Raw genomic sequence first — 57048 nt, 5'->3', positions numbered from 1 at the left:
GTTGAGGCAGAGGTCGGTTCGGCCGTGGGCGCTGCTGTGGCGACACTGAAGCTGCCGCACAACAAGACGGCAGCTGCGGCGCAGGCCGCACCTCCGCGTTTAACGAAGGCGCGCGTGGATGCTTGCATGTAGGTGGTTCCCCCTGATGAGATGAAAAGTCCTGATGGATTGAAAGGTACGCGAATTTACCAGTATCTGCTGCGAGTGAACAGAATAATCCGAGCATAAAGCTATCAAGTGGAATAATTGCTTGCAATATAGATGACGGAAATGCTTCGCTTGTGGGCCTACATCGCTGTGATGGTGGGGAGAATCGGACTGCCCATTGACACTTTTACCTGACTGTGAATGGTGGTTCTGGGCACCTTCGCGGCATATCTTCTAGGCAAGAAATTCAGATTGTTACGTCAGTTGCTGGTTCCGCGACGATGTCTGAGCTTGCCTCCAAGCCCAGCAGCGCCACCCCGTGAGGCACTTAAAGCAGAGAGCCTCCGCCTGGGTTTCGAACCGGTGTCTAGATCACACCAAACCGTGCCAGGAAGAGGCTCTGCAACCGTTCACCCAGGGTTGGGCGCTTAACCCGGGGCGGGCACCCAACCCTGAATAATTCAGCGATCGCTAGCGATGCGAGGCCGCATGCTGGGATGCACGACGGCGACGAATACCAACTGCTGCGAAGGTGGCACCGAGTAGCAACAAGGCCAAGGCCACGCTGCTCACGAGGGCTGTGTTTGCGCCGGTGTTGGCCAGTTCGCCCTGGTTAGCTTGCGGGCCTGGCGTAGCGCTGCTGCCCCTTGTACTGGCGCTGTTGCTGGCGCTGCCGCTGGGGCTGGGAATAATATTCTCTGCAGCCACTACCTGCAGTGAGGCCCAGCCAAGAAGGGATCCGTCTGAGGCTTGGATAACAATGCGGTGTTGGCCGGGCGAGGCATCGACGGGCACCTTCGCGGTGAGTGTACCTGTCTCATCCGCCGTGAAATTTCCCAAGAGGGTTGGGGTTGAGTAGAGCCAAGCCCAAACCTTGGAGCCAGCAGCTTCACTCCCGAGTGAAACATCAATATTTTGCCCGGCGGTGGCAGATGCAGGCGCCACAACACCCCCGCGATTCGCTTCGGTAAGAGTCTGCGGATCAATGGCAGCCGGGGTCGCGCTGGGTTCAGAAGTCGCGCTGGGTTCGGCTGTCACCGCGGGTTCCGGGGTCGCCGTCGGCTCCGCCGGAGCAGTGACACCTGCCTCAGTCACCCACTTTTTCCCGGCATCAGACTTGTTGATGGTGAACTCGTCATAGAGGGCCCCTACCGGCAGATCGGTGGTTGCGTTGGCGGTCTTTTCGGCGAGGTAGGAACGGTATCGCAGCTTGTCGCTGGAAACGTCCACTACCTGGTACGTAGTCACGCCTGCACCTCGGAGCACCTGAGTGGCGCCATTGTTGGTCCACACGTTCTTGGCATCAGTTTCGAGGTTGTAGTGCTTAGCTCCGGAGTTGGAGACTGCGTAGACCGGGCCGGTCGTCAGCCCCGGAGTGTCAGTCTTGTCCGTGTTCAGGATCCCGCGGCCATAGGTATGGTCGTGTCCCATGAGCACCAAATCGATGTTGTGCTTCTGGAAGATCGGAACCCAGATCTCGCGCAGGACTGGCTCATCTCGGCCACTTGAGGTGGAGAAAACCGGCTGGTGGAACGTCACCACATTCCACTTGGACGGGCTGGTTTCAAGCACCTGATCAAGCCAGGCGCCCTGGAACTCGGTCCAGAGCCGGGCAACTTTGGTGGAGGGGCATGCCGCTTCAGTACATGCCGGCAAGTTCTCCGGGGTCAGGAACGCGGTGTCTCGAGTGGCGTTGATGGTGATGAACCTGGTGTCCTGATAATCGGTGAAGTAAACGGTTTCCGCGGCGAAATCAGCCCAGTGCGTGAAATATGCGGCGTACTGGCGGGAAACATCCGTATCCCCAACGGCGAGCTTGGACATCTCACCGATGGTTTCGGCGCGGGGGTTGTTGTGCGGGTATTCGAAGTTGGCCTTCCATGCCAGCGAACCAGTTGAGCCACTGGGTTTCGTTATTGCCGGAGTCAATCAAATCTCCTGCGTGAACGGATCCTATGGAGTTAGGGGCCTTGGCTTCTGCTTGGCGCACCACCTCGGGCCAGGTGGAATCGAGGCCGATCTGTGCGTCACCGTAGTAAATGAACTGGAAGTCCTTGGCATTGGGGTCAGCTGTGGTGAACGTGTTCCACTCACTCCAGCTCCCTTCCAAGCCCACCCGGTACGTGTACTTACTGGCGGGGACCAAACCAGAAATGGTTGCTGAATAGTGCGGCTTCGGGTTGCCGTTCACCTTGCCGGCCATATAGGCGTCAATGGTGCGCTCACTGCCGCCTGATGTGCGCTTAATCTGGACCTGGCCACTGGTATGAGTGGCATCGCCGGCCAGCCAAGAAAATGACTGGGAGGTTTCCGGGGTAGTAGTGGGGGTCAAAATTACTCGCGACGGCGGTGCGTTCAGAGTCTCGCCGGCCTTCGTCAAGCGGACGGAGGGGACATCCAGATAGATATCGGAGCTGGTTTCTCGGTCTTGGTAGAGGGCAATAGCAACCGTGTTGGTGCCCTCGGTCAGCACAGAGGAGCTCGCAGAGAAGGTGTTGGAGACGGGGTCGCCGTTGCCGGTGCCAGCGTATTGCTGATTCTCGCTTCCAGTAGCCCGCTCGTCCAAGAAACCGGCAACCTTGATGCCGTTGATCCACACGGCTGCGGCATCGTCGTGGACCAGATCGCCAACAATGGAATCAATTCCGGCCTTGGCGCCTTGGCCAAGTTCGAAGGTGCTGCGGAAGAAGTATGTGGGGACGGCCGGCGAACTTTTGCCGTCCAGGTAATGGTTCAGCAGCGTGGTGGGAGTGTGCGGCCCAACTGCGGTGAGTTGGCCCTTCTTGGCTCCGAATGATCCCTTGGCGCTCTTCCACGTTGAATCGTCAAAGCCGGAAGCGGTCCATGAGCGCACATCGGCTGAGCCACCTGCGGGGTCGGATCCGTCGTCTAGATACTGCCAGGTGGTCATTGCCGTGGTGATGACCGGAGCATCGCGAGCAGGAGCAGGAGCAGGAGCATCGGTAATCGGAGCAACGGCAAGGGCCGCTGCAGGGAAGGCAAGGGCGCCGCCGAGCACAGCGAGCAGCACGGCCGAAGCTAACCCTCGGTGATGCCTTCGGTCCGGGGACTTGGTCAATGTCATGTATTCCTTCACTAGGGATTCAAAAAGCATGTGCGGTCCGCAGGTACTTGGTGCCTTGCTAGCCTCTTCACAACCTGTGGAGGTTGGAGAATGCGGGTGGCGCGCATGAATCTTGAGCCTATTGAGCCATGGTTGCCTCCAGCATGCGCCCAGATAGTTTTCAGGTAAATCGGCGGTGAACACTGCGCGGTGACTTTGCATAGAACCTCGAGTGGAACGTCATTGCGTGGCGGCCCCGAGTGAAGCGTTGTGATGGGAGAACATTGAAGTCATCATCTGCCCCGAGGAGCGGATGATCTACCTAGCCAAGTACCCTAGAGGGGTGAAGGTTTTAGTCATTGGCCCCGGAGGCCGCGAACACGCCATTATCCGCTCGTTGCTCAGCGACCCTAACGTCAGTGAAGTGCACGCCGCACCCGGTAATGCCGGGATCGGCGCCATAGTACCCACACACGCCGTGAACGCCAGCGATCCAGCTGCCGTGGCAGCCCTGGCAGTGAAGCTTGACAGCGACCTGGTTGTGGTGGGCCCCGAAGCCCCGCTGGCAGCTGGCGTATCCGACGCCGTCCGTGCCGCAGGTATTGCGGTATTTGGACCCAGCAAGGAAGCCGCGCAGCTTGAGGCGTCCAAGGCGTTCGCCAAGACCGTCATGGCAGAAGCCCAGGTTCCCACGGCCATGGCCAAGGTTGCGGTCAATAGTGGCGAAGCTGCCGACGCCCTGGACACGTTCGGCGCCCCTTATGTGGTCAAGGATGACGGCCTTGCAGCGGGTAAGGGTGTAGTGGTTACAAATGACCGCGACGAAGCCCTGGCACACGCCCAGTCCTGCTTTGACGTGGGCGGCACGGTGGTCATTGAGGAGTTCCTTGACGGCCCCGAGGTCTCCCTCTTTGTTCTAGCCGACGGGCGGACTTGTGTACCACTGGCCCCCGCGCAAGATTTCAAGCGCATTTTTGACGGCGACGAAGGTCCCAACACTGGCGGCATGGGAGCCTACTCCCCGCTGGAATGGGCCCCGGCAGGGCTGGTGCAAGAAGTCATTGACCGCGTTGCCCAGCCAACCATTGACGCCATGGCCCGCCGCGGCACCCCCTTCACCGGTGTACTGTACTGCGGATTGGCCCTGACCAGCCGCGGCACCCGTGTCATTGAGTTCAACGCCCGCTTCGGGGACCCCGAAACACAGGCTGTCCTGGCCCGGTTGAAGACCCCCCTTGGCGGTGTGCTCCTTGCCGCAGCCAAGGGCCAGCTTGATGAGATTGACGAGTTGCGCTGGGCACCTGAGACGGCTGTCGCTGTGGTGCTGGCCAGCGGCAACTACCCTGATGCGCCGCGCACTGGGGACCGGATTCGCGGTTTGAAAAAGGCCAACCGGCTCGACGGCGTGCACGTGCTCCATGCGGGCACTGGCACGGACGCCTTCGGAAATACTGTCAGTGCCGGAGGCCGGGTGCTGGCTGTGGTTGGTTTGGGTGAGGACCTCGAAGACGCCCGCGAAAAGGCGTACGCCGGCATTGAGCTGATCTCCTTGGAAGGCGGCCAGTACCGCAAGGACATTGCGGCCAAGGCTGCCCGTGGGGAAATCACCGTGGCCACCATCCTTGAACAGGCCTAGGAGCCACCTCATGAGTTCTTCCATTCCCGCTGCCCCCGCCCTCCCCGGTTGGACCCACGTCTATTCAGGCAAGGTCCGTGACCTCTATATCCCCAACCCCTCCGCCTTGTCGGTGGACCCTGCCGGTTCCCCCGGCGCTGTCCGGACCCCGTTTGCCGGCCGCGATGATGTGGTTCTGGTGGTAGCCAGTGACAGGATCAGCGCCTTCGATCACATCCTGGTCAGCGAGATTCCGGACAAGGGTGCCATCCTGACGGGATTGAGCCTGTGGTGGTTTGAACAGCTCAACGTGCCCAATCATCTGGTTGCCACCACTGTTGAAGATGGTGTTCCCGCGGCCGTGGCCGGCCGGGCCATGGTGTGCAAAAAGCTTCAGATGTTCCCCATTGAATGCATTGCGCGCGGCTATCTGACCGGTTCCGGACTGATTGAATACCATGCCTCACAGACGGTGTGCAGCCTGCCGCTGCCGGCCGGCTTGGAGGACGGTTCACGCTTGGCGGAGCCCATTTTCACACCCTCAGCCAAGGCGGAAGTTGGCGAACATGATGAAAACATCAGCTTCGCACAAATGGTTCAGACGGTGGGCGAACACTCCTCCGAGGCGTTGCGTACCCTGACCTTGGAAATTTACTCCCGCGCCGAGGAAATCGCCCGTGAACGCGGCATCATCTTGGCAGACACCAAAGTGGAGTTCGGCACGGATCCGGCTACCGGCGTCATCACCCTAGGCGATGAGGTGCTGACTCCGGATTCCTCCCGTTTCTGGGATGCTGAGCTGTGGGCTCCGGGTCAGGCCCAGCCCAGCTTCGACAAGCAGTATGTGCGGGATTGGCTGATCAGCCCCGAATCTGGCTGGGACCGCGCCTCAGATACTCCGCCACCGGTACTACCAGCCGATGTCATTGAGCGCACCCGGGCCCGCTACGTGGAGGCCTTTGAACGCCTGACGGGCGCCACCTTCATCTAGACCTAACACAGCAACTGGCCGGGCAAAAAGAGTGATTTCACTACTTTCGCCAGGCCAGCTGCTTTTAAAGTGTTAGCTGTGAGACGGCTCCAGCTCCGTCATGAAATCCTGGGCCACGGCAGCCCTGTCCAGTGCGCCAGCCAGCGTGTAACGCTCCCTGGCGTCGGTATAGGCGGCCACAGCTTCCGGGCAGCGGTTGGCTGCCTGCAGAGCGTTACCCAAAAGCAACGCTGAGTCTCCTGCAATGTGAGGTGCCAGCTCATCCTTCTGCTTCTCAATGCGTTCCAACAGCTCCAACGCCGCGGGCAGTTCATTGTTGAGGTAGTGCCAGCGGGCTCGAAGCATGGAAACTTCAAGAGTTTCCGCAAGGGTGGCGCCTACAACAGAGTGGGCCAGTTCGCTGCGTTCAATGGCTTGCAAAGTGGCAGGCTCCACCACGCCTGCCATGAGACGAACCCACGCAGTGGCCTTGTTGAACTGGGCCCAGCGTGAGAGATCTGAGGCCGGCGAGAGCAATCTGCTGGCCTTTGCATGGTGTTCGAGTCCCGTGCGGATGTCCGCCCGGATGAACGCTACATTGCCAATCACCCAGTGAATTTCGCCGGCCATCTGGGCAGGTGTGGAGTCGGTGACGGCATCGGCCAGGGTCTGGGTATGCATCCAGGCCTCATCCAGCCTGCCAGATTCCGTCAGGCCGCCAATGAGGGTTTGCAACGCCATCAAATAAGCGCCGAACTCTTCCTCACTGTCGCCGGAGCCAATACTGACGGCCAAGGTGCCATGCTCGATCGATTCCTGCAGGCGGCCTTGGGCCAGCGACGCCGCAGATATGACCTGGTGGGCGCGCAGTGACAAGGCATCACTATCGGCGGTGATGGGGTGTTCGAGCAAGGTTTGCAAGAGCTGCACAGCCTGGCATTCCTCGCCGTGGCGCAAGAGTGAATTGGCGGCCAGAAAGGTCATGTTCCACCAGGTGACCAGGTCCTTGTTGGACTGGGCCAGCTCGGCGGCGGCCTGCGCATTGGTGGCGGCACCTAGATAATCACGCGTATCCCAGCATTGCTGGGCGTAGAGGGAAAGCCGCAGCGAGCCGCTCTCCTTCGATGTGGCTGCTCCCTCGGCCCAGACGGTGATCGACGACGGGGCAAGATCGAGCTGCCGGGCAAGCTGCAAGATGATGTCAACCGTAGGTTCGCGGTGTGCGTTTTCCAAAAGAGAAATGTAGCTGGCAGAGTATAAATCCCCACCCAATTCGCCCTGGGTCAGGTGCCTCGCCAACCGTTCTTGTTTCAGCCGATCACCAAAACTACTGCCCATGGGGGATTCCTTTAACTCACCTGTTGCCGACTATTGGCTCAACTCTATTGCCTCGCCCAGTACTAATTGTGGAAAACATGACAAAAGCTGTCAAATGCGGCGTAAATGAGCGGATTGGCCAACTAATGCTCTCATCAGAGCTGTACTCCAGCACAGGTAGTGAGCTTATAAAGCTTGGCGTGGCCTTCGCTAGCCACGAGCGTAAAGGCATCTGAATCCGCCGCCAGGGTGATGCCAGGATAGAGCGAGCGCGGATCATTGAAGGCAGGGATATAGTCCGTGCCGAAATCCAGTAGGAAAGTGACCCCCTGGCGTTTGGCGGCTGCACACACCTCTTGATCACTACCCACCCGGTTGAGCCAGAACCGCAGTGTGTAAAGATCCGGACTCAGATCGCCCTGTGAGCTGTACGGGAACAGCATGTGCCTATCAGCCAGTGCCATGGCCAGCGCCGATCCGTTGTACGGGTTATTGGCGATGACATCCTCGGCGGTGGTGTAATTGGGCAGCCTGTGGATGAGCGCCAATTCCTGCGCATCAATTTGGGCCAGCCCATTAGGCTCCGCCGGCACCTCAAACATGATTCCCACCTGGCCCTGCATCTGCCACAATCCTGGGTTGCTGAAGGCAAGCACGACGGCGAGCCCGGCCGCCGTCGAAAGTTTCCCCTTGCGCCGCCACACGGCAGGAGAAAGATTCCGGGTGCGCAGCTTGGTGCTCAGGAAATCGACCAGCTGGACCAGCCCCAGCGCAGCCAGGGGCACTGCCAGCAGCGGCATGAGCGCGGCAATGCGCTCGGGGTTGTCCCACCAGGGAGCCATCACAATGTTGGCCAAGGGGAGGTTGGTGCCAGCAGTCAAAGGATAAGTGAAGGCAAGCAGCACCAGAGCGGCCGGCAGCCAGCGCAGACCTGGCCGGCGGAATCCGGCCCGGACACCCACGAGCATTAGGACGGTCAACGCCAACGCCGGGAACCAGATGGGGGCGGGTGCGTGGGTGAAGTTGCGCAGCAGTGCCAGCGGGAAGAACAGGAATGCCGGACTCGTGTAGGTAAAGAGGCTGCGGATTTGTGGCAGCACTGACAGCCCCGCGGCGGCAACCGCTATGACAAGCAGCAGTAGCGCCACACGCATCCAGCCGTGGCGGTGGCCACGGCGGTACCCGGTGCGTAGCCAGGAAAAGATCAGATAGGCCAACAGCGGGGTCAGCACCAGGAGAATACTAAAAACTCCGTTGGGTTGGGCCGTGATGGCACCGGGCAGGAACAAGGCCACCAGGGTCAGGGCCTGAGCCGGTTCTAGCCCGCGGTGAACGGAGGGGCGGAGAATGAGCAGTACTAGTGCAATGCCTACGGGAACCAGTGCGTTGGAGAGGAAATTGGGGTAGGCGGAGCCGTATTGCAGCAACAGCCAGGGAAAGGCGGGGAACGCTGCGGCTAGCACCCCTGCGCTGATTAGCAGAAGCGGGCGGGGGCCAAAGAGTGTGCGGGTCAAAAACATTGCGCTGAGCGGCCACACCAACCCTGCCACGGCCAGCCAGATCAAATTGGTGGCCGCCGGTACGCTGATGCCGCTCACTAGGATCAACAGGCTCACCAGCCCGTGCCACGCCCCGGGGTAAAACGAAGACTTGATGGTGGGCAGGATAAAGCTGGAAATCGCAAAGGATGACGCGTTTTTGGTATCCACCGCATGGGTGACCGCGTTGAGGTGGAAGACGGAATCGTAGCCCTGCGTGAACTGTTCAGGTGTGGGGGCCACCAACAGCAGTAACAACGTGGTGATGGCCAGGGACACGCCAGCGCCAGCGAGTGCTGCTCCTAGCCCTACCCGTGAGCGCGGGCCCGCTATGAGCAAGATATTGTTCAGCGCCGGAATGAGGCGCCGTGCCACCCACGCTGCCACGGTAGCAACGGCTGTTCCCAAAAGCACCACCGGGATGCCCCACGGCAGATGTATCAGGGGAGCCACCACGGCGCTTACGGCCAGCACAGAGACGGAAACGGCTGGGGCCAGGAACAGTGCCATGAGTCCGCGGATGCGCAGGGCCATCAGGACGGCGACTCCGGGCAGGGCCAGAATCAGCAATGCGAGGGCAAAGGCTGGCACCGCCTCAAACCAAGAGCTCACCCAAGATCCTTAGCAAGTAGTGTCAGCTCAGCTGATAGAGCGGAGATCAAACTTTTTTAACAATGCTGGACTTGAGCTTCATGGGCCCGAACCCGTCAACTTTGGCATCGATGTCATGGCCGTTGACGGGGGAGATCAAACGGATGTTGCGGACCTTGGTGCCGATCTTTAAGTCCTGCGGGCTGCCCTTGACCTTCATGGTTTTGACAATGCTGACAGTGTCTCCATCGGAGAGGATATTGCCTACGGCGTCCTTAATGACGCTCTGGGCCTCGGCGGCAGATCCCTCATCTTCGGTGGGGGACCATTCGTGCGCACATTCCGGGCACACCAAAAGTTCACCCAGCTCATAGGTGTACTCGCAATTGCATACGGGGCACGGTGAAAGTGTGTCGCTCATGGTTCCCATCTTAGACGGTGGGTGAAAAGTGGGTGCCGAGTGGGGCCACCAAATAAAAAACAGCGGCATCCGTTGGATGCCGCTGTTTTTATGTGGTCGGGGTGACAGGATTTGAACCTGCGGCCTCGTCGTCCCGAACGACGCGCGCTACCAAGCTGCGCCACACCCCGATCCGCTGTTTTCCGCAACCAGTGACGGTCTGGAAAAGCAACCTCTCAAGAATAGCGGACAACGGCCCTGAACACGAAATCGAGGGGGCTCGTAGGTAAACCGTTCTCACATAAGGGTTGCTTTGCGCAGAGCAATCAGGGCGCTGCTGGTTTGAAGGTGACGGTGCCGTGGCTGTTGCTCAGCTCCAGCGAATCCTTGGCCACGGTGTAGTCCAGAGGCGCCGAGAAGAACTTCACCACCCAGCCTTCGTAATCGTTCTGTGGGCTCTGGCAACCCATCATGGTCATGGCCATATTGGGGGCCACAGTGAACGTGGTGTCAGTGACCGTGGCTGAACTCATAACCGTGTTGCAGGGGGTCTTGGAGGAGAAGTGGATACCGCCGTCCTGCTCCGAGGTGACCAGAGTGAATGGATCGGTGCCCAACCAGGGGAGTGCGCCGGTGGCGTCACTGCCGCTGACTGAGATCAGGTTCAGGCAAGCAAAATCCTTGGCTGTGGCTGGGATGCCGCCGGCCACAGGGGTGCATGCTGGTGACATGGCATCGGCTGACGGATCTTCCTCGGAAGAAATGGTGTCTCCTGAGGCCGGTCCGGAGGATGATGCGGGTGCGGCGGGTTCCCCTGCCGGGCCTGACGCCGGTGAACCACAGGCGCTTGTCAGCACCAAGGCCACCGATGCTCCCATGAGGAGCAAGAATTTTTTCACAGTAATTCCTTACATGTTTGGCTGCCGAACGGCGCTCCGTACTTGGCGCTCAGGATTTGGTATTCAGGATTTGGCGCTCAGGGTGAGGATAACCGCTTCAGGGCGGCAGGCGAAACGGAAGGGGGCCGTGCGGGAGGTGCCGATGCCCGCAGAGACGTTCACCGGCGCAGTACGTCCCTGGGATTCCCAATCATTGAGGCCCCTGGCTCGCCAGGTGGGCAGATCACAATTACTGACAAGCGCGCCATAACCGGGTATGCAAACCTGCCCGCCGTGGGTGTGCCCTGCCAAGATGAGGTCAGCGCCGTCGGCCGTAAAGTGGTCCAATACCCGCTGGTACGGGGCGTGCGCCACAGCCACCTTTACATGGGGTGCGCGCTCCTGCCCGGCCGCACCACGCGGCCAGCCGGCATAGCGCTCCCGGAAGAGGTGGGGATCGTCAACGCCACTGAAATCAAAGCGTATGCCGTTCAGCGCCAGGGACTGGGCGCGGTTGGTCAGGTTGACCCAGCCGCCCATGCCAAAACCAGTGTGCAAAGCCTCCGTGTCCAGGGCAATGGGCTGGTGTTTACCCACTGAGGGGGCCTTGGACGGGCCGGCGAAGTAGGAGAACGGATTCCTGAAGCGGGGCGCAAAATAGTCATTAGACCCCGGGACAAAGACGCCCGGAAAATTCATGAGCGGGCCCAGTGCGTCCAAAAGTGGGGCAATGGCGTTGGGGTGGCTGAGGTTATCGCCGGTGTTGACCACCAGATCGGGCTGTAGCTGGGCCAGCTCCCGCAACCAGCGGGTCTTCTTCTGCTGGCCGGGGGAGAAGTGGATGTCGGAGATATGCAGGACCGTGAACGGGGCGGAGCCCGGCGGCAGGATGGCCAGCTGTTCCTCACGGAGGGCAAACCAGTTGCGCTCAATCAGTGAACCGTATGCCACGGCGCCCACACCAGCGGCAACGGCAAGCCCCGCCGCCGCTTTCACAGAGGAGAAGCGGGACGGGGCTTTTTGCTTACTAGGCATGTGAGCTGCGCTCTAGTCTTTCTTGTCTTTGTTATTGTCTTTATTGTTGCCGTTGTTCTGCTGGCCCTTGTCATCAGATTTTTGGTCTGAATCATTCTGGCTCTGACCGGGCTTGGGCTTTTCAACTACCGGCGGGGGTGCGGGCGGGTAGACAATGCTGGCCGGCGGGGGATCGAAGGCGCCTACATCGTAGTTACCGGCAATCTGGTTCATGTACCCCTGCCAGGCCTTGCCTGCATAGGTGGAGCCGTCAACGTAGGGGATACGCTGGCCGGCGATGAGCTTGCCGTTGATTGACTGATCCTTTAGTTCGGGCGAGCCTACCCACGAGGACGTAGCCACACCGCGGGTGAAGCCGGTGGTCCAGGTGTGTTGAGAATCATTGGTGGTACCTGTCTTGGCGCCAGCCGGGTACTGCAGCGGGATCGCGTAGCCGGAACCACCGGGCGCCAGTACCTGTTGGAGAGCCATGTTCACGCCGGCAGCCACTTCAGGCTTCACTGTCTGCTTGCAGTTTGCACCCGGAACTGGGAGCTTATCGCCCTTGGCGTTGGTGACTGAAAGCAAAGCTATGGGTGCACAGTAAATGCCACCGGAAGCGAACGTTGCGAAGGCATTGGCCATGGTCAGCGGTGCAACCGCGCCACTGCCGAGCAGTGCGCTGATGCTGGAGACGTTGTAGGGCTGGGTGACGTCTTCGCCCTGGTGGATACCGGTGGCCGTCATCATCTTCTGGATGTTGCAAATATCCAGCTGCGCGGCAGTTGCCATGGTTGCAGTGTTCAGGGATAGGGCGAGTCCCTGCCGGGCCGTGTACGTCCGGTAGTAAATACCGTCCGGGCCGTCGGCATTTTGCAGATCCTCGGCTACTTGGGGGTCGGAGCTGTCATAGAAACCGCCGGTAGAGCCGCAGCTGTTGGTCCACGGACGCGACTGGGGGTAGCGGCGCACCGAGGCGTTGACCGTGTCATCAGTCCTGTGACCGGAATTGAGCCATTCGGCAAAGGTGAAGGGCTTGATGGTTGAACCCACATCGAAGCCGCCGGAGCCGCCCAAGGAGTTGCCCTTGGCATCAAGACGGTCAACAGCAAAGTTGTAATCAGTTTTCCATTGCCCCTCTGGGGGTGCCATCTTCGTGTTTTGTGCCATGGCGAGGATCTTGCCAGTCTTGGGCTGAACGGAAACAATGGCCTGGCCAACTTTGTCCGGGTTGTTATCCATGGGAGTAAAGTTCGCCATCTGGGACTGGGCCGCGTCCTGCAACTTCGGATCCAGCGTGGTCTTGATGGTCAAACCGCCCTGAAGCAGCAGCTTGAGGCGGTCCTCCTCAGTTTTGCCGTAGGCCACGTCATTGACAAAGAGATTGCTGACGTACTCGCAGAAGTACTCTGCCCGCACGGCACTGGTGCAGCCGTTGCGCTGGGGCTGGAGCTTCAAATCAATCTTGGCGGCAACCGCGTCCTTGTGTTGTTTGGCATCGATCATGCCCTGATCCAGCATGTGGTCCAGAACCAAGTTCCGACGTGTCAGCGAATTCTCCGGATTGGCAATGGGATCATAGATTTGGGGGCTGTTGACCACACCGGCCAGCAGGGCAGACTGCTGCAGGTTCAGGTCCTTGGCATGAATGCCGAAGTAGTTATAGGCAGCCGATTCAATGCCGAAGTTGCCGTTGGCGTACAGCACCCAGTTCAAGTACCCCTGCAGAATCTCGTCCTTGGAGTACTTCTTCTCGATGGCGATGGCCAGCTTGATCTCGCGAACCTTCTCACCGACACCCTTGTCGGCGCCCAGCTTAATTTTGTCGTACTCACCATCGGCAGCATACGTCTGGATGATGACGTTGTTCACGAACTGCTGCGTGATGGTGGAGGCACCCTGGCGGCCTCCGCCTTGGACCATGGAGCTCACCGCACGCATCAGGCCACGGGTGTCAATGCCACCGTGCTCGTAATAGCGCGCATCCTCCACCGCAACGATGGCGTCCTTCATGAACGGCGAGATCTCCTCAAGAGGGACCTCGGTACGGTTCTGGTCATAGAACGTCGCCAGAAGAGAACCGTCAGAGGCCAAAATCTTTGAGGACTGGGCCGGAGTACCAACATTCATCTCATCCGGGAGCTCATCAAAGAGAGTGATGGAGGAGGTGGTTGTGGTGCTGGCCAGAGCCGCTGCCGGAACCATGAGTCCTGCTACCAGGACACCACAAATAGTGCTGACGCCCAGGAAGAGAACTAATTTACCTAGCGTTGTGGCGGTATCGAAAATAGGGTGTTTTTTTGCTGCCATTTTTCCAGTTTACCGGCAGGGGCTACGCTTTGAAGTATGACCAAATGGGAGTACTCTACGATTCCGCTGATTATCCACAACACCAAGGCGATCCTCGACAGCTGGGGTGACGAAGGTTGGGAGCTGGTTCAGGTTGTCCCCGGACCTGACGGACGCGGCCTGGTGGCTTACCTTAAACGAGAGAAGGCATAGCCGTGAATACAGCGCCAACTCAAGGAAATTCGCGCATTGAAGCGCGGCTGGCTGAGCTCGGATACAGCCTTCCCCCAGTGGCCCCGCCCGTAGCTGCCTACGTGCCGGCCATCATCTCGGGTCACCATGTTTACACCTCGGGACAGCTGCCTTTTATTGACGGCAAACTCACAGGGACCGGCAAAGTTGGTGCCGAGGTTTCCGCTGAGGACGCAAAATCCATGGCAGCAACCTCCGCAATCAACGCCATTGCGGCTCTGAAAAGCGTCCTGGGAGATCTTGACCGCGTGACAAGGATCGTAAAGGTTGTTGGCTTTGTGGCCTCCGATCCGTCCTTTACCGGCCAGCCGGGCGTCATCAACGGAGCTTCCGAGCTTTTGGGTGAAATATTTGGTGAGGCAGGCGTCCACGCCCGCTCCGCCGTCGGCGTGTCGGTTTTGCCGTTGGATTCACCCGTCGAGGTTGAGCTGATTGCCGAATTCCAGTAGCAACCCGGCGGGTTTTAGGCCCGCAGGCAAGCGGAGCTTCCCGCTGAACATGGATCAGCGCGAAGCCGCGCAGGCGTGGCTTGATTTTGGTGCACGCACCCCTGGCAAACCGCGTCCGGCGTCGTCGGTGGTGCTGTTGAAGGACAGCCCCGCCGGCCCCAAGACGTTTTTGACGTACCGTCCGGGCGGCTCCCCCTTGGGTGCCGTGGCGTTTCCCGGTGGCACCATTGAAGCCGCGGACGACGACGTCACCGACTGGGTGGGTCCCTCACCTGTTGTTTGGGCCAAGAGCCTGGGCACCTTGGACATTGGCTTGGCCAAGCGCCACGTGGTGGCAGCCATCCGGGAAACCTTTGAAGAGACGGGTGTTCTGCTGGCGGGGGCCGATGCGTCATCTCTTGTGGAAGACATCAATGGGCCCGAATGGATGCGGGCCCGCGAGTTGATCGCCACGCAGGAGATCACCTTTGCCTCTGTACTGGAACGGTACGGTTTAGCCCTGCGCACCGATCTGCTCAAGCCGCTGAGCCACTGGCTGAGCCCAGATTTTGCTCATAGGCGTTTTGACACCAGGTACTTTGCTGCGGCCTTGCCCGTTACACAAGAGCCCACGCTGCTTGCGAGCAAGGGTATCTGGGGCCGGTGGGTCAATCCCGGCGAAATTCTAACAGCTCGCAACACCACCTTGTTAGGCAACGAGATTGGCACACCTGCCACCACGGGGCATTGCCTCGATGAACTGGTTGTTCCCGGGGTGGAGATCATTCTGGAGAAGATTGCCGCGGCGCGCGGGTGCATCGCGTATTTGAACCACAAACGCCCCATCAATGAATATCAGCCTGCCCTTGTGGTGGGTGCGGACGGCGCGCTCAACCTGGAAGTGGCCACGGCCCCGGCATCCGAGGGCGGGCCCTGCCGGGAACGCTAACCCGCCCCCCTTCCGCCTCCTCCTTTTCCTCTTCTTCCGACGCTATCGCAGCAATGGTGCGTTTTTCACGGACGATATCTCACTTAGGGTTCCGCGCACGCCCATTGGTGGGACAGCGTTCGGTAAAAATTGACCATTGGTGGGATAGCGTTTGGGGGTTGGTTTAAAAACGGAAGCGGCCCGGTCACCTTTTGGTGACCGGGCCGCTTCCGTGCGCTGCCTTCCACTACTCGCAAGCTCGCAGCGGGTCCTTCGGCAGAGAAAAGGTTAGCGCGAGCGCTGGCGCAGACGGTTGACGTCCAAGATGACAACGGCGCGGGCTTCTAGGCGCAGCCAGCCGCGCTGGACGAACTCAGCCAGGGCCTTGTTCACGGTCTCACGTGAAGCGCCAACTAACTGGGCCAGCTCTTCCTGTGTGAGCTCATGGGCAACCAAAATGCCGTCGGTGGCGGGACGGCCGAAGCGGTCTGCCAGGTCCAGGATGGCCTTGGCAACACGGCCGGGAACGTCGGAGAAGACGAGGTCGGAGAGGTTGTCATTGGTGCGGCGCAGGCGGCGGGCCAGTGCCTGCAGCAACTGCATGGACACCTCGGGGCGGTTGCGCAGCAAGGCGTTGAGAGATTCGTTCTTCAAACCGGCCAGGCGGGTCTCGGACACGGCGGTGGCAGTGGTGCTGCGAGGAGCCGGATCGAAGAGTGCCATTTCACCGAAAAGCTCGCCCGGGCCGAGGATGGCAACGAGTGACTCACGGCCATCAGATGAGGTGCGTCCCAACTTCACCTTGCCGGAAACAATGAAGTACAGCTGGTCGCCCTGGTCGCCTTCACGGAATACCGAAGCGCCGCGGGAAAGGTCAACCTCTGCCAGTTCGTCAGTCAAAAGGCGGAATGCCTCATCGTCGAGCGTGGCAAAAAGTGGTGCCCGGCGCAATACCTCGATGTCCATGAAATCTCCTAAGAATAAGTAACGATAAAGTTATGACCTGATACTGATTCTTTCAGATATTTTCCCCTTTTGTGACCAATTTGGCATTGTAAGGCGTCTTTGTCAGCATATTGACAGATTGATAACAGTCAATGATCAGCAGATTCTCTGTTGAGGTCGGTAAAATGACCTCTGGGGCTATCTAGCGTTCAGGAACCACCGGTTCCAGATTCGCCGCCTCAACGGTTAACCGGGCAGGCCGGAGCAGCCACTGATGGGAGCACACAAGAACGTGTTTGGTTTTTCCTGGCTGGATGCGGTGCTGGTGTTGTGGTTGTTGTGGCAGCTCATTTACGGTCTCAAAGCAGGGCTGGTGGTGGGTCTGGGCGGTATTGCCGGATTCGTTGCCGGGGCGCTCGGCGCCTTTTTTGCTGCCCCGTTCATCAGCCAATTTGCGCCAAGCCCAGGCTGGCGCACCGCCATGGTTATTGGCTCCACCATCCTCCTTATGGCCATAGGCCACGCCTTGGGCATGAAGCTCGGTAGAGCCATAGGACGCGGTGTGAAATCTGACTCAATCCGTGCCGTGAATCGACTCCTAGGCGGAGCCCTCAACGTGGTGGTGGGCTCCCTGGTCATCTCCATCCTCGCCTTCGGAGTAGGAAACCTAGGTATCCCCTTAGTCTCTGCGCAGCTGGGTAAATCCCAAGTGATCTCCCGCATTGAGGCGTGGACTCCGGACCCGGTCAAGGCTGCCGTGGCCCAAGTACGTTCCTTGGTGCTTGAAGAAGGTATTCCGGCGTTACTGAACCCCACCGGACCCAATGTTGAGGTGGCCGCTCCCACCACTGACACCAACACCCCTGCCTGGAATGCAGCGGCTAAGTCCGTCATGAAAATTTCCGGAACCGCCTTCCAATGCGGGCAAAACCAGACGGGTACCGGGTTTGTGGTTTCCCCCGGCCGCGTCCTCACCAACGCCCACGTGGTAGCGGGCGTTTCGATGCCCATAGTGCAGACACAAACTCAAGGTGCACTCCCTGCCAAGGTGGTTTATTTTGACGCCGTTAAGGATCTGGCTGTGCTGGCCGTGGACTCACTTGATGCGACACCTCTGCCAACAGCGGCCACGGTCCCCGGAAATACTGCGGCAGCCTTTGCCGGCTATCCGCTGGGAGGGCCCTTGCAAGTGCGACCGGCCACAGTTCTTTCCTCCGGGCCCATGCTGGTTCCTGACATCACGGGCGGAGCAAAATCACTCCTTGACGTGTATCAACTCGCCGGCAACGTCCAGTCAGGGAACTCCGGCGGACCGCTCTTGGACAAGGACGGGCACGTGGTGGGTGTGGTGTTCGCCAAGGCCACCTCCAACGAGCAGGTGGGTTTCGCCCTGACAATGGCTGAAGCTGCCCCTGTCATTGCGGCGGCGCCATCACTTAGCAACGCTGTGGGAGCAGGCGCCTGCAAGGTTGGCTGATCGCCTCCCCACTCGCCGGGGCGCCTCAGCGCCAGCGCGATTGCTGGCACGCCTCATTTACGTCAGTGTTTTATCGAGGTAATTCACACCGAGTTCGTAGCCGTGAATCCCCGCGCCAATAATGATGGTGGAGCACACCGATGACAAGTAGGAATGGTGCCGGAATTCCTCGCGCTGGTGAACATTTGAAATGTGCACCTCCACCGTGGGAAGTTGCACTCCGGCAATGGCATCCCGCAGCGCCACCGAGGTGTGGGTGTAGGCCCCCGCGTTGATGATGATCCCCACCGCCGTGCCGCGGGCATCATGGATGGCGTCCACCAGGGCACCCTCATGGTTGGACTGCAGGCACGTGGCGGTGAAACCCGCAGCCTCGGCAGCAGCCGTGGTGAGTTGTTCGACGTCGGCCAGGGTAGCCGAGCCGTAAATCTCCGGTTCCCGGGTACCCAACAGGTTTAGGTTGGGTCCGTTGAGGATCAGCAGGGTGCCACGGCTGGCAGCGCTCGAATCAGCAGTTGTAGAAGTCATGACTTAATAATGCCCCACGGAGGCGCAGGCGCTGCCGAGGTTCCCATCCGCAGGTCATTGCGCCACAAACTCCAACACTATGGCGTGCTCCGGATTCAGGATGGGCATGGGCAGCCCGGCGGCGGCAAGGAACCGTCCCGTGGCCACCACCCCGTCCGCAACCCAAGGTGGCGCGGCCCGCTGAATGTTGGTGTCGCCGGAGGATTCCGGGCCGGGATAAACCACGCGAACCTGGTAGCTGGTGTCCGGATCCAGCCCGGGGACCGCTACCCGCCCCGGCTGTTCCTGATACGAGGTTCTCAGGGCTACGAGCGCGAACAGCGCGTGCGAGCGGTCCTGGGACACCACCCCGTGCAGCCAGAGGGCTGGGTCAGGGACGTCTGCGCGGACCATGGTGCCGGTGTGGATGAGTTCCCGGTGTTTTTTGTACAGGGCAATGGCCTGGCGCAGTTCTTCACGCTGGGCACCAACTACCTCCCTGATGTCCCACTCCATGCCGAAGTGGCCAAACAGTGCTGTGATGGCGCGGAAAGAGAGGTCATGTGTACGGGCCGTGGTGTGTGAGGTGCCGGGGCCAATGTGGGATCCCATGAGTTCCGGCGGAAGCACCATGGATGTCCAGCGCTGAATGGTTTGGCGTTCCAGAGCGTCATTGCAGTCAGAGGCCCACACCCTGTCCGTGTGGGCCAAAATCCCCAGATCCACACGCGCGCCGCCAGAGGAGCAGCTTTCAATTTCCAGCCTTGGGTGCGCCTGTTTGAGCGCATCGAACAGCCTGTAGGCGGCGAGTGTCTGCTGGTGCACGCTGGGCGCGCCATGGTGGCCCATCTCGGCCAAGTCCCGGTTTTGATCCCATTTCAAATAGCCGATGGGGTACTCGCTCAGGAGCGCATCCAGACGGTCGAACACGTACTGCCATGCCTGCGGATTAACCAGGTCCAGGACCTGCTGCTGGCGCCACTCACGCGGTAGCCGGGTTTCAGCGCCCGGTGGGGTGCTACCCGTCCCGTGGATCTCCGTCCTAACTACCGGACCGGAGATCCACTCGGGGTGTGCCCGCGCCACATCGGAATCGACGTTGAGCATCTCCGGCTCCACCCAGAGCCCAAACTGCATGCCGCGGGAGGCCACAGCCTCGATCAGCGGATGCAGGCCCTGCGGCCAGATATCCTGATCAACGTACCAGTCCCCGAGCCCGGCGTTATCGCTGCGGCGGTGCCGGAACCAGCCGTCATCAAGCACAAAACGCTCCACACCTAACTCCGCCGCCTGCTGCGCCAGTTCGGTCAGTACCCCCAGATCGTGGTTGAAATACACGGCCTCCCACACGTTCAGCACCACGGGGCGCGGGGTTGCCGGGTGGTTTCCGCGGGCCCGGAACCAGGCGTAAAATGCCTCCGATATTCCGTCCAGGCCGTGATCCGAGTACGCCGCGTAATAGGCGGGCGTTGCGTACGATTCTCCCGGTGCCAGCACCAGCTCACCAGCCCCTAGCAACTCCTGCGCACCCAAAACGGTGCGCCCGTCCGCCACCGTATCCACAAAGCTCTCCTGATCCCCGCTCCACGCGAAATGCCCTGCCCATACCTGCCCATGGCGGTTGCCGAACCCTTCGGTGCCAACAGCCATCAGCAGCGGGGAATCGTGCCCAGTGCGCCCGTGGCGCCCGCTACGAACCCACGTGCCCTGCCGCAGGGGGCTGCGTTGCGGGTGGCGCTCGCGGCACCAGCGCCCCGTCAGATCCAACACCTCGGTGCCCGCAGCACCCACAGGTACCACGGCGGCCAGTGCCTCGAGTGCGAAGCCACCGGTTCCGCTGTTCCGCAGTTCATGCCGGATCTCCAGCAGACCGCCGCCATGCAATTCAAGTGTGGTGGCTACGGTCAGGCCCAGATCCGTGTCAATTTGCTCGATGCGGGCGCTGTGCTCGTACTGGAACCAGCCACTCACGCGCATTTGAGGTGAGAAGCCGGCCACGGGGGTGCCTATGCGGGGTTCTTCACCTGTATTTTTGCGGTAACCACGCAGCCCGGGCCTCCCTCGCCAACCGTCCGATGCTTGCGGGAGCAAACCCAGCGGAACGGGGGAATCCAGCGCAGAGTGCGGGACGGCGTCGAGAAAGCTGGTGGGGTCCGGCACAGTGGGGCCGAGGTCCGGGCCGAAATGCAGAAGTTCCGCAGCTTCCGGGCCTGCTCCGAGAAGTAGTGACACGCCGTCCCGGCGCAGGTGAATAACGGGCATGGGATCTCCTAGGGAATTTGGTTTTTACTGGCCGGGGACGGACACAAGACGCAGCGTGCCTACGCGTTCCCGGAGGGTGCGCCGGGCCTCGGTGCCGAGCAGTTCGTCGCTGATAACCTCGTCAACTTCCTCAAGGGCGGCAATGGTACTGATGCCCACCGTGCCCCATTTGCTGTGATCGGCCAGCACAACTACGGTGCGGGCGGCCCCAATGAGGGCCCTATTCATCTCCGATTCCAGCAGGTTGGGGGTGGTAAAGCCGGCCACCCCGTCCACGCCGTGCACACCAAGGAAGAGTACGTCCAGGTGCAGCTGGCGCATGGACGCCGTGGCGATGGGCCCCACCAAAGCATCCGAGGGTGTGCGCTCGCCACCTGTAAGGATCACGGCCACCTGGGAGCGGGGGCTCGCAAAGACATCGGCAATCCGCATGGAGTTAGTCACTACTGTGAGGTTCTTCTTACCCACCAGTTCCTTGGCCAACGCCCAGGTGGTGGTGCCCGCGCTGAGGCCAATCGCCATGCCGTCACTGACCAATTTCACCGCCTCGCGGGCAATGGCTTGCTTCTCTGCCGTGCCCTGCGTGGATTTGAGCTCAAATCCGGGCTCATGCGTCCCCGCGGCTCCGGGAACCTTGGCGCCGCCATGGATTTTCTGAACCAATCCGGCGTCGTTCAGGGCCTCTATGTCCCGGCGCACCGTCACCAGGGACACTCCCAGCAGATCGGCCAGGTCCGAGACCCGCACCACGCGCTCGCGGGTCACTGCGCTCACAATCTCCGTGCGCCTCGCATCTGCCAGCATGTGTCCCTCCCGGTTCGTTCATGACTCGTTGAATAGTGGCTGGCCCAGATGCTCCGGGCAGGGGGCATGATCATCCCTTGCTGGAGCCCAGGGTAAGTCCGGCAACAAACTGCTTTTGCAGCACCAAATAGATGATCAGGGTGGGAATGACGGTGATCATGGCGCCAGCGGCCAACAAGTTGTAGTTGGAGAGGAAGGTTCCCTGCAGGTTGTTGATGGCGGTGGTGACAGGGAGCCTGTCGCCACTTTGGATAAACAGCAGAGGCCAGAAATAGTCGTTGTAGATGAAGATCAGTTCCAGTGTTGCCAGCGCGGCGACAGCCGGCTTGCACAGCGGCATGATGATCGAAGCGTACTGGCGCCACAGCCCGGCACCGTCCACCAGAGCTGCCTCCGTCAGATCGGCTGAGAGTGCTTTCATGTAGTTGGAGAGCACAAAGGTGCAGAAGCCGATCTGGAATGCGGTGTTGGCAATGATGACCGAAATGTAAGTGTTCAGCAAGGAGCCGGAATCGCTGAACCAGTAGGGCAGTTGGGTGAGCTTGAACATTTCAAACAGCGGCGTGGCAAGGACCTGCGGGGGCAGCAGATTCCCGGCAGTGAAAAGAATCAACATGCTGATGTTGAATTTCCAGCTGACCCGGCTGACGGCGAACGCCATCATGGAGCTCATCCACAGCACCAAAATAATGGTGGGGACCGTGATGATGAGCGAGTTCATAAAGTACTGGGGGAAGCCGCCTTGGGTCCAGGCGGTGACGAAGTTGTCAAAGTTAAACGCTCCGCCGAGGCTGAAGTAGCCGTACTTGTCGGTATCGGCTTTGGGCCGCAGCGCCGTGAACAGTGCCCAACCAAGCGGTATGAGCCACATGATGGACATGACGATCAAAAAGATGTGGGTGCCGTAGTGCGGACGGCTGAGGCCGTGGCCCACTGCTTGTTGGGACTTTCCGGTGCGTGTGCGGGTGGAGGTAGACATCAGAACTTCTCCTTCCGGAACGTCCGGGACAGGTAGATGGTGATCGGTACGAGGGAGATGACAAGCAAGATCACGGCAAAGGCGGAGCCAATACCGATGGACTGGCCTTCACCAATCAGGTAAGTGATGACCAAGGCGCTGATGAGCTCCAAACCGTTGGTTCCTTTATTGATGACCCAGACAACGTCAAAGGCACGCAGGGACTCGATGATGGTAATGACCACTATGACGATGTTGATGGGGGCCATGGCCGGGAAGACAATGCGGAAAAATGTTTGACGGGCGTTAGCTCCGTCTAGGGACGCAGCTTCCTTCAGTGAGGCATCCACGCCCTTCAAGCCAGCTAAATACAGGATCATGACATAGCCGGCATGCCGCCACGTGGCAGCGACCAGGGCGGCCCAGATGTTGACGCTGGGATCCCCGAACCAGTCAACGGCTTCCGGGGTGCCTGCCGTGCCGAGCAGGAAGTTCAGCAGGCCGTTGTCTTTTTGGTAGAACAGCTGCCAGATGATGCCAACTAGGGCCAGTGAGAGCATGACCGGAACAAAGAAGACGCTCTGGTAAATTTTGCTGCCCTTGATCTGTTGGTCAAGAAGTACGGCGAGCAGCAGCCCCAGCGGTGTGGCAATGACAGCGAGAAATACCAGCCACAGGATGTTGTGCTGGACGGCCGGCCAGAACGCGGGGCTGTCGTTGAAGACGTAGCTGAAGTTCGCGAACCCGGCCGCGCGGATATCTGAAAGGGCCAGGCCGTTCCATCGCGTAAAGGATAAAAAGACGGACAGTAACGTGGGGATCCACACGAACAGCAGTTGGATCAGTGTGGGCAAGCCGATCATGAAGCCAAGGATCACCTTGTCACTCTTTGAAAGGCGCCGGACGCGGCGGGCCTTGATCACTGGCGCTCCGGCGGGGCGTGCAGCCCTGCCATCTGGGGTGGACGGTTCGGAAACTTCGGTTGGCGTGCTCATGGCGGCAACTCGTTTTCTTGCGGGGGTCGGTGGCAAAGTCTCAGTGCTGATGGTTTCTTGAGGTGGCGGGCCTTGATGCGTTGTCCTGACCCGCCACCTCAAAGGCAGCTACTGGGCTGCGTACAGGGCCTTGGCCTGCGATTCGAGGTTTTTCACATCGATCTTGCCGTCCTTGATGAAGCCCTGCAGGGCAGGGATCATCACATTGTTAGCCATGGCCGGCAAGGCGTCCCTGTCAAAGAACTGGCTGATGCTCTTGGCGTTGGCTATGGTTTCAGCACACTTCTTCATCATGGGGCTCAAGCTGCTGGTATCGGCGCCCTTGGCCGTGGCGATGTTGGACGGGTCCACCTTCGCGTAGGCATCCTGACCGGCAGGGGTGCCGATGAATTCGACGAAGTCGCGGGCCGCCTGGTTATTGCCGCCCTTCTTAGACAGCAGCAAACCGTCAATGGGTGCCTCCACAGCGTCCTGGCCCTCCATGGCAATCTCCGGGAACGGGAAGAAATCAATATCTGCCAGAAGCGTTGCGTCGGTGTACTGCTGGGTCACGAAGGAGCCCAGCAGGTACATGCCGGATTTGCCCTTGCCCATGTTGATGGCAGCATCCTGCCACGTCATGCCCAAGGCGCCCGGGTTCTGGTAAGGAAGCAATTCCCGCCACGTGTCAAAGACGGCCGAGACCTTGGGCTGGTCCCAGGATTCCTCATGCGCGGTCAAGTCCATGTGGAACTGGTAGCCGTTCAGCCGCATGTTGATGTAATCGAAGGTACCCATGGCCGGCCAGCCGTCCTTGTCGGCGAACTCGATGGGGATGAGCCCATCTTTTTTCATCGTGGCGCACAGGGCCTTGAGCTCGTCAAAGGTGGTGGGGACCGCATAGCCCTTCTCAGCCCAGACACTCTTGCGGTAGAAGAAGCCCCACGGGTAGTTGTAGTTCGGAACAAAGTACATCTTGCCGTCGGGGCCCGTGGCCGCCTTTTTCATACCCTCGGAGAAGTTGGCGCCGATTTTCTCCCACACGTCATCGATGGGGGAGAGTAGGCCCTGCTTGGCGTAGTACTGCATGCGGTAGCCGGCGAACCAGGTGAAGGAGTCATCAGGGCTGCCCTGCAAGTAGGTAGCGATCTTGTTCTGGAAGTCATTGTGGGGAACAACGTTGGAGGTGACGGTGTCACCGGACTTCGCGGTGAAAGCATCCGTTACGGCCTTGTACGCGGCCTTGGGAACATCATCGGAGGAACCGGAACCGAAGGTGAGCGACTTTGATGCGGAGGGGTCAGCGTTGGGACCGGAGCCGCCTGTGCAGGCGGACAAGAGCGGGATGCCGGCCGCGGCGACGGCACCGACGCCGATGGTCTTCAAGAGTGTGCGGCGGTCCAAGCCCGGGAGGATGATTCCGCCGGAGGACCGTTCTTCGTTTCGTGACATGATTTCTCCCTTTGAAAAATGCAGCCTGTGAATTGGATCACATGAAACAAGCATGAGTTGTTCAAAAAAGAACGTCAATACTCAAAAGACAAAAATATTGATCACGGTTTGGTGTCGCTTTTGTCGCTTTAGTGACACGCATCCGTTCGGTAAGGGTTTTCCGTCAATGTTCCGGCGGTGAAGTGTCTTGGTGGTTAAAAGAGAAAATCCGCCGCCGAGGAAGTCCTGCACGGAAGGAAAACCTGCGCAGGGCCAGCTCGGCGGCGGATTATGTTGGAATGTTACTTGCGCAGGGACTCCGCGATCTGGTTCATAACGGTGTTATCCGCCAGCGTTGAGGAATCTCCAACGGCACGGCCTTCGGCAACGTCCTTAAGTAGGCGGCGCATGATCTTCCCTGAACGGGTCTTGGGCAGTTCGGGCACCACCAGAATGGTCTTGGGCTTGGCAATGGGCCCAATTTCGTGGCCCACGTGGTTGCGCAAGGTGGTGACGATGTCCGCATCCTCCGCGGCAGAACCGCGCAGGATCACGAAAGCTACCACGGCTTGGCCGGTGGTTTCATCGGCGGCACCCACCACGGCGGCTTCGGCCACTGACGGATGGCTCACCAGCGCCGATTCGATCTCCGTAGTGGAGAGGCGGTGTCCGGAAATGTTCATGACGTCATCCACCCGGCCCAGCAGCCAGACATCGCCGTCTTCGTCCCATTTGGCGCCGTCGCCGGCGAAGTACATGCCGTCAAAGCGGGACCAGTACGTCTCCTTGTAGCGCTCGTTGTCTCCCCAGATGCCGCGCAGCATGGCGGGCCACGGCTCGCGGATCACCAGGTAGCCGCCGTGTCCGTGCGCCACCGAGGCGCCGAGTTCGTCCACCACGTCCACCGCGATGCCAGGCATGGGGACCTGAGCTGAGCCGGGCTTGGCGGAGGTCACCCCGGGCAGGGGGGCGATCATGATGGCGCCGGTTTCCGTCTGCCACCAGGTGTCCACGATGGGGGCTTTGTCCCCGCCAATGACACGGCGGTACCACATCCACGCTTCCGGGTTGATGGGTTCGCCCACGGATCCGAGCAGGCGGATGGAGGAGAGATCGTACTTGGCGGGAATGTCCTCGCCCCACTTCATGAACGTGCGGATTGCCGTGGGGGCCGTGTACAGGATGGAGACCTTGTACTTTTGAACGATCTCCCAGAAGCGGCCCTGGTGTGGGGAATCCGGGGTGCCCTCGTACATGACCTGCGTTGCGCCATTGATCAGGGGCGCATAGGTGACGTAGGAGTGGCCGGTGACCCATCCGACGTCGGCCGTGCACCAGAAAACATCCGTTTCCGGGTGCAGATCAAACACGGCGCGGTGCGTGTAGGCGGTCTGCGTGAGGTAGCCACCGGTGGTGTGCAAAATGCCCTTGGGCTTGCCCGTGGTGCCGGAGGTGTACAAGATGAACAGCGGGTGCTCGGCGGGATGGCCCACGGCGGTGTGCTCGGTGGAGGCGGTGCCTACGGTGTCTTCCCACCAGACGTCCCGGCCTTCAACCCAGTTGACGTCTTGGCCGTTGCGCTTGACCACAACCACGTTCTGGACAGAGTGTCCGGGGGCGGAGAGGGCCTCATCCACGGCGGGTTTGAGTGAGCTCGGCTTCCCGCGGCGGAAGGTGCCGTCCGCGGTGATGACAAGCTTTGCCTGCGCATCATCAACGCGGCTGCGCAGGGCATCCGCGGAGAAGCCGCCGAAGACTACGGAGTGGATGGCGCCAATGCGGGCACATGCCAGCAAGGTGATGACGGCTTCCGGAATCATGGGCAGGTAGACGGCCACGCGGTCGCCCTTAATCAGGCCCAAGGTTTCAAAAGCGTTCGCAGCCTTCTTGACCTCTTCAGTGAGCTGCGCATAAGTGTACGTGCGGGTATCGCCAGGCTCGCCCTCAAAGTAAATGGCTACACGGTCGCCGTTGCCGGCCTCAACGTGGCGGTCCAAGGCGTTGTAAGCGGCGTTGATTTCGCCGTCTTCGAACCAAGTGGCGAAGGGAGGGTTGGACCAGTCCAGGGTCTTGGTGAAGGGCTTGGACCAGGAAAGAAGTTCACGGGACTGATCGGCCCAGAATGCGGGACGGTCAGCATTTGCTTTGCTGTATTCGTCACCGTGAATGATCGCGTTTGCAGCAAATTCCACGCTTGGGGCGAATCGGCGGTTCTCGGTGAGCAGATTTTCCAATGCGTCGCCGGACTGGTTGTCCGCTGCAGTTGTGACCTCAGACATCTAATATCCCTTCATTGCTTCTTAGCGATCCTGCGTTGCTGTTGACCCGCGGTACTCCATCCAGGCGAAGGCATGCGTCCGCCCTCGTTTGGCGACGCAAAAAATTCCGCTGGGTGGTTGCTAAGGACAACTTTTCGTTCCATCTTTAACTGTAGCGCTTCTCATAGATCAACGTGTCCGCCATCACAGTCGAATAGGGTCAGCGGGGCTGTTTCTGCGCTCAACAGCATGTTGTTGCCGTGTGCGGGTAGATGGGCAGAACTGCCCATCTGGCGTATTCACAGTCAGTTTGGGTTGTGGCTTGCTAGTGTTGCCCGCCCGCGTTAACTAGGCTGGAAGTAAACGTGACACTTGAGGAGTCAGACCATGAATGAACAAAACAGGCCAGCGTCGGCAATGGGATCGCCAGCAGTGGAAGGATCGCAGTCTGCGGTGAGTGCTCCGGCGGCAGCGGCGTCAGGTGTTTCGGGGGCTTCCGGGGTTTCAGGGGCTTCAAAGGTGACAGCTGCTAAAGCTGTAGCTGGGCCGCTGACTATCCGGGACCTGAGCGTACTAGGCGCCGTCCTGATCATCTTCGTGGCTTCCTTGCTGCCGATTATCAAGACGTTTGCAGGCGACTTCAACCTCTGGAACACCAGCGGCTTGTTTTTTGTGGGGATCGGCGTGGTCCTCCCTCTTGCCGTGGGAGGACTCTTCCTGGCCCGGCGCATGAGTCCGGCAACGCAGCTGCGCTTTGGTTCGCTCTCCATTGACCAGTTCGCCTCGGTAGTGGCTGCCTTCGCCACGTACTTCTTCTTCACAGCCACGGTGAGTAACTTCAGCCTCGTCTATTTGGTGGGTCTGATCGGTTCACTGGTGCTGCTGGTTTCCACCGTCTGTGCACAGTGGATCCCTGTCCTGGCCGCAGACTTTACCGGCCGGGCCGATGTTTTGGCCCATGTTGCCGCGCGCGACGCCGTTCCTGCGCTCAAGATCCCTGCTGCACCCAAGCCCGTGCTCGCCCATGCTGGTCAGGCGGGTTACGCAGGTCAGGCTGGTTACGCAGGTCCGGCTGGTCAGGCGTTTGGTCAGCAGAACGCCCAGAGTGCCTCTGCGGGTGCGCCTGCCCAGCACGTCCCGGGCCAGCAGGGTGGCTGGAATGCCACACCGGCTGCCAACTCCCACACTCATGGCGGCCAGATCTTCACCCCCGCCAAGGAGAACACCACGGCTGGCGCCGCTGGTGTTGCGTCGCCAGCGGCGACTGCGGCAGCCGCGGCCGACTCAAAGGTTGCGGGTGCGGTAAGCCCGGCAGCAGCGTCTGCCAATGCCCCCCATAACGCAGCGCAGAGCCCTCTCGCAGGCAGCGCAGCAGCCGCCAGCAGCAATATCCCCGCAGCGCAGACTGCTGCTCAGCCTTCCGTGCAGACCACCGCTCAGCCTGCGGTACAAGCCGCAGCCCCTGTGCAGGGCGGGAACGCACCGGACAAGGAAGCAGTGGTGACCACACTGAACCCGCAGGTTGCCGAGGCGCCGAAGCCGGCCGTCGAAGCTCATGTGGCACCGGCCGTTGTTAAGGAGAGTATCTCGGCCACCGTCAACCCGGGTGCTGCCCCTGTCATTGCAGAGCCTTTCTGGTTTGCAGTTGACCGCCCACAAAACGTGATTGATGAAAGGACGCGGCAGTTCGCGTTCAAGCTGGCTCCAGGCGCCTGGATTCTGGCGTTGGAAGACCGCGGCAGCAGTTTCCTCGTGCAAGACAGCCATGGCAAGACGGGCCTCTTGCTGGACCTCGCCGGCATCGAACGGGCCTCAGACAGCTAGTAGGGTCCTCACTATGGCCGAACAGGAAACCGCGCTTGCGCTCAAGCGTCGGGCCCGAAGAATCAACCGTGAGTTGGCGCAGCTATACCCTTATGCGCATGCGGAACTGGATTTTCGGAACGCGTTTGAGCTGCTGGTGGCCACCGTGCTTTCGGCGCAGACCACTGACATTCGTGTCAACGCGGTGACCCCGGGGCTCTTCGCCCGTTTCCCCACCCCGTTGGAGATGGCGCAGGCTCAGAGTGTGGAGCTTGAAGTGTTGATCAAATCCACGGGCTTCTTTCGCGCGAAAGCTGCCAATTTGCTGGCGCTGGCCACGCGCCTCGTTGACGAGTACGACGGCGTGGTCCCAGGTTCCCTTGACGAGCTGGTCACGCTCCCGGGAGTCGGGCGGAAAACCGCGAATGTGGTGCTGGGGAATGCGTTTGGGGTTCCCGGGATTACCGTGGATACCCACTTCATTCGTTTGGCCAGGAGGTTTGGCTGGACTGAATCCACCGACCCCGTCCGGATTGAGGCCGATGTGGCGGCCCTGTTTGAATCCAGGGACTGGACCATGCTGTCCCATCGCGTGGTTTTCCACGGCAGGCGGATCTGTCATGCCCGGAAACCAGCGTGCGGGGCCTGTCCCATTGCACACCTATGTCCCGCCTATGGCGACGGGGAAGTGGACCCGGTCAAGGCCGCGAAATTACTCAAGTATGAGATGGCCCCAGAACAGGAAGCTCTGTTGGCCCGTATGCTCGCCGACGTGGACAATGCGTCCGTGTACCGGCAGGAATCACAGCTGGCGGCTCGGAGCAAGGCCGCCGCGCAGTGAGCGCTTATTCAGATCTGGCCATGCTGGCGGAGAAGGCGGCAGCATTTTCTGAGCTTCCGGAAGCTCTACGGCGGGGGCGGCCTTCCCTCTGGAAACTGTCTATGGGCGGGGCAACTCCCCGTAAGGCCGCAGTGCTGATGTTGTTCGGGGCCCTTGATGACGTCCCGGCTGCTTCAGCGAAACCGCTGGCCTCAGCTGATCTGGACATTTTGCTTATTGAGCGGGCCGCAACCTTGAACGACCACCCCGGTCAGGTGGCCTTCCCCGGCGGGGGAGTAGACCCCGGCGACGCATCCGTGAGGGCCGCGGCCCTACGTGAAGCCGAGGAAGAAACGGGACTTGACCCTTTGGGGGTGGAGGTTTTGGGTATCTTGCATGAAGTACCTCTACCCGTCAGTAATTTTATGGTTACGCCCGTGATTGGCTGGTGGGCGCGGCAGACCCCCGTGGACGTGGTTGATTTTGGCGAATCGGCGCAGGTTTTCAGGGTTCCGGTGCGGGATCTGCTCGACCCGGAAAATCGTTTTACGGCGGTGCTGACACGTGGCGGAAATAGCTACCGTGGACCGGCCTTTGCCGTCAACGGAGTAGTGGTGTGGGGATTTACAGCGGGCATCTTGAACTATGTTTTCCACGAGCTAGGCTGGGCGGTTCCGTGGGATGAAGACAAAGAGTTTCCAGCCCCCATCTAAGGGGGACAGTATCTCAGCTGTACGGTGCGGGCTGTTATTTGGCGTCAGCGTAGCACTGGACCACACTGACATTGACGGGAAACGCCAGCGGGATCGGACCAAAAAGTAGGTCAGTAGCCGCTTGTGAGGAGTCATGCAGGATGGCGCTGACCTCCTCCACTAATTCCACGGGACAGTGCACCACCACCTCATCATGCAAAAAAGCGACTAGTTGGGGGCCGCCTGCAACGGCCAAGCCCCCAGTGCTAGGCGTGCCGGGCGGCAAAGCCCGGAGCCGGCGTCGTAATTCAGCCAGCCAACAGCAGGCCCACTCCGCGGCGGTTCCCTGAACCACAAAATTGCGCGTAAACCTGCCCCGTGAGCGAGCTGCAGACTCGGCCCTGCGCTGCTCCGGCGCTGATGAACTTTGTTGGCTCGCGTGCCAGTCGGTCCCGGTGGGCGGGGTGCTCCGGCCCAGATGAGTACTGACACGTTCCCCCCGTTCACCGGCACGTGCAGCATTCTCCACATAATCCAGTGCCCGGGGGTACATGCGGGCAAGCTGAGGTACCAGCCGCCCGGATTCGCCCGTGGTGGCACCATAGATGGCTCCCAGTAGAGCAATCTTGGCCATACTTCGATCCCCACCAAACCCTTGGGCTGCAATGCCAGCGTAGAGGTCCTTGCTCTGCCCTGCAGCGTCGCGGCCAGCAGCAGCCATTGCGCTATCCTGAGACAGTGCCGCTAAAACACGGGGCTCGAGTTGGGCAGCATCTGCCACGATGAACGTGTATCCGGGATCAGCCACGGCAGCGCCCCTGATCTGCGCCGGGATTTGCATAGCACCGCCGCCACGAGAGGCCCAGCGCCCCGAGACAACCCCGCCCACCACGTATTCGGAATGAAAGCGGCCCTCACGTACCCACTGGTGGAGCCAGTTCCAGCCGTTGGTGGTGAAGAGCCGGCTGAGTTTTCGATAAGTCAGCAAAGGCGCAATTGCCGGATGGTTGAACTCTTGCAATTCCCAGCTTCTCGTGGACTTCGCGTCAATCCCTGCCCTGTGCAGGGCCCGGATCAGTTCCTGTGGCGAGTCGGGATTCAGGGTGGGGGCATTTAGCTCCGTGCGCAGGAGATCGGCCAATGCCTCCAGCTTTTCCGGGCGGTTGTGAAGGGCGGGCTCCGGGCCAAGTAGATCATTGAGCAGCCTCCTGTGCAGATCTTCCCTCCAGGGGATACCTTCATGATGCATCTCCGCGGCCACCAGCGCACCTGCAGATTCTGCGCTGAGTAAAAGTGTGAGTCTGGCAGGGTGGGTGGAGGAACTAATCGCGGATTTTTGGGCGCCAAGTTCCTTGGCAACAGCGGCTAGATCCCAGGCCTTGTCCTTTGCTGCGGCAACGGGGGCATCAAACAAGCTGTCCTGACTGGAGGTGTTTGTGCCCAAGGGAGTGCCTTGCCGTAGGTTCTCCGCTTCCGGGGGTACGGGTGTGGCCTGCCTGGCATAGTCGGTGTCTGCGGCAAATGCCGAGTACAGCAGAATATTTTGGCACAAGGACAGGTCGTGGCATCTTTCTAGGCGGACATTGGCTGCCAAAAGATCCGGGTACCAATGAGTGGCCCTGTCCCACACCCAGCGCGGATGGTGCGCCTCTTCCAGTGCCCGCACAACGGCGGGCAAGGCAGCCCGTGAGACCGTTTGGACAGGCGAAGCCGGTGTCCCGTCGTCATTCCTGAGCTGGACCACGGCGGCAGATTCATGGGAAGTCAGGGCCAGCAATGCGTACATGAGTTCTATTCTCCACTGGTGCGGAGATTAATTCCTCCACACGCCGCCTAATGCTGGCCGCTGTTCACTTTTGCCGGATACGGACTATTCCACTTGTGCGGGCGGGTACAGAGTGGGTGCATGAAAAGACGTCAGGGAGCGGCAGTCCGCCGCGCTTCTGAACCGGCACAGAAGCCTTGGCTGCCCCGCCGGGACACAACCGTGCTCTTGCTGTCCGGCTCTCCACAGCTACAAGGCGAGGTGGGGCGCGTTGCAGCTGCGGCCGCCGTCGAACTGATCTTTGGTGACGAGCTGGAACAGCTTGCCGGATCCCAGCGTGACATTGCGGCAGTGCTGGTGGACGCGGGGCAAGGCGTTGTGACCACCGGGTGGCGTGGTCCTGTGATCGTGGTGGGATTCCCGGGCGAGTCTGAGCAAATGTGGCAGCAAGCAGCTCGTTTGGAGGCTGATCGAGTCGCTGTTTTGCCAGACTCTGCCCCGTGGCTCGCCGACTATTTTGCTGGCCTACAAAACCCGGAATCGGCTGCAGGGGTTTTGGGAGTGGTGGGAGGGTGCGGCGGATCTGGTGCCTCTACCCTGTCTCTGCTGGTGGCTGCCGAAGCGGCTTCTCGCGGGACCCGGACCTTGCTGGTTGATGGTGATAGATGGGGTGGCGGATTGGCTGCACTGGTCTCGGGACAGGAAGCGCCCGGACTGCGCTGGCCTGAGTTGTTACAGGTTTCCGGATCCATCAATCCGGGGCAGTTGGCGGCGGCTCTGCCACATGTGGGCCCGCTGGCTCTGCTGTCCTGGGAGTCGGGCGTAGCCGGGGAGAGCGGGACGGACGCGGGCGGAACGGCGCGCCTCGCGAATTCTTATTTCTCAAACCAGGATGTATCCGCATTACCGGCCACAATATTTCCTGACCCAATCTCTCCTGGCCAGATCTCTCCTGGCCAGAATCAGCGCTGGTGGGGGAAGGCTCTGCCTGCGAATGCCAATACGAACCATGCCGTCAATGAGGTCATGCGTGCGGCGCAAGGCGTCTATGGCCTGGTGGTAGTGGATTTGGCTCGGACCCTTGAGTCGCTTGGCACCTTTGGCCCGCACTGCACCGGGCTGGTGGTGGTTCTACCGGGGCGGGCACGTGCCGTCACGGCAGCCGTGCAGTTGGGGGCGGCACTTCCTGCCTTGCCTGTTGCCGCAGCGGTTCGCGGGCCCATGGGTGAAGGGCTCGATGCCGCCATGGTGGCAACAGCTGCCGGGCTGCCTCTCGTGGGCGAAATGCCCTGGCTACGCAATGTGGAGCAAGTGTTGGCTGCCCAGCGGGTTCCAGAATTATTGCGCAGACGCCGCCTGCGCCTGCTGCTCGCGGGCATCCTTGAATGGATGGCAGGGGATGAGCCGGCGATGGCGCAGAGGCGCTCCGGTGGCCGGTCATGACTGCCAGGGGAGCCAGAGGCAGGCACGCCTCATTCGTCTGGTCCGGGGTCCCCGCAACGGGAGCGCTGGGTACAGGGGAAGCAGGGAAAACAGGGGAAGCAGGAAAAACACGGCCCCAATTAACGGATCAACCACTCTTGAACCCAGGGGTGATGGATATGGGCCTTTTGGATCCGGGACTTTTGGATACGGTCCGGAGGGCGGTTCTGGCGCAGGCCGGGCCTGTCACTGACCTGCAGGTGGCGAGTGCGGTGCGTGAGAGTGGCCGATTGTTGGGTGCCGCGGGATCATTGGTGGCCATGGATCGGATCACCGCCGAGCTGAACGGGTTAGGACCCCTTCAGGGGTTGGCTGCCGATCCGGCTGTCACGGATATTTTTGTCAACGCCCCAGACTCCGTATGGGTTGACCGGGGAGCGGGCCCGGAGCGGGTGGCCCTGGTGTTCCCCAGCGAGGGGCAACTGCGCGCCTTGGCAGTTCGGCTCGTGGCAAGTGGCGGGCGCCGGCTCGATGAAGGGAGCCCCTGCGTAGATGTCAAAATTTCGGCCGGATACCGTGTGCATGCGGTGCTCCCGCCCATCTCTACCGCGGGAACTCTTTTATCCATCCGCACAAGACAGAAGAGCGCGCTGACACTGGCCCAAATGGTGGATTCAGGAGCCATGCCACAAATACTGGCGGAGATTTTGGCTCAGGTCATGGAAAAACGGTTGAACTTCTTGATCAGCGGTGCCACGGGGGCAGGGAAAACCACGTTGCTCTCGGCACTCTTGGGATTATGCGAACCATCCGAACGGCTCGTTCTCATAGAAGACGCCGCGGAACTTGAACCACTGCATCCGCACGTGCTCACCTTGGAGGCCAGACACGAAAACGCTGAAGGGGCCGGTGCCGTGGATTTGGCGGAACTAGTTCGCCAGGCTTTGCGGATGAACCCTGGACGGCTCATCGTGGGTGAGTGCCGTGGCCGGGAAGTTCGTGAGCTTCTCATGGCGCTCAACACCGGCCATAGCGGTGGCGGAGGAACCATCCACGCCAATAGCGCTCGCGATATCCCTGCCCGGCTGGCTGCGTTGGGTGCGCTCGCAGGCATGAGTCAGGAAGCGGTGTTTCTGCAGGGTGGAAGCGCCTTGGACGCAGTTATCCACGTGGAACGTCGCCTCGGTAGGCGGGTGGTTTCTGAGATTGCCATGGTGGAATTGCGCCATGGCCGGCTAGAAACGGTGCCGGCTCTTTCATTGGCTGCTGCCGTCCCTGAACGTGCCCATGATCCGGTGGCCGCCCGATTGCTCGACGGCCCGGCCTGGCCCGTCCTGGCAGAGCGCCTGGGTCTTGGGAACTGGGAGATAGGTGGAAAGAATCCGGGCAGCAGCGGCTCGGCAATACCGTCCCATCAACAGCCCAAATCCGGCCCCGGGCAAAGCCCCGGAGCCGCGGCAGAGACGGAACGGACATGATCGGATCCTTCGTCTTGTTTCTCATCCTGGCAATGGCGGCCTGGCTGCTCTTCACCGCTACGGCGGCACTGCGCAATGCTCCGGTGCGCAGGCTGAGACACGCACGGAGATTGAGCACACAAGGACGCAGAGCGAGCGAAGCGGAATCTCTGCCACGCTTGGTGCGCCAGATGGCGTCGCTTCTGGCTGCCGGGCGTACGGGTGCAGAGCTTTGGGGCGTCTTAGCGCAGGTGCTCGTGGCAGAACCACCGAATCCCAGGATTGGGGGGCGAGGGTTCTTGGCAAAAAAGCCCGTGTCCAAGGAAGCCGGGGACGCGGCAACAGTGGAGTTACTCCTTGCTGTTCAGCGTGCCAGTACGCTGGGTTTTTCCAGTGCAGCGGCCATCCGCAGCGCTTGTGCCGAGAGCGCAGTCGGTTTGAGGGGAAGATCTCACGCCCCGGCGCTGACGCCCGGACAGCACCTGTTGTGGGTGGAAACTGCTGCCTGTTTTGAGGTCTGTGAGGCCAGTGGCGCCCCCGTGGCCGCTGTTCTGACTAGGCTGGCCGACACTATGGAAGCGGACTTCGATGCGGCCGCCTTACGTGAAACGGCTTTAGCAGGGCCCCGCGCGACAGTAAGGTTGTTGAGCTGGCTGCCCTTCATTGCTGTGGGCTTAGGAATGGCCATGGGCGTTGACCCCTTCGCCGTCCTTTTCGGTTCGCCGGTTGGCTGGGCCATGCTGTGTGCAGGGATCGCCTTTTCCGTGGCGGGACGGTTGTGGTCAGCTGCCTTGATTAGGCATGCCGCGCACCCGCAGGGCAGCCCTGTGCAGAGCGTAGCGGGCGTCAAGGAACGGTTGTCCCGGATATCCGCAAAAATGAGGCACTAATCATGGGTGCAGTTGTTGTCTTCCTCCTTTCTGCGGCAGCGATCCTCCTCCTCTCAAGCTCCACGGGTCCAGGCATTGCCGGAAAGAACCTGAGCGGTAACAGACCAGGGCAGCGGGATGGACCGGCCAGCTTTGGCACGGCAGCGCAGCTATCCGGTTCGGAGCAAGCGGGCGCAAATCATGGCAGCGGCATAGCCAATGTGCCTTTGATGCTGGATTTTTTGGGCACCGCCCTTGAAACGGGGTTACCCATGCAAAATGCGTTGCACGTAGTGGCCGGATCAACAGGGGGCACTGTCCGTGAGGCTCTTCTCAGGGTGGCGGCCGCCTTGGAAATAGGCGTTTCCTGGCAGGATGCTTGGGAAGGAAACACGGAAAGCAGCGAGTTGGCCCAGATACATTCAGCATTGATCTTTGGTGCCCTTACAGGCGCAAGTGCAGCCTCGCTGCTCTATGCCGAAGCCGCCCAAATTCGCAGATCCCGAGGGCGTCAAGCGGAGAAACGGGCAGCTGCACTCGGCGTGAAACTGGTCCTGCCGCTGGGCCTGTGCTCATTACCCGCGTTTGTTGCCTTGGGAATTGCGCCTGTAGTGATTGCCATGGTGCCGGCTTTCTAGGTGACCTACCTGGCCACTTGTTCTTCAAACTCACCGTCTAGACAGCGTCGTAGCTACAGTCGGGCCGTCTGTTCATTTATCCACAGGTGGTGCCGGAACCCAATCCGCCCACCAAACACATTTGTCCTCTTCCACTGGGACGGCGGTGAGTGAAAAGTTGATTCATCAGCTCGTTTTATTGCAGTCGCGAATTTATCGGCAGCGGAGAATTCGCGCTGGGGCAGAATCCGATCCGGCTGCTGCCACAAGAATCACTACTCATGAGGAGTCACGATGAACAGCAATGATGCTGCGCATGGCGTGGTAACAAGGACGGCAAGCAAGGTAGCTCTGGATAACGTCGCTGAGATCTTTCCCGGAGCTAGCAACAATGTGCCCGTTGTGAACCGGCCCATCCGCTCCAGACGGTCCCGGTGGTGGCGCCCAAGGGCAGGGCTGGAAGCGGGAATGGCAACTGCCGAGTACGCCATCGCCACATTGGCAGCCGTGGGATTCGCTGGCCTTTTAGTGGTGATCCTCAAGAGCGATGAAGTTCGCGGCTTCTTGATGAACATCATTCGCACGGCGTTGAGCATGTAACTAAGGTTGCCTCGGCAGCCACTAAGCCCGTCTCAGCGGATGGCTATGAACAGCGGAATGGAGTCCATCGTGGAAGAGCCTGGGTTGGGCACTGTGCAACAGGCGGGTACTGTGCCAGCGCTTGTTAGTCGGTGCCACGGACCAAGATCCCGTGGTTCGGTTACTGCCGAACTTGCCGTGGTTCTGCCCGCTGTCATGGTGCTGTTAGCGCTGCTGCTACTGGGTTTTTCCACCAGCCTGTTGCAATTGCGCTTGGAAGAAGGCGCCAGAGCAGGTGCCCGTGCACTGGCTAGAGGAGAATCTCCCGGACAAGTGGTAGAAGCTGCCTCACGGGTATCGGGTGAAGGCGTAACAGTTACCGTGGATCGCACCGAAGGATATGGGACGGTCACCGTATCCGGACGGGCAGGTGGAGTCCTCTCCGGGCTGGTGCCTTGGACTCAGTCAGCACAAGCCACGGCAAAGGACGACTCAGCTGTGCCATCACCTGTCCAACGAAAGAAGCGCTCAAATCCTGCTGACGGGAGTGCCGCTCTATTCATGGATGGTTCAACAGTCCACAAGTCATCCTTATGGCGGTGGGCTAGAAGTCCAGAATGTCCGCTGCGAGATGGGCGTTGTGAGGCGCTCGCAATGGATGGGGGAGTGGTTGACCATGGGCGGCAGTGAGCGAGGAGCTGGCACCATGCTGGGTGCGGGGATTGCGCTCACAGTGCTCATTCTGCTGGCGTTACTCATGGGGCTGGCAACGGCCGCGGTGGCAGCCGGGAAGGCCGCATCCGCCGCCGATCTGGCAGCCCTGGCCGCAGCAGATGCTTATAGGGGACTGAGTTCAGGGGTACCTTGTCAGGTTGCTGCAGACATAGCAGCAGCCAATTCTGCGGCTCTTGTGGAATGCCTTGAGATGCCGGAAAACAGATCTGTGCAGGTGAAGGTTCTTGTTAGAACAACCTTGCCGTGGCCTGCGCAGGGGCAGGCAAGAGCGGGCCCACCGCCGGATACCGTCCGGCCTCATGAGAGCGGCACCAAACCCTGACCGGCATATGCAGGGACTGCCTGCCATGGTGCCGTTTTGAAAAGTGAATAGTGGATAGTGAGATCAGCCGGGGGCGTTGTCCAGCAGGATCTTCAAGAGCATGACGGCCCCACGTTTATCCAGTGGATTGTTCTTGTTGCCGCACTTGGGAGATTGAATACAAGAGGGGCAGCCGGAGGGGCACTCGCAGGCTTCAATGGCCTCCATGGTGGCGCGAAGCCAAGTTCGGGCCATGTCGAAGCCTCTCTCAGCAAAACCTGCGCCGCCCGGATGACCGTCATAAACAAAAATGGTGGGCTGGCCGGTGTCCGCATGAAGCGCTGTGGAAACTCCGCCAACATCCCATCTGTCGCTTGAGGCCACGAGAGGGAGTAAACCAATGGCGGCATGCTCAGCGGCATGGAGGGCGCCAGGAAATTGTGGTTCCACTAACCCGCCGGCCAAAAGCGTCGCGTTGTCCATGGTGAACCACACGGCCTTAGTGAAGAGGTCACGGGCTTCCAGCTCTAGAGGTTCCTCACCAAGAACCTCATTGGAGATGGTGGCCTTGCGTTGGAATGAAACAACCTGCGTACGGACCTGCACAGCACCAAAATGCATTTCCACTGGCCCCCACAGTTCGTGCTTGACTGACTCAACAACCTCAATTTGGGTGACATCTCGGGCCGTTGTATAAAAGTCGGGAGTGCCGCGGCGCACCAGAGCACAATGGTCGGCTTCATTGAGTTCCAACACCACGTAGCTGGTTCCTTGGTGGACGTACACAGCTCCGGTATGGGCTTGATAGTGGGATTGGGGAGAGCCCATGGTTCCCAGCAGTGCGCCTGTGTCAGCTTCGATGATATTGATAGGGCCACCACCGTCGTCACGCAGGTTGACCATGGCGGCCGCACGCTGCGGGTGGGTCCAAAACCAGCCAGCGGGGCGACGCCGCAAATATCCCTGCTCCACCAGCTGCTCCAGCACGGCCGGCGCGCTGTCATCAAAAATGGCCAAGTCATCAGGGGTGAGGGGCAGCTCGGCCGCAGCGGCACACAGATGCGGGCCCAGGACGTAGGGATTTGCAGGATCAAACACGGTGGCTTCGAGGGCGCTGTCAAAGATAGCCTCTGGGTGATGGACCAAAAAGGTGTCGAGTGGGTCATCGCTGGCCACAAAAGCTGCCAGGGCGTCCTGCCCTGCACGCCCCGCGCGACCAATTTGTTGAAAAAAAGAGGCCTTAGTCCCAGGCCAGCCAGCAACAAGAACCGCATCCAGTCCGGAGATGTCGATCCCCAATTCCAATGCTGACGTGCTGGAGACTCCCAGTAAGTCTCCTGCGCGGAGCGCCTTTTCCAGTTCCCGGCGCTCCTCCGGTAAATAGCCGGAACGGTACGCCGCCACACGTGGCGGAAGGCTGGCATCGACGTTTTCCAGGAGCCGTTTGGTTACTGTGGAGATGGTTTCGGCGCCTCGGCGGGATTTGATGAAGGCAATGGTGCGCACATGGGCGGACACCAGATTCGCCAGCAAATCTGCCGTTTCGGCGATGGCGGTGCGTCTTGTTTTTGCACCATTTTCGCCTGGAAATTCCGTCAACTCCGGTTCCCACAATGCCACTGTGGTGGCACCGTGAGGAGAGCTATCCTGCGCGAAAGTTGTGACAGGGGCTCCTATCAGGCGCGCAAACGAGCTGCCCGGGTCAGCCGAGGTGGCGGATGCGCCGATAAAAACCGGATCAGACCCGTAATGGGCGCAGATCCTCCTTAAACGCCGCAACAAGAGGGCAACATGGGAACCGAAAACTCCACGGTAACTGTGCGCTTCATCGATGATGACGTATTTCAACCGCTTGAAGAATCGCGCCCACCACGTGTGGTTGGGCAAAACACCAAAATGCAGCATGTCCGGATTGCACAGGATGAAGTTGCTGTGATCGCGGATCCAGCGCCTATCGCCCGGGGCGGTGTCGCCGTCGTAGGTGGCTGCCCGCAAGGTGGGCAAGTTGAGCGAGTTTAGAGCGGCAAGCTGGTCAGCTGCCAGCGCCTTGGTGGGGGACAGATAAAGGGCCACGGCGCCGTCGGCCTCTAAAAGTCCGGGATTTTCCGCCAGCCGCAGGGCTGCCCGGTGGACAGCGTCCAGAGCGGGTAATTGATAAGCAAGTGATTTACCAGACGCAGTGCCCGTGGCAACTATGGTGTGCTGGCCTTCATAGGCACTCGTGGCGCCTTCCACCTGATGCAGCCAGGGCTGGTCAACACCAAGAAATGAATAAGCCCTGACAATGTCGGGGTGAACCCAATCCGGCCACGGCCGGTGCACAGCTTGCCGGGCCGGAATTCTCCGAACATGCTGCAGCTGGGCAGGGGCATTTCCCCCGCCGAGCAGCGGAATAAGGGAATCATTGATGGACACCTTCATCATTGTGCCACCGGATTGTGCCGCTGAAGTCTCGCTGTCAAGGCTCCAGCTATGCCAATCTCCACGGGACTACTTCCTCGAGGCGGTTATGGAGGCGGTTATCAGTGGGTGCGAGTCAGCTCTTCGATGCGGGATTTGGGCACCAAGACGGTGACGGGGCTGATGGCGCGCCAGCCGAGCTTGAAGTACAGCCGTTGTCCATCGGTGCTGGCTAACAACAGCCCGGTGGTCACTGGATGGGCCTGGGCTCTGGCAGTCATGGCCTTCATGAGCAGCATGCCGTAACCGCGGCGTCTGTGCTGAGAGTGGGTTTCAATCTGATCGAAGATGGCATATTCGCCGTAGATGCCCACCTTTCCCGCCGCCAGAACAGTTTGCCCGCGCACAATCGCAACAGAGAAACGCTCCTCGCAGACTGAAGAGCTATGCTTGCCGCCCATCGCCTTGATCACCAAGGACAGCTCAGGGTCGCCCAAAAAAGGGTCCTGATTATCTTGATTCTCCAAATGGCACACCATGAGCTGCTCTGAGGCGGAGAGCATTCCCATCCCTGATTGGTGCGCCATCTTTACGTACTTGTGCACATCGGAGCCCAGCACACACAAGGCACGTTGAGATGAAGCATTCACTTCTTGAGCCAAGCTAGCAAAAGAGGACGGGGTGGGATTGGTAGTGAAGTATTCCCAACCGCTATTGCGATCGAGGCGCAAGGCCGCCAAATACCCTGTTCCGGAGCGACTCGGGTAGCTTCTTAGCGCAGTCCAGCCGGCAAACCATGCAGCGCTCTGGTCAGCTAGCCCTGTGGAGGCAACGATCATGGGCTCAGCCTATCCCTTTGGACAGTCCGGAGGGGCGCAGGCGAAGCCATTTGGTGGCACAAAGTAGGCTTTAATACGTGGCTTTGAACAAAATTGTGCTCTTTTACGGCTTTACTCCCCTTAGCGATCCAGAAGCGATCAAGCTCTGGCAGCGTGCCCTGTGCGAAAAGCTCAGCCTTAAGGGGCGCATCATCATCTCCAAAGATGGCATCAATGCAACTGTTGGCGGTGACATTAGGGACGTCAAGCAGTACCTCAAAACCACGCGTGAATACCCTGGCTTCAAGAACATGGACATCAAATGGTCAGACGGCACGGGGGATGATTTTCCCCGCCTGAGTGTGAAGGCCCGGGACGAGATTGTCAGCTTCGGTGCCCCCGGTGAACTCAAAGTGGATGAAAATGGCGTGGTTGGCGGTGGCACGCACCTGTTGCCGCAAGAGCTTCACGAACTTGTTGCCGAGAAGGAATCCAAGGGTGAAGAAGTTGTATTCTTCGACGGCCGTAACGCCTTCGAGGCGCAAATCGGCAAATTTAAGAACGCCATTGTGCCCGACGTCGAGACGACCCACGACTTCATTAAAGAACTCGACTCGGGCAAGTACGACGATCTTAAAGACAAGCCGGTGGTCACCTACTGCACCGGCGGTATCCGCTGTGAAGTGCTCAGCTCCCTCATGGTCAACCGCGGTTTTAAAGAGGTTTATCAAATGGACGGCGGCATTGTCCGCTATGGGGAAACCTTCAAAGACAAGGGTCTCTGGGAGGGCTCTCTCTACGTCTTCGACAAGCGCATGCACATGGAATTCAGCGAGGAAGCCAAAGAAGTTGGCCATTGTATCCGCTGCAACAACCCCAGTAACAAGTTCGAAAACTGCTCCAACCCCAGCTGCCGCAACCTGAACCTGTACTGCACCAGCTGCGCCGCGAACCCATCAACACTGCAATGCCCGCAAGGCTGCACCGAATAGCCCTGGGGTTCACGGATTACGCTGGAGTTCCTGAGGAAGGAATGACCATGTGGAACGATTATGGACTGACATGGGGTGACGCCGCCCGAGTGGTGCTCTCCGCGATTGCCCTCTACCTTTTTGTCTTGTTATTGATTAGGTTCTTGGGCCAACGCACCATGGCGAGCTTGTCTAGTTGGGACCTCGCTGCGGCGGTGGCGCTCGGTGCCGTTGTTGGCCGGGCAATCCTGGGCTACACACCCACGCTTTTGGCTGGTGCTTTGGGCTTGGTTACCTTATTGACGTTGCAGGCACTCACGGGTCAGTTGCGCCGTTTTCCCCGAGCCGAGGCGGTCGTGAGCAATCGCGCCTACCTACTCATGGCTGGCAGCGAGATTGTTCCAGCAAACTTGTGGCGCACCCATGTTTCCGAACAGGAGATTACCGTACGGCTACGCTTGGCCGGTATCCGCAGCCGCACGGAGATCGCCGCCGTAATCCTCGAAGCAACGGGTGAGATCAGCGTTCTGCGGGTAGGCATTGGCATCGAGCCAAGTTTTTTGGCGAATGTGAAGGGCGCGGAACTAATCCCGGCAGCCTTCTTAGCCCAGCCACAGGACTGATCCAGCCACTGATGGCTACTCGCGGAGCTAGAGTCCCATCAAAGCTGGTGCCCTCACCGTGGTGCTAAAAATCATGACCGCCGTCGCCAATACCAGGGACATTTGGATGGTATCTGCCCAAATGCACTCGCCGGGTGAAGCGGATGGCCGGCCGGATGAGCATTTCTATACTTCCCAGGACAAACAGCCACGTACCCATATGGGTTAACGCCGGTGAAAAGAACAAAATACTCCCCACCAGAAACCACAGCCCTATCAAGAGGTCGTTGACTATGCTGATTGTTTCGTAGCGTTGGCGAATGATGAGTTCCTCATGGCCCAGGTGCAGAATCAAGGGCTGCTCAGATTCGCCCCCACCGTCTCGCCTAGATTTTGCATCCATGGGCAAACCATACCGTGGTGGTCAACGGGCGTTGCAGACTCGTTAGGCTTGATCCATGACTGATTTCGCCACGATCCCCGACGCCCCGCAAAGTGATAACCCTGACATCCTTGCCGGATTGGCCCACGACCTGACAGCCATCAATTACACGGTCGACGGTGTGGCGGAGCTCCTTGGCAAGGACGCGAACCAGGCGCTGGGTAGAGACCAAACCGTACCGGCAGCACTGCTGCTGCGCACCAACACCTCGCCGCTGGCCACACTAGTGAAGGTGTGGCTGGTGGACCAGAGCGTCCCTGCCGCGGAGCTGGCCGGCGCACTGCCATCAACCGGTGTTGAAGCGTTGCTGAAAATGGGCATCGTGGAAGGTGCCGGAACCCCGGGTATGGTTCGTGCCGCCGTCGACCTCCGCCCTTACGGCTGGCCCGCAGCTACGGAAGATACAGCGGAGACTAACCTGTGGGTGGCCAGCGATCTCGGCGCACACCAGCGTCCTGGCGTGCTGCGCAAGGATCACGTGCTGGGTATTGGGCAGGCCTCTCTGACACTGGCGCAAGGGACCATGCGCCGCACCGTTGAGAGGGCGCTGGATTTGGGCACCGGGTGCGGCATTCAGCTGTTCCACCTGCTCAGCCATGCAAAAGCCGTGGTTGCCACCGACATCTCCGAGCGTGCACTGGCCTTCACCCGTTTCAATCTGGCTCTCAATGCACAGGCTCTTGGCCTCACACAGGCTGACCTTGAACCAACCAACCCGGACGCCCGCGTGTCCCTGCGCCTGGGCAGCCTGCTGGAACCTGTCGCGGGGGAGCGCTTTGATCTGGTGGTTTCCAATCCGCCGTTCGTCATCACACCCCGTCACCGAGGGGAACAGAGCAGCGAGCAATTCACGTACCGCGACGGCGGCATGGCTGGGGACGCCATCGTGGAGTCTCTGGTGCGCGAACTGCCCACCGTGCTGGCCACCGGCGGTACGGCACAGATGTTGGGCAACTGGGAAATCCAGCATAGTGCGGACAGCACCAGCTCGGGCTCGGGCACCAGCGTGCTGTGGCATACCCGCCCCGCGCAATGGCTGGCACCGGGAATTGAGGCGTGGTTCATTCAACGCGAGCAGGTGTCCCCGGGCGGCTATGCCGAAACCTGGCTCCAAGATGCCTCGCAGGGCCGTGACCAGGTGGCCTATGCCAACGCTTATGAGGACTACCTGCTCGATTTCGCCTCCCGCGAGGTGGCCGGAATCGGCTTCGGTTACATTGTGCTGCGCCGTCCCACGGCGCAAGAAACCGTTGATGAACCTCGCTTCGAGGAAATTCTGTACCCCATCGAACAACCCGTTGGCCCTCATCTGGCAGACGCCTTGGAGCGTGCACAATGGCTCAAGGCGCATCCAGACCTCACCTTCGAGTACCTCTTAGTGGCCTCGGACGTCACGGAGGAACGCCATCAGAAGCCCGGGGCAGAACATCCCGGCGTGATCCTCCTCCGCCAGGGCGCTGGATTGCGGCGCACCAACTTGCTCAGCACCGAGCTGGCCGGCTTTGTTTCCGCGTGCGACGGCGACCTCACCGCCGGGCAGATCATCGGCGCCTTGGCTGTGTTGATGGAACGTGACGACGCTGAATTCACCGAATCCCTGGCACGGGACGTACGCAACTTGGTGCGCGACGGCTTCTTGCTCCCGGCCTGAGACTTTCCCCGCCCGCCCCTCACATCCGCTACAGCCCCCCACATCCGCGCCCTGTCTACCGGGCGCGGATGTGGGGGGCGGTAGCGCTGACCCGACTGGCACTACCAACTGGCACTACCGACTGGAGCCACCGTGTGGTGCAAATGACATATCTGGACGGGACAGGTTCGCTGCGGGAGATTCTGCGAAGTGGCCACGGCACGGGAAAGCGGTTCTCCCATGGCCTTGATCCGCAACGACGAAGAAGTTGCCGAAGAGCCAAAATACGTGGGATTTGACCCTGAGATTGCGGTCCTCGGCTCGCGCCACGCGCTCCCTAAGGCCTTATCTGAGCCGCCCATCAGCAAGACCATTTTCCTTGTTAATAAAAACGAATAAAACCCGGTACCGCCGCCTTCCCAACGGTTGCTCCGGCAAGCCAAATTTCCCCGGCAGTACGCGTTCACAGTAAAAATATGGTGAACTAGCTCAGGGGACACCGTTCGTCCACCATTCATTCCCTGTAGGAGTACCGTGCCCAGCAAGGCAGCAGCCAGCAAGCCCAAGACCGGCAAAAAGCTCGTTATTGTAGAGTCCCCTGCCAAAAGCAAGACCATCGCCAAGTACTTGGGCGAGGGGTTCGTTGTTGAGGCCTCGATCGGGCACATTCGCGACCTGCCGCAGCCTTCCGAGCTGCCCGCAGAGCTGAAGAAGTCCTCGATCGGCAAGTTCGCAGTGGACCTTGAAAACGACTTCAAGCCGTACTACGTCATCTCTTCCGATAAGAAGAAGAAGGTGGCCGAGCTCAAGGCGCAGCTCAAGGACGCCGATGAACTTTACCTCGCAACTGATGGGGATCGCGAAGGCGAAGCTATTGCGTGGCACCTGCTCGAGGTACTCAAGCCCAAGGTGCCCGTGCATCGGATGACCTTTGCCGAAATCACCAAGGAATCGCTCCAGCGCGCCCTGGGAAACCTGCGTGAACTTGATACAGACCTTGTTGATGCGCAGGAAACCCGCCGAGTAGTGGACCGCCTGTTCGGCTACGAGCTTTCCCCGGTGCTGTGGCGCAAGGTGGCCCCGAAGCTTTCCGCCGGCCGCGTGCAGTCAGTGGTGACCCGCATGGTGGTTGAGCGTGAGCGTGAACGCATGGCCTTCCGCTCCGCCAACTATTGGGACCTGGCTGGAACCTTCAGTACCACTGACACCGGTGAGTCTTTCAGTGCCAAGCTGGCCGCAGTCGGTGGCAAACGTGTTGCCTCGGGCCGTGATTTTAGTGATCAAGGCGTGCTGACCGGCAAGAACGTTGCACACCTAGACGAGGTTGCCGCCAAGGCCCTCGCGGCAGGGTTGCAGGATGTTGAATTTTCAGTCCGTTCGGTGGAACACAAGCCGTACACCCGCCGCCCGGCCCCGCCGTTTACTACCTCCACACTGCAGCAGGAGGCGGGGCGTAAGCTGCGCTTCTCCTCCAAATCGACCATGTCGACAGCCCAGCGCCTGTATGAAAATGGTTACATCACGTATATGCGTACGGATTCTTCTTCGCTGAGCGATGAGGCCGTCAACGCTGCCCGCCGGCAGGCTTCGGAGCTGTACGGCCCCGAATTCGTGCCCGCCGCCAAGCGTGTTTACGCCAGCAAGAGCGCCAACGCCCAAGAAGCCCACGAGGCCATCCGTCCCGCCGGTGACTCTTTCCGTACCCCGGCTCAGGTTGCCAGCGCCCTGCGAGGAGATGAGTTCAAGCTCTACGAGCTGATCTGGAAGCGCACCGTTGCTTCTCAGATGGCTGATGCCAAGGGCTCGACGGCGACCATCAAGTTGGGTGCCAAAGCCTCCGGTGGCGCTGCTGATGGGCAGGATGCCGAGTTCTCAGCTTCAGGTACTGTCATCACCTTCCGTGGTTTCCTGGCCGCGTATGAGGAAGGCCGGGATGAGTCCCGCAACGCCTCCGATGATTCAGACCGCCGCCTGCCCAACGTCAAGGAAAATGACTCTCTGAGCGCCGCCGATGTCCAGGCCAATGGCCATGACACCACGCCTCCGCCGCGCTTTACGGAAGCATCCCTGACCAAGGAAATGGAAGAGCGCGGAATTGGCCGCCCGTCCACTTACGCTTCTACCTTGTCCACCATCATGGACCGTGGTTATGTTCGCAAGCAGGGTTCCGCCCTGGTGCCGAGCTGGATCGCGTTCTCCGTGGTGCGCTTGCTGGAACTGCACTTCACCGATTACGTGGACTACGAGTTCACTGCCGGTATGGAAAAGGGTTTGGACAGGATCGCCAACGGCCAGGAGCAAGGCTCCGACTGGCTGACCCATTTCTACTTTGGTGATGACGGCAACCGCGGTTTGCAGGACATTGTCAATAACCTTGGCGACATTGACGCCCGCGAGATTAACTCTATGCCCATCACCGACACCTTGGTGTTGCGTGTGGGTAAGTTTGGTCCGTACCTGGAATCCACCGTCCCCACGGTGGATGCCAAAACCGGTGAAATTATTGAGGCGGCCCGCGCCAATGTGCCCGAGGATCTGGCTCCGGATGAGCTCACGCCCGAAAAGGCGCAAGAACTCATGGACACTGCCGCCCCTGAGGAACGTGTTCTGGGAGCGGATCCCGTTTCCGGCAACACAGTGGTGGCCAAAAACGGGCGTTACGGTCCGTATGTCACCGAAGTCATTCCGGAAATGACAGAAGAGCAAATCGCCAACCAGCCGGTGGAGTACTACAAGAACGGCAAGCCGAAGCCGCCGAAGAAGCCCGTTAAGGTCAAGCCGCGGACCGGTTCAATTTTCAAAGCCATGAGCGTGGAAACCGTCACGCTGGATGAAGCTTTGGCGATCATGAGCCTGCCGCGAGTCTTGGGTGCAGACACCGAGGGCAACGAAATCACTGTGCAGAACGGCCGCTTTGGCCCGTATCTGAAGAAGGGTTCGGACTCGCGCTCCATCGGCTCCGAGGAAGAGATCTTCACCATCACGTTGGAAGCGGCGTTGGAGATATACTCCCAGCCCAAGCAGCGAGGCGCGCGCGCCGCGGTGCCGCCCTTGGCAGAGTTTGGTGAAGACCCCGTTTCAGGCAAGAACATTGTGGTGAAGGAGGGCCGCTTTGGCCCCTACATCACTGACGGCGTCACTAACATCACGGTGCCCCGCGGAACCGAAGTTGAACAGCTGACTCGGGAAACCGCCGTCGAGCTTCTGGCCGACAAGCGTGAGCGAGGTCCCGTTAAACGGACTGCGAAGGCGCCTGCCAAGAAGCCCGCAGCCAAGGCCCCGGCTAAGAAGAAGGCACCTGCCAAGAAGTAGCAGCCGCTGAAAAAGGGCAGTTAATGTAACAGCACAGAAGGCCCTCTGGTGGCAAAGCGAGGCAATACGCTTCGCCACCAGGCGGCCTTCTGCATGGAATGCGTTCCGAGGGACAATAATGGGCTTATGAGATTAGGCGTACTCGACATTGGGTCCAATACAGTCCACCTGCTGCTTGTTGATGCGCGCCCCGGGGCAAACCCCGTGCCCTACGCCTCCCACAAGCGCCCGTTGAGCTTGGTGAAGTACCTTGATGATGAAGGAAACATCAGCGACGAGGGCCAACATGAGCTGATTGAGTTCATCCTTGAGGCGTGGGAATTTGCTGCCAAGCACAAGGCAAAGGATTTGTTGGCGTTCTGCACCTCAGCCATCCGTGAATCCACCAATGGTGCGGCCGTACTGGCCAGGGTCCAGCATGAGACCACCGTCCGCCTGACCGAACTGACCGGCGAAGAGGAGTCTGCGATGACGTTCTTTGCCGTGCGTCGGTGGCTCGGCTGGGGTGCGGGCACCATTTTGAACCTTGACATAGGCGGTGGTTCCTTTGAGATCTCCCAGGGCGAGAACGAGCTGCCGGCTCTGGCCCATTCGGTGCCGTTGGGTGCCGGGCGGCTGACCCGGGAATGGTTGGCTGAGGACCCGCCCACGGCCAAAAGCATCAAGGAACTGCGCAAGCACATCAAATCGACGCTCAAGGAACCTATCGCGGAAACCAAGAAGCTCGGTGTCCCGAACATCGTGACGGGCTCTTCCAAAACATTCCGTGCGCTGGCACGCATAACGGGCGCTGCGCCGTCGTCCATGGGGCCCTATGTGCGCCGGGAACTTCACCTGAGCGATCTTGGCTTGTGGTCCCAACGGCTCTCAGCGATGTCCTCGGCGGACAGATTGTTCCTGCCGGGTGTCTCATCCGCACGGGCACAACAGGTGCTGGCCGGGGCGCTCGTGGCACAGAGCGCCCTTGAAATGTTCAATGTGACGAGCATGCAAATCAGTCCCTGGGCGCTGCGCGAAGGTTTGATTCTGCGGCGCCTTGACCAGTTGGTCTTTGATGGCCCGCTGGACCCGCCTGCACATGTTGCTAAGCTGAGAAATTCGGATACTAAGTAGTAGAAAGGATGTCAGGACCTATGGATTCAACCAGCCCTAATCACGGCGTCGATGTTCCCAAGGCTCCACGGCGGCACATTCCCGTGGCACTTTCCACGGCATCTGTGTATCCACTTTCGGTGCATGACGGGTTCGCGGTGGCGGCGGATTTGGGGTACGACGGCGTCGAGGTGCTCGTGACACACAACGGTGACAGCCAGGATTCATCCGCACTGAACCGGCTGGCCGAACGGTATGAGCAACCCATTTTGGCGATCCATGCGCCTACGCTCTTGTTGACGCAGCAGGTTTGGGGCAGTGCCTGGAACAAGGTACAGCGCTCAGCCCAGATGGCGGTGGATGTGGGAGCCGAGGTAGTGGTGGTGCATCCGCCGTTCCGCTGGCAGAACGGTTACGCCGAAACCTTTGCCCAGGGTGTACGCGATATTGCTGACGCTTTTGGAGTACGTATTGCAGTGGAAAACATGTACCCGTGGCGTGTCCGCGGACGCGAGGCATTGGCCTATCTGCCGCATTGGGATCCGGTGCGCATGGACTACCAGGACGTTACCTGGGACTTTTCGCATGCTGCCACGGCCGACGCTTCGAGCTTGTACGCCGTGCGGGCCCTCGGTAGCCGGCTGCGCCACGTCCACCTCACCGACGGGATTTCCCCGTCTACAAAGGACCAGCACCTGGTTCCGGGACGCGGCACGCAGGAGTGCGTTGAGGTGCTCCAGCACATTGCCCATAACGGGTTCGACGGCGCGGTGGTCGCCGAAGTTTCCACTCGCAAGGCCAAGGGCGCCGGGCAGCGCGAGGAATGGCTGGCCGAGACCCTTGAATTTGCGCGAGTGCATTTGGGTCAGACAGCGCCCTAGCGGGCCAGCGGCCGCGGCACCGTGGGCTGAGGGCTCGGTGCGCTGAGGGCTCGGTGCGTTGGCGGTACCGTGTGCTGACGGCGCTGCGGCTATCTCTTGTCGGGGCCAAGAGGCGTTTAACGTGAAATCGCCGGAGACGTCGTCACCAGTGGATGGGGGGAATCACTGGCGAGATCTCCGGCGATTTGATTGGTCTTCAGGACAAGACCAATCCGATCATCACTCGCACCCTTATGAGGTATTTAAAAGACTACGGGCGGCTCTTGAGAATAGCCCGGGCGCAAGCTGTGCATTTGCCGTTAAACAATTTTTGTGCGCCTTCTGAGCCCTGAACCCGGGGTTCTGCGTTGCCCCAGCTTGCGTGTGTTGCCGGTGCAAAGCAAAGATGGAGACATGATGAAAAAGATTGTGTTTCTGGGTTGTGGCTCTATGGGCGAGGCTATTCTGGCGGGCATGCTGGCCGCGGGGGTATCGCCGCTGTCGGTTGTTGTCACGGTGCGCCGCCCGGAGCGAGCCAATGAACTGGCAATCAGGCACGGTGTTACGGCGCTGGCCTCAAATGAGGAATCCGGTGCCAACGCTCAGGCTGTTGAGGGGGCAAGCGTGGTGATCCTTGGCGTCAAGCCGGTAGGGATCACGGCCTTGTGCCAAGAAATTGCCGGTTCGCTCGAGTCCAACGCTGTGGTGATCAGCGTTGCCGCAGCGGTTTCGCTTGCACAGTTGGAAGGGGCGCTGCGCCCGGGACAGCCCGTGGTGCGTTCCATGCCGAACACGCCGCTAAAGGTTGGCAGGGGCGTTGTGGCGCTATCCGCCGGATCATCCGTTGACGAGCATCATCTTGCCAGCGCCCATGAGATTTTCGATGGTTCGGGTGTGGTCCTGGATATTGCAGAAGATCAGCAAAACGCTGTTTCAGCCATCAGCGGTTCCGGCCCGGCCTACGCATTTTACTTAGCTGAGGCAATGGCGGCTGCGGCGCAGGACTTTGGGCTCTCGCCCCAGATAGCCCATGTGCTTGCCCGCGAGACCGTAGCAGGGGCAGGGATGATGCTTGCGGAGCCGGGGGCCAACGCCACTGAGCTGCGCCGTGCCGTGACAAGTCCCAAAGGGACCACGGAACAAGCCATCGCCAGCTTTGATCGCGAAGGCCTGCCCGGAATTATCCGTAAGGGTGCTCAAGCAGCTGCAGCAAGGGCCGCGGAGATCACGAAGGAGCTTTCCGCCCTCAACTGACGCTAGTGCAGCATTGGTCACATTTTTCACGACGCTAGTGCAGCAACGGTTAGTTGAGTCAGAACGCTATAGCTCTGGGCCCCATAGCTGGGATAGGGTCCGGCAGATGGGCCCCATTGCTGGGATAGGGTCCGCACGGGGGCTGGGGCAAGGGCAGGTCAGGAGGCGGCTTCCAGCGCTAACAGCAGGGCCTTGGCCTCGGGGCCACCCAGGTACGCGCCTGAGCGCCCGTCAGAGCGGACAACCCGGTGACAGGGAACCACCAGCGGCAGTGGATTGCGGGCACACGCTGTCCCCACAGCTCTCACAGCCCGCGGACTGGACGTCATGGCAGCCACCGTGGCGTAGCTGGCCGTATGCCCGTACGTGATCTGCGGCAGATAATCCAGAACCTCGCGCCGAAAGCCTTGCGCAAGCCTAAAATCCAAGGTCAGATCGAAGCGCCTCCGGTGCCCGGCGAAGTACTCATCCAGTTCGCGTGCAGCCTCATCAAGGCGTGCCGGTGCCAGAAATATCCGTGGGCTGATGTTCGCCGCTAGCGAGTCCAGCACGGAATCGTGGCCTTCGGAGGCGAAGGCCACCCGCACCAGCCCGGCCTCTGTGCGGGCCAACAACAGTGAACCCACCGGCGAATCGACTACGCGGTAGGCCACATCCACCAGCCCCTCGGCGGCCGCGGCAGCAGAAAAGTGCCCGGCCAGCGCAGCCAAGGCCGCAGCCTCGCCGCCGGTAAGCGGTGCCAAAATCTGCGGAATTCCAGTCTCACTCATTGCCCCTCAATCCTTTCCGTGTCCCTTGCCATCGCCGCCCAGCAGAGCACGCAGCGCCGCCATTGCATCAGAGGCGGCCCGCCGCGCAGCCGCCTCCGAATTCCCCAACAAAGCCGCCACCTCCGCATAGGGCAGCCCCACCAAATGGTGATAGACAACGGCCTCGCGCTGGCGCTGCGGCAACCTCGCCAACGCCGCCCACACGGCCGCAGCCGTTTCACCTGCCTCCACGGCATGTACGACGACGTCCCCGCCTTCCAGCGGACCGTCACCAGCGGTATCCATGGGTTCCGGGACGCGGGCCGTGCGGCGCAAGTGGTCCAGTGACTTGTTGCGTGCGATCGTGACAAGCCAGGCCTGCCAATTCACAACCTTTTGCGCTGTCGGGTAGGTCCGCAGGGCTGCCAGGAAGGTTTCCTGCCAGACATCGTCGGCGTCCACAACCCCCACCATCGCCCGGCATACCCGCAGCACGGCGGTTCCGTGGGCAGAAACCAGCATCTCAAAGGGCGGTGGAGCTGCACGGGGTGCAGCCGCTGCCCGTGCCAATCCGGCCCCGCCCGATTCGTTCATGCTCACTTAGAACAGCCTCACCTAGAACAGCGCCTCAGTGTGCCCCAGCGCTGGGTTCTCCAACTCCAGAAGAAACTCCTTGCGCTTCAAGCCGCCGGCATAGCCCACCAGTGAACCATCGGCACCAACCACGCGGTGGCACGGGACAATGATGCTGAGGGGATTGCGGCCGTTGGCAGAGCCCACGGCCTGCGCCATGGAGGGATCGCCCAGCATTGACGCTAGCGCCCCATACGTTCGCAGCTCACCATAAGGAATCTGACTCAGCGCATCCCAAACCCGCTGCTGGAACGGAGAGCCTACGGGAGCCAGTGGAATCGTAAACTCGCGCAGCGAGCCGGCAAAATACTCACCGAGCTGCTCAGCCGCGGCGCAGAGCACCGGTGAGCCTGGGGGCCCAACCAAGTCACCCAACGTCTCCCACGCTGGGCGGCGCTTATGCTCGGCCATGTACACGCCCGCCAACCCGGCGCGGTTCTCCACAAGGGTCAGCAGGCCCACGGGCGAGTCAATAATCAGGTGTTGCATTATCAAAAAACCTCCTGCCCTGTAGACGCACACCGCGTATAAAATGTGAGGTTAGGGCCGGGCGGCGAAGCGCTCCAGCAGGTCCACATAGCCTGAAACAATGAGCATATCTCGGCTGGAAACACGAGTATTTGGCTGGGCGTACGTGAAATCCTCACCCGGGGATTTCACGCCAACCACTGTCACCCCGTACCTGGAACGGACCTTGGATTCCTCCAGCGTAAAGCCCTGTGTTTCCTTGGGCGGGTACATTTTTACGATCGCGAAATCGTCGTCGAACTCGATGAAGTCAAGCATCCGCCCGCCCACTAGGTGCGCGGCGCGGACACCGGCGTCGGCCTCGGGGTAGATGACATGGTTGGCGCCAATGCGGGTCAGGATCTTGCCGTGCGACTGCGTGATCGCCTTGACCCACAGGTGCGCGATGCCCAGATCCACCAGGTTCACCGTGATGAGCACGCTGGATTCAATGGAGGTACCCACACCCACCACGGCGGAGCTGAAGTCCTGCGCGCCGAGCTGGCGCAGCGCGTCAATGTTGGTGGCGTCGGCCTCAACCACGTGGGTGAGCACGCCCGCCCACTTTTGAACCAGGGCCGGATCGCGTTCTATAGCCAAGACTTCGCGGCCCTGCTTGACCAGTTGGTGTGCCGTGGCAGCCCCGAAGCGGCCCAGACCTATCACCAACACGGGCGCGTTGTGTGGTGGGCGGTTGCTGGAGTCTATTTTCTCAGCCAATGATGGGCCTCTCTTCCGGGTAGTGGTACAGCTGGCGGCGTTGGCGCAGAGCCAGCGCTGAGGCCAGGGTGATGGAGCCCACCCTGCCGAAGAACATCATGGCGGACAGGATGTACTTGCCCGACGGCGGCAGCTCGCCGCTGAGCCCCGTACTCAGTCCCACGGTGGCGAAGGCCGAGATGGTCTCAAAAAGTACCCGGTCAAGGCTTTCCCCGGAGATGGCCAGCAGGAGCCCGCAAGCAATCATGACGAAGGTGGCACCCATCATAATCACAGAGATGGCCACGCGCATGGTGCCTTGGGGGATGGTGCGGCCGTGGATTTTCACATCGTTATCACCCCGGGCCTCGGCCACAATGGCCAGGAACATCACAGCCAAGGTGGTGACCTTGATACCTCCTGCTGTTGAGGCCGAACCGCCACCCACAAACATGAGGGCGTCGGTGAGCAACATGGTGGAAGAATGCATGGCATTCATATCCACCAGGTTAAATCCAAGGGACCGGGTCATGACGGAGGCGAACACGGAGTGCGTGATCTTGTCTCCCACACTCATCCCGCCAATGGTGTCAGGGTTGGTCCACTCCATGGCACCCCACAGGATGGCGCCGGACACTAACAGCATGAGCGAAACCTGGATGGTGAGTTTTGCGTGCAGCGTCCACTTTTTGAAGCGGAAGCCCGTGGCCAAAAGCACCATCAGCACAGGGAAGCCTAGGCTGCCAATGAAGCCGCCAATCATGAGCGGGGTCAGGATCCACAGATCGGCTTCGTAGGGGACTACACCGTCTGAATGAGGTGTGAAACCAGCGTTGTTAAAGGCGGAGATAGAGTAGAAAGTGGCGTGCCAGATGGCTTGGGGGAGGGGCTCGCCCAAGATCAGGAACCGCGGTGCCAACGCCAAAGCCAAGATCACCTCAATGGCTACGGAGGTGCTGATGACGATGCGCAGCAAGGTACCTACCTCGCCCATGCGGCCAGCGTTCATGGCTTCCTGGGCAATGAGTTTCCCGCGCACTCCAAGCCGTTTGCTGACCATGAGGGCCATCAACGAGGCGAGCGTCAAGATGCCCAAACCACCCACGAAGATGCCAATCAAGATCACCAATTGGCCAAAGAATGACCAATGCAAGGCCGTGGAAACGGTGGTCAGCCCGGTCACGCAGACAGCTGATGCCGCCGTGAACAGTGCGTCATAGAAGGGGGTTGCCTGACCATCCCGGGCTGCTGCTGGCAGGCACAGAGTAAAAGTGAAGGCAAGAATAACCAGGGCAAAAACAATTAACGCCAACCTGGCGGGGGAACTATTGGCCACCCGGTCCACGAAGTCGCGGACGCTCACTACAACGCGTACCGGCCAGTTGGGCAGCCATTGGGGAAGTGCGGTTCTAACAGCCAACGCGGTACTTCCCCTCCTGCCGTAAGTTACTGCCACGAAATGCTCAAGAAGTCGTGGATACGTCATTTGTGCCTGGACTTCGATAGCCTGTGATGGATGTCATCAATTGCCAGCTCAGGGCCAGCGGCCGTCCCGACAAGCATAGTCTGCGATGCGGCTATGTCTGCGTACAATTTTGGCCCAAACCATCCTATGTCGCCCAAGCGCCTTGACCTGACGGCAACGCTTGCCCGTGAGCTGGGAATCTTTGATTTGCCGCAGGTTGATGTGGTGGAGGCCTATGTGGCTTCCGACGACGAACTTGCCGCAGTGCACACGCGCGAGTACATTGACGCGGTGCATCGTGTGGGGCAGGACCCTACCCTCAGTGATCCAGAACGCGGGCTGGGCACGGAGGACGACCCCGTCTTTGCCGGCATTCATGAGGCAAGCGCACGGCTGGCTGGCGGCTCACTCGTGGCCGCCAACGCCATTATTAGTGGTGCCGTTCCCCGTGCAGTGAACTTTGGTGGCGGCATGCACCACGCCTTTGCCGATAAGGGCGCCGGCTTCTGTATTTACAACGACACCGCGCTTTGCATCCAAAAACTGCTCGATTCCGGTGTTTCCAAGATTGTTTACATCGACATTGATGCTCACCACGGTGATGGCACCGAAAAAATATTCTGGGATGAACCGCGTGTTTTGACCATTTCGCTGCATGAAAGCGGTGTGAGCCTGTTTCCTGGCACAGGGTTCGCCAACGATCTTGGCGGGCCGGGAGCCATAGGTTCCGCTGTCAACGTCGCTTTGCCGGCGGGCACCTCAGATGCCGGCTGGCTGAGAGCCTTCCACGCCGTCGTGCCTCAGTTGGTGGAAGCCTTTGCGCCGCAGGTAATTGTCAGTCAGCACGGGTGTGACTCACACCGGGACGATGAACTGACGCACTTAAACACCAGTGTGGACGGGCAGCGGGAGGCCGCGCTGAGCATTGCGGCGCTGGCTGACAAGGTGTGTGGTGGCCGTTGGATCGCCATGGGCGGCGGCGGGTACAACATTGTCTCCGTAGTGCCGAGGGTATGGAGCCATCTGATGGCGATTGCTGCCGGGCGCCCGGTCCCGCTGCGCACGGCAGTTCCTGAGGCGTGGCGCAGTTATGTAGCGGAGAAGTACGGCAAGGTTGCACCCCTGCTCATGAGCGAAGACGCAGACACCTGGTGGCGTTCCTGGGAAGTTGGCTACAACCCCTCCGATGCGCTGGACCGAACCGTCATGGCCACACGGAAGGCCGTTTTCCCTCTCTACGGCTTGGACCCATGGTTCGACTGATCCCGGCCGTACCCTGAAGCTCTTTAAGCGTTTCAAGATGCTGTGAGCGGCATATGTCGCTAGGGTAGTGGGATGGTTGTTGAAAAAGTCTTTGCGGTGATCGCCGAAAGCACCCGTCGGGATCTTTTAGAAGCGCTGGCCCAAGAGAGTAAATCGGTGGGGCAGCTGGTCGATGAATTGGGTGTTTCCCAACCCACAGTCTCGAAGCACTTGCGCGTGCTGCGTGAAGCCGGAGTGGTGACTA

The 57048-nt window shown here is 60.2% G+C and carries 52 protein-coding genes and 1 tRNA gene (2 of these 53 only partly in view); 26 read left to right on the top strand and 27 right to left on the bottom strand.

From position 1 onward, the window contains the following. The 3 genes from CVS29_RS04675 to CVS29_RS18785 form a co-directional block, all read right to left on the bottom strand. A protein-coding gene (locus CVS29_RS04675) for a S1 family peptidase (protein WP_110105172.1) crosses the window boundary here: on the bottom strand, nt 1-128 show its 5' end (the start). Its footprint begins 2440 nt before the window's first position; the window shows 128 of its 2568 coding nt (coding positions 1-128); the start codon lies at nt 126-128; its stop codon lies beyond the left edge, outside the window. 490 nt (nt 129-618) lie between these two features. Next, nucleotides 619-2076, bottom strand: a complete 1458-nt coding sequence (locus CVS29_RS18790; RefSeq protein WP_245932063.1) for a metallophosphoesterase — start codon at nt 2074-2076, stop codon at nt 619-621. Next, nucleotides 1973-3232, bottom strand: coding sequence for a fibronectin type III domain-containing protein (locus tag CVS29_RS18785; RefSeq protein ID WP_245932062.1), 1260 nt, complete (start codon nt 3230-3232; stop codon nt 1973-1975). The genes CVS29_RS18790 and CVS29_RS18785 overlap by 104 nt, the downstream gene beginning before the upstream one ends. Nucleotides 3233-3554: 322 nt before the next feature. On the opposite strand from CVS29_RS18785, the gene purD reads away from it, so the two are divergent. After that, complete coding sequence (gene purD, locus CVS29_RS04665; RefSeq protein ID WP_110105343.1) at nt 3555-4847, top strand: phosphoribosylamine--glycine ligase; 1293 nt, start codon at nt 3555-3557, stop codon at nt 4845-4847. A 10-nt stretch (nt 4848-4857) separates the two neighbouring features. After that, a complete protein-coding gene (locus CVS29_RS04660) occupies nt 4858-5817 on the top strand; it encodes a phosphoribosylaminoimidazolesuccinocarboxamide synthase (protein WP_110105171.1) in 960 nt (319 codons plus the stop codon). A 72-nt stretch (nt 5818-5889) separates the two neighbouring features. Here CVS29_RS04660 and CVS29_RS04655 read toward each other — a convergent pair whose 3' ends face one another. The 7 genes from CVS29_RS04655 to CVS29_RS04625 all read right to left on the bottom strand — a co-directional run bounded on the left by CVS29_RS04655 (nt 5890) and on the right by CVS29_RS04625 (nt 13844). After that, nucleotides 5890-7134 (bottom strand): helix-turn-helix domain-containing protein, encoded by a 1245-nt coding sequence (locus CVS29_RS04655; RefSeq protein ID WP_110105170.1) that lies wholly within the window; start codon nt 7132-7134, stop codon nt 5890-5892. A 134-nt stretch (nt 7135-7268) separates the two neighbouring features. Further along, nucleotides 7269-9263: a DUF6541 family protein gene (locus CVS29_RS04650; protein WP_110105169.1), complete on the bottom strand. Its 1995-nt coding sequence runs from the start codon at nt 9261-9263 to the stop codon at nt 7269-7271. Nucleotides 9264-9309: 46 nt separating this feature from the next. Further along, complete coding sequence (locus tag CVS29_RS04645) at nt 9310-9663, bottom strand: zinc ribbon domain-containing protein YjdM (RefSeq protein WP_110105168.1); 354 nt, start codon at nt 9661-9663, stop codon at nt 9310-9312. A gap of 93 nt (nt 9664-9756) precedes the next feature. After that, nucleotides 9757-9833: transfer RNA gene (locus CVS29_RS04640), tRNA-Pro, on the bottom strand. A gap of 135 nt (nt 9834-9968) precedes the next feature. Next, on the bottom strand, nt 9969-10541 hold the full coding sequence (locus CVS29_RS04635; RefSeq protein ID WP_110105167.1) for an META domain-containing protein: 573 nt from the start codon (nt 10539-10541) through the stop codon (nt 9969-9971). Nucleotides 10542-10604: 63 nt separating this feature from the next. Continuing rightward, entirely contained in the window at nt 10605-11555 is a 951-nt protein-coding gene (locus tag CVS29_RS04630) for a metallophosphoesterase (protein WP_110105166.1), read from the bottom strand. 12 nt (nt 11556-11567) lie between these two features. Next, complete coding sequence (locus tag CVS29_RS04625) at nt 11568-13844, bottom strand: transglycosylase domain-containing protein (protein WP_110105165.1); 2277 nt, start codon at nt 13842-13844, stop codon at nt 11568-11570. Nucleotides 13845-13880: 36 nt separating this feature from the next. Here CVS29_RS04625 and sp36 point away from each other — a divergent pair, with 36 nt between their 5' ends. Genes sp36 through CVS29_RS04615 form a run of 3 tightly spaced genes read left to right on the top strand, consistent with a single transcriptional unit; the run spans nt 13881 to nt 15452 of the window. Continuing rightward, entirely contained in the window at nt 13881-14036 is a 156-nt protein-coding gene (sp36, locus tag CVS29_RS18365) for a Sp36 family protein (protein ID WP_170120892.1), read from the top strand. Then, nucleotides 14033-14524 carry a RidA family protein gene (locus CVS29_RS04620; protein ID WP_110105164.1) on the top strand — a complete coding sequence of 164 codons (492 nt, stop codon included), beginning with the start codon at nt 14033-14035 and terminating at the stop codon, nt 14522-14524. Before sp36 ends, CVS29_RS04620 begins: the two co-directional genes overlap by 4 nt. Nucleotides 14525-14573: 49 nt before the next feature. Beyond that, nucleotides 14574-15452, top strand: coding sequence for an NUDIX hydrolase (locus CVS29_RS04615; RefSeq protein WP_110105163.1), 879 nt, complete (start codon nt 14574-14576; stop codon nt 15450-15452). Nucleotides 15453-15719: 267 nt separating this feature from the next. Here CVS29_RS04615 and CVS29_RS04610 read toward each other — a convergent pair whose 3' ends face one another. Next, on the bottom strand, nt 15720-16397 hold the full coding sequence (locus CVS29_RS04610) for a Crp/Fnr family transcriptional regulator (protein WP_038465875.1): 678 nt from the start codon (nt 16395-16397) through the stop codon (nt 15720-15722). 253 nt (nt 16398-16650) lie between these two features. Here CVS29_RS04610 and CVS29_RS04605 point away from each other — a divergent pair, with 253 nt between their 5' ends. Further along, the gene (locus tag CVS29_RS04605; protein WP_218867972.1) at nt 16651-17853 is read left to right on the top strand and encodes a MarP family serine protease; all 1203 of its coding nucleotides are present in this window, start codon (nt 16651-16653) and stop codon (nt 17851-17853) included. 57 nt (nt 17854-17910) lie between these two features. Here CVS29_RS04605 and aroQ read toward each other — a convergent pair whose 3' ends face one another. The 7 genes from aroQ to acs all read right to left on the bottom strand — a co-directional run bounded on the left by aroQ (nt 17911) and on the right by acs (nt 27068). Further along, the gene (gene aroQ, locus CVS29_RS04600; RefSeq protein WP_110105162.1) at nt 17911-18381 is read right to left on the bottom strand and encodes a type II 3-dehydroquinate dehydratase; all 471 of its coding nucleotides are present in this window, start codon (nt 18379-18381) and stop codon (nt 17911-17913) included. A 54-nt stretch (nt 18382-18435) separates the two neighbouring features. Continuing rightward, on the bottom strand, nt 18436-20622 hold the full coding sequence (locus CVS29_RS04595) for an alpha-galactosidase (RefSeq protein ID WP_110105161.1): 2187 nt from the start codon (nt 20620-20622) through the stop codon (nt 18436-18438). A 24-nt stretch (nt 20623-20646) separates the two neighbouring features. Then, nucleotides 20647-21426: a DeoR/GlpR family DNA-binding transcription regulator gene (locus CVS29_RS04590; protein ID WP_110105160.1), complete on the bottom strand. Its 780-nt coding sequence runs from the start codon at nt 21424-21426 to the stop codon at nt 20647-20649. A gap of 70 nt (nt 21427-21496) precedes the next feature. Further along, the gene (locus CVS29_RS04585; protein ID WP_110105159.1) at nt 21497-22405 is read right to left on the bottom strand and encodes a carbohydrate ABC transporter permease; all 909 of its coding nucleotides are present in this window, start codon (nt 22403-22405) and stop codon (nt 21497-21499) included. Beyond that, on the bottom strand, nt 22405-23379 hold the full coding sequence (locus tag CVS29_RS04580; protein WP_110105158.1) for a carbohydrate ABC transporter permease: 975 nt from the start codon (nt 23377-23379) through the stop codon (nt 22405-22407). Before CVS29_RS04580 ends, CVS29_RS04585 begins: the two co-directional genes overlap by 1 nt. Before the next feature lie 108 nt (nt 23380-23487). Continuing rightward, nucleotides 23488-24810 (bottom strand): ABC transporter substrate-binding protein, encoded by a 1323-nt coding sequence (locus tag CVS29_RS04575; RefSeq protein WP_110105341.1) that lies wholly within the window; start codon nt 24808-24810, stop codon nt 23488-23490. A 281-nt stretch (nt 24811-25091) separates the two neighbouring features. Then, on the bottom strand, nt 25092-27068 hold the full coding sequence (gene acs / locus CVS29_RS04570; protein WP_110105157.1) for an acetate--CoA ligase: 1977 nt from the start codon (nt 27066-27068) through the stop codon (nt 25092-25094). Nucleotides 27069-27434: 366 nt separating this feature from the next. Between acs and CVS29_RS04565 the strand changes: the two genes are divergently transcribed. The 3 genes from CVS29_RS04565 to CVS29_RS04555 are packed head-to-tail and all read left to right on the top strand — an operon-like array spanning nt 27435 to nt 30383. Then, nucleotides 27435-28871, top strand: coding sequence for a hypothetical protein (locus tag CVS29_RS04565; protein ID WP_146212993.1), 1437 nt, complete (start codon nt 27435-27437; stop codon nt 28869-28871). 13 nt (nt 28872-28884) lie between these two features. Beyond that, entirely contained in the window at nt 28885-29691 is an 807-nt protein-coding gene (gene nth / locus CVS29_RS04560) for an endonuclease III (protein ID WP_245932060.1), read from the top strand. Continuing rightward, nucleotides 29688-30383 (top strand): NUDIX hydrolase, encoded by a 696-nt coding sequence (locus tag CVS29_RS04555; RefSeq protein ID WP_245932059.1) that lies wholly within the window; start codon nt 29688-29690, stop codon nt 30381-30383. Before nth ends, CVS29_RS04555 begins: the two co-directional genes overlap by 4 nt. Before the next feature lie 34 nt (nt 30384-30417). Here CVS29_RS04555 and CVS29_RS04550 read toward each other — a convergent pair whose 3' ends face one another. After that, nucleotides 30418-32148: a bifunctional 3'-5' exonuclease/DNA polymerase gene (locus CVS29_RS04550; protein WP_110105154.1), complete on the bottom strand. Its 1731-nt coding sequence runs from the start codon at nt 32146-32148 to the stop codon at nt 30418-30420. Between the two features lie 120 nt (nt 32149-32268). Between CVS29_RS04550 and ssd the strand changes: the two genes are divergently transcribed. From ssd to CVS29_RS04515, 7 genes are all read left to right on the top strand, one after another. Further along, nucleotides 32269-33570: a septum site-determining protein Ssd gene (gene ssd / locus CVS29_RS04545; protein ID WP_110105153.1), complete on the top strand. Its 1302-nt coding sequence runs from the start codon at nt 32269-32271 to the stop codon at nt 33568-33570. 152 nt (nt 33571-33722) lie between these two features. Continuing rightward, nucleotides 33723-35027, top strand: a complete 1305-nt coding sequence (locus tag CVS29_RS04540; RefSeq protein WP_245932058.1) for a TadA family conjugal transfer-associated ATPase — start codon at nt 33723-33725, stop codon at nt 35025-35027. Continuing rightward, nucleotides 35024-35896, top strand: coding sequence for a type II secretion system F family protein (locus CVS29_RS04535; protein ID WP_110105151.1), 873 nt, complete (start codon nt 35024-35026; stop codon nt 35894-35896). The genes CVS29_RS04540 and CVS29_RS04535 overlap by 4 nt, the downstream gene beginning before the upstream one ends. A gap of 2 nt (nt 35897-35898) precedes the next feature. Then, the gene (locus tag CVS29_RS04530; protein WP_110105150.1) at nt 35899-36513 is read left to right on the top strand and encodes a type II secretion system F family protein; all 615 of its coding nucleotides are present in this window, start codon (nt 35899-35901) and stop codon (nt 36511-36513) included. A 273-nt stretch (nt 36514-36786) separates the two neighbouring features. Continuing rightward, on the top strand, nt 36787-37092 hold the full coding sequence (locus CVS29_RS04525) for a DUF4244 domain-containing protein (protein WP_110105149.1): 306 nt from the start codon (nt 36787-36789) through the stop codon (nt 37090-37092). Nucleotides 37093-37131: 39 nt separating this feature from the next. Beyond that, nucleotides 37132-37761 (top strand): TadE family type IV pilus minor pilin, encoded by a 630-nt coding sequence (locus CVS29_RS19065; RefSeq protein WP_342766783.1) that lies wholly within the window; start codon nt 37132-37134, stop codon nt 37759-37761. Continuing rightward, nucleotides 37730-38128, top strand: coding sequence for an Rv3654c family TadE-like protein (locus tag CVS29_RS04515; RefSeq protein ID WP_110105148.1), 399 nt, complete (start codon nt 37730-37732; stop codon nt 38126-38128). The genes CVS29_RS19065 and CVS29_RS04515 overlap by 32 nt, the downstream gene beginning before the upstream one ends. A gap of 63 nt (nt 38129-38191) precedes the next feature. Here CVS29_RS04515 and CVS29_RS04510 read toward each other — a convergent pair whose 3' ends face one another. Then, nucleotides 38192-40522: a DEAD/DEAH box helicase gene (locus tag CVS29_RS04510; protein ID WP_110105339.1), complete on the bottom strand. Its 2331-nt coding sequence runs from the start codon at nt 40520-40522 to the stop codon at nt 38192-38194. A gap of 107 nt (nt 40523-40629) precedes the next feature. Next, nucleotides 40630-41346 carry a GNAT family N-acetyltransferase gene (locus CVS29_RS04505; RefSeq protein ID WP_110105147.1) on the bottom strand — a complete coding sequence of 239 codons (717 nt, stop codon included), beginning with the start codon at nt 41344-41346 and terminating at the stop codon, nt 40630-40632. A gap of 77 nt (nt 41347-41423) precedes the next feature. Between CVS29_RS04505 and trhO the strand changes: the two genes are divergently transcribed. Beyond that, nucleotides 41424-42317 (top strand): oxygen-dependent tRNA uridine(34) hydroxylase TrhO, encoded by an 894-nt coding sequence (trhO, locus tag CVS29_RS04500; RefSeq protein ID WP_110105146.1) that lies wholly within the window; start codon nt 41424-41426, stop codon nt 42315-42317. Between the two features lie 47 nt (nt 42318-42364). Then, nucleotides 42365-42919, top strand: coding sequence for a DUF421 domain-containing protein (locus CVS29_RS04495; RefSeq protein WP_110105145.1), 555 nt, complete (start codon nt 42365-42367; stop codon nt 42917-42919). A gap of 64 nt (nt 42920-42983) precedes the next feature. On the opposite strand, the gene CVS29_RS04490 is transcribed toward CVS29_RS04495, so the two are convergent. After that, nucleotides 42984-43301 carry a YrhK family protein gene (locus CVS29_RS04490; protein ID WP_110105144.1) on the bottom strand — a complete coding sequence of 106 codons (318 nt, stop codon included), beginning with the start codon at nt 43299-43301 and terminating at the stop codon, nt 42984-42986. Nucleotides 43302-43356: 55 nt separating this feature from the next. Between CVS29_RS04490 and CVS29_RS04485 the strand changes: the two genes are divergently transcribed. The 6 genes from CVS29_RS04485 (at nt 43357) to proC (ending at nt 51488) form a co-directional block, all read left to right on the top strand. After that, entirely contained in the window at nt 43357-44991 is a 1635-nt protein-coding gene (locus CVS29_RS04485; protein WP_110105143.1) for a DUF7059 domain-containing protein, read from the top strand. A 189-nt stretch (nt 44992-45180) separates the two neighbouring features. Next, entirely contained in the window at nt 45181-45369 is a 189-nt protein-coding gene (locus tag CVS29_RS04480) for a hypothetical protein (protein ID WP_110105142.1), read from the top strand. 135 nt (nt 45370-45504) lie between these two features. After that, the gene (gene topA, locus CVS29_RS04475; protein ID WP_110105141.1) at nt 45505-48282 is read left to right on the top strand and encodes a type I DNA topoisomerase; all 2778 of its coding nucleotides are present in this window, start codon (nt 45505-45507) and stop codon (nt 48280-48282) included. Nucleotides 48283-48408: 126 nt separating this feature from the next. Further along, nucleotides 48409-49395: a Ppx/GppA phosphatase family protein gene (locus CVS29_RS04470; RefSeq protein ID WP_110105140.1), complete on the top strand. Its 987-nt coding sequence runs from the start codon at nt 48409-48411 to the stop codon at nt 49393-49395. Nucleotides 49396-49415: 20 nt separating this feature from the next. After that, complete coding sequence (locus CVS29_RS04465; protein ID WP_110105139.1) at nt 49416-50255, top strand: sugar phosphate isomerase/epimerase family protein; 840 nt, start codon at nt 49416-49418, stop codon at nt 50253-50255. A gap of 393 nt (nt 50256-50648) precedes the next feature. Next, complete coding sequence (proC, locus tag CVS29_RS04460) at nt 50649-51488, top strand: pyrroline-5-carboxylate reductase (RefSeq protein WP_110105138.1); 840 nt, start codon at nt 50649-50651, stop codon at nt 51486-51488. A gap of 158 nt (nt 51489-51646) precedes the next feature. Here proC and CVS29_RS04455 read toward each other — a convergent pair whose 3' ends face one another. Genes CVS29_RS04455 through CVS29_RS04435 form a run of 5 tightly spaced genes read right to left on the bottom strand, consistent with a single transcriptional unit; the run spans nt 51647 to nt 55562 of the window. Then, nucleotides 51647-52258, bottom strand: a complete 612-nt coding sequence (locus tag CVS29_RS04455) for a methylated-DNA--[protein]-cysteine S-methyltransferase (RefSeq protein WP_110105137.1) — start codon at nt 52256-52258, stop codon at nt 51647-51649. A 6-nt stretch (nt 52259-52264) separates the two neighbouring features. Then, nucleotides 52265-52831, bottom strand: a complete 567-nt coding sequence (locus CVS29_RS04450; RefSeq protein ID WP_110105136.1) for an RNA polymerase sigma factor — start codon at nt 52829-52831, stop codon at nt 52265-52267. A gap of 21 nt (nt 52832-52852) precedes the next feature. Beyond that, entirely contained in the window at nt 52853-53359 is a 507-nt protein-coding gene (locus tag CVS29_RS04445; protein ID WP_110105135.1) for a methylated-DNA--[protein]-cysteine S-methyltransferase, read from the bottom strand. Between the two features lie 51 nt (nt 53360-53410). Continuing rightward, the gene (locus CVS29_RS04440; RefSeq protein ID WP_110105338.1) at nt 53411-54049 is read right to left on the bottom strand and encodes a potassium channel family protein; all 639 of its coding nucleotides are present in this window, start codon (nt 54047-54049) and stop codon (nt 53411-53413) included. Between the two features lie 40 nt (nt 54050-54089). After that, on the bottom strand, nt 54090-55562 hold the full coding sequence (locus CVS29_RS04435; protein WP_110105134.1) for a TrkH family potassium uptake protein: 1473 nt from the start codon (nt 55560-55562) through the stop codon (nt 54090-54092). A 93-nt stretch (nt 55563-55655) separates the two neighbouring features. Here CVS29_RS04435 and CVS29_RS04430 point away from each other — a divergent pair, with 93 nt between their 5' ends. Together CVS29_RS04430 and CVS29_RS04425 are read left to right on the top strand one after the other, a co-directional pair. After that, the gene (locus CVS29_RS04430) at nt 55656-56804 is read left to right on the top strand and encodes an acetoin utilization protein AcuC (RefSeq protein ID WP_110105133.1); all 1149 of its coding nucleotides are present in this window, start codon (nt 55656-55658) and stop codon (nt 56802-56804) included. Between the two features lie 72 nt (nt 56805-56876). Continuing rightward, nucleotides 56877-57048, top strand: the start of a protein-coding gene (locus CVS29_RS04425) for an ArsR/SmtB family transcription factor (protein ID WP_110105132.1). 539 nt of this gene lie beyond the right edge of the window; only the first 172 of its 711 coding nucleotides appear in the window; the start codon lies at nt 56877-56879; its stop codon lies off the right edge, out of view.

The sequence above is a fragment of the Arthrobacter psychrochitiniphilus genome, assembly GCF_003185915.1.
Taxonomy (GTDB): Bacteria; Actinomycetota; Actinomycetes; order Actinomycetales; family Micrococcaceae; genus Specibacter; species Specibacter psychrochitiniphilus.
The sequence above is the reverse complement of the archived record's forward strand: the minus strand, read 5'-3'. Positions and strand labels throughout refer to the sequence as shown.

What these genes read in the sequence shown, in the direction of transcription:
- CVS29_RS18785 (WP_245932062.1), bottom strand. Translation starts at nt 3,232, where the DNA reads ATGACATTGACCAAGTCCCCGGACCGAAGGCATCACCGAGGGTTAGCT.
- CVS29_RS04660 (WP_110105171.1), top strand. Translation starts at nt 4,858, where the DNA reads ATGAGTTCTTCCATTCCCGCTGCCCCCGCCCTCCCCGGTTGGACCCAC.
- CVS29_RS04655 (WP_110105170.1), bottom strand. Translation starts at nt 7,134, where the DNA reads ATGGGCAGTAGTTTTGGTGATCGGCTGAAACAAGAACGGTTGGCGAGG.
- CVS29_RS04645 (WP_110105168.1), bottom strand. Translation starts at nt 9,663, where the DNA reads ATGAGCGACACACTTTCACCGTGCCCCGTATGCAATTGCGAGTACACC.
- CVS29_RS04630 (WP_110105166.1), bottom strand. Translation starts at nt 11,555, where the DNA reads ATGCCTAGTAAGCAAAAAGCCCCGTCCCGCTTCTCCTCTGTGAAAGCG.
- CVS29_RS04625 (WP_110105165.1), bottom strand. Translation starts at nt 13,844, where the DNA reads ATGGCAGCAAAAAAACACCCTATTTTCGATACCGCCACAACGCTAGGT.
- sp36 (WP_170120892.1), top strand. Translation starts at nt 13,881, where the DNA reads ATGACCAAATGGGAGTACTCTACGATTCCGCTGATTATCCACAACACC.
- CVS29_RS04615 (WP_110105163.1), top strand. Translation starts at nt 14,574, where the DNA reads ATGGATCAGCGCGAAGCCGCGCAGGCGTGGCTTGATTTTGGTGCACGC.
- CVS29_RS04610 (WP_038465875.1), bottom strand. Translation starts at nt 16,397, where the DNA reads ATGGACATCGAGGTATTGCGCCGGGCACCACTTTTTGCCACGCTCGAC.
- CVS29_RS04605 (WP_218867972.1), top strand. Translation starts at nt 16,651, where the DNA reads ATGGGAGCACACAAGAACGTGTTTGGTTTTTCCTGGCTGGATGCGGTG.
- aroQ (WP_110105162.1), bottom strand. Translation starts at nt 18,381, where the DNA reads ATGACTTCTACAACTGCTGATTCGAGCGCTGCCAGCCGTGGCACCCTG.
- CVS29_RS04595 (WP_110105161.1), bottom strand. Translation starts at nt 20,622, where the DNA reads ATGCCCGTTATTCACCTGCGCCGGGACGGCGTGTCACTACTTCTCGGA.
- CVS29_RS04590 (WP_110105160.1), bottom strand. Translation starts at nt 21,426, where the DNA reads ATGCTGGCAGATGCGAGGCGCACGGAGATTGTGAGCGCAGTGACCCGC.
- CVS29_RS04585 (WP_110105159.1), bottom strand. Translation starts at nt 22,405, where the DNA reads ATGTCTACCTCCACCCGCACACGCACCGGAAAGTCCCAACAAGCAGTG.
- CVS29_RS04580 (WP_110105158.1), bottom strand. Translation starts at nt 23,379, where the DNA reads ATGAGCACGCCAACCGAAGTTTCCGAACCGTCCACCCCAGATGGCAGG.
- CVS29_RS04575 (WP_110105341.1), bottom strand. Translation starts at nt 24,810, where the DNA reads ATGTCACGAAACGAAGAACGGTCCTCCGGCGGAATCATCCTCCCGGGC.
- acs (WP_110105157.1), bottom strand. Translation starts at nt 27,068, where the DNA reads ATGTCTGAGGTCACAACTGCAGCGGACAACCAGTCCGGCGACGCATTG.
- CVS29_RS04565 (WP_146212993.1), top strand. Translation starts at nt 27,435, where the DNA reads ATGAATGAACAAAACAGGCCAGCGTCGGCAATGGGATCGCCAGCAGTG.
- nth (WP_245932060.1), top strand. Translation starts at nt 28,885, where the DNA reads ATGGCCGAACAGGAAACCGCGCTTGCGCTCAAGCGTCGGGCCCGAAGA.
- CVS29_RS04550 (WP_110105154.1), bottom strand. Translation starts at nt 32,148, where the DNA reads ATGTACGCATTGCTGGCCCTGACTTCCCATGAATCTGCCGCCGTGGTC.
- ssd (WP_110105153.1), top strand. Translation starts at nt 32,269, where the DNA reads ATGAAAAGACGTCAGGGAGCGGCAGTCCGCCGCGCTTCTGAACCGGCA.
- CVS29_RS04540 (WP_245932058.1), top strand. Translation starts at nt 33,723, where the DNA reads ATGGATATGGGCCTTTTGGATCCGGGACTTTTGGATACGGTCCGGAGG.
- CVS29_RS04535 (WP_110105151.1), top strand. Translation starts at nt 35,024, where the DNA reads ATGATCGGATCCTTCGTCTTGTTTCTCATCCTGGCAATGGCGGCCTGG.
- CVS29_RS04530 (WP_110105150.1), top strand. Translation starts at nt 35,899, where the DNA reads ATGGGTGCAGTTGTTGTCTTCCTCCTTTCTGCGGCAGCGATCCTCCTC.
- CVS29_RS04525 (WP_110105149.1), top strand. Translation starts at nt 36,787, where the DNA reads ATGAACAGCAATGATGCTGCGCATGGCGTGGTAACAAGGACGGCAAGC.
- CVS29_RS19065 (WP_342766783.1), top strand. Translation starts at nt 37,132, where the DNA reads ATGGCTATGAACAGCGGAATGGAGTCCATCGTGGAAGAGCCTGGGTTG.
- CVS29_RS04515 (WP_110105148.1), top strand. Translation starts at nt 37,730, where the DNA reads ATGGGGGAGTGGTTGACCATGGGCGGCAGTGAGCGAGGAGCTGGCACC.
- CVS29_RS04505 (WP_110105147.1), bottom strand. Translation starts at nt 41,346, where the DNA reads ATGATCGTTGCCTCCACAGGGCTAGCTGACCAGAGCGCTGCATGGTTT.
- CVS29_RS04495 (WP_110105145.1), top strand. Translation starts at nt 42,365, where the DNA reads ATGTGGAACGATTATGGACTGACATGGGGTGACGCCGCCCGAGTGGTG.
- CVS29_RS04490 (WP_110105144.1), bottom strand. Translation starts at nt 43,301, where the DNA reads ATGGATGCAAAATCTAGGCGAGACGGTGGGGGCGAATCTGAGCAGCCC.
- CVS29_RS04485 (WP_110105143.1), top strand. Translation starts at nt 43,357, where the DNA reads ATGACTGATTTCGCCACGATCCCCGACGCCCCGCAAAGTGATAACCCT.
- CVS29_RS04470 (WP_110105140.1), top strand. Translation starts at nt 48,409, where the DNA reads ATGAGATTAGGCGTACTCGACATTGGGTCCAATACAGTCCACCTGCTG.
- CVS29_RS04465 (WP_110105139.1), top strand. Translation starts at nt 49,416, where the DNA reads ATGGATTCAACCAGCCCTAATCACGGCGTCGATGTTCCCAAGGCTCCA.
- proC (WP_110105138.1), top strand. Translation starts at nt 50,649, where the DNA reads ATGATGAAAAAGATTGTGTTTCTGGGTTGTGGCTCTATGGGCGAGGCT.
- CVS29_RS04455 (WP_110105137.1), bottom strand. Translation starts at nt 52,258, where the DNA reads ATGAGTGAGACTGGAATTCCGCAGATTTTGGCACCGCTTACCGGCGGC.
- CVS29_RS04450 (WP_110105136.1), bottom strand. Translation starts at nt 52,831, where the DNA reads ATGAACGAATCGGGCGGGGCCGGATTGGCACGGGCAGCGGCTGCACCC.
- CVS29_RS04445 (WP_110105135.1), bottom strand. Translation starts at nt 53,359, where the DNA reads ATGCAACACCTGATTATTGACTCGCCCGTGGGCCTGCTGACCCTTGTG.
- CVS29_RS04435 (WP_110105134.1), bottom strand. Translation starts at nt 55,562, where the DNA reads ATGACGTATCCACGACTTCTTGAGCATTTCGTGGCAGTAACTTACGGC.
- CVS29_RS04430 (WP_110105133.1), top strand. Translation starts at nt 55,656, where the DNA reads ATGTCTGCGTACAATTTTGGCCCAAACCATCCTATGTCGCCCAAGCGC.